General features: G+C 59.1%; 49 protein-coding genes and 13 pseudogenes. 42 read left to right on the forward strand and 20 right to left on the reverse strand.

Features of this window, described 5'->3' with window-relative positions:
* Positions 1 to 223: 223 nt before the first annotated feature.
* Entirely contained in the window at positions 224 to 1,219 is a 996-nt protein-coding gene (gene fliG, locus P0D84_RS43190) for a flagellar motor switch protein FliG (RefSeq protein WP_408348913.1), read from the reverse strand.
* Between the two features lie 367 nt (positions 1,220 to 1,586).
* Here fliG and P0D84_RS43195 point away from each other — a divergent pair, with 367 nt between their 5' ends.
* Positions 1,587 to 2,102: a hypothetical protein gene (locus P0D84_RS43195; protein ID WP_408348916.1), complete on the forward strand. Its 516-nt coding sequence runs from the start codon at positions 1,587 to 1,589 to the stop codon at positions 2,100 to 2,102.
* 327 nt (positions 2,103 to 2,429) lie between these two features.
* Here P0D84_RS43195 and P0D84_RS43200 read toward each other — a convergent pair whose 3' ends face one another.
* Together P0D84_RS43200 and P0D84_RS43205 are read right to left on the reverse strand one after the other, a co-directional pair.
* Positions 2,430 to 2,645 (reverse strand): hypothetical protein, encoded by a 216-nt coding sequence (locus P0D84_RS43200; RefSeq protein WP_408348919.1) that lies wholly within the window; start codon positions 2,643 to 2,645, stop codon positions 2,430 to 2,432.
* 351 nt (positions 2,646 to 2,996) lie between these two features.
* The gene (locus tag P0D84_RS43205) at positions 2,997 to 3,176 is read right to left on the reverse strand and encodes a hypothetical protein (RefSeq protein WP_408348922.1); all 180 of its coding nucleotides are present in this window, start codon (positions 3,174 to 3,176) and stop codon (positions 2,997 to 2,999) included.
* Positions 3,177 to 4,122: 946 nt separating this feature from the next.
* Here P0D84_RS43205 and P0D84_RS43210 point away from each other — a divergent pair.
* From P0D84_RS43210 to P0D84_RS43225, 4 genes and pseudogenes are all read left to right on the forward strand, one after another.
* The gene (locus P0D84_RS43210; protein WP_408348925.1) at positions 4,123 to 4,467 is read left to right on the forward strand and encodes a hypothetical protein; all 345 of its coding nucleotides are present in this window, start codon (positions 4,123 to 4,125) and stop codon (positions 4,465 to 4,467) included.
* Positions 4,468 to 4,906: 439 nt separating this feature from the next.
* Positions 4,907 to 5,395 (forward strand): annotated as a pseudogene (locus tag P0D84_RS43215) (sensor histidine kinase); the annotation flags it as partial.
* Between the two features lie 251 nt (positions 5,396 to 5,646).
* Complete coding sequence (locus P0D84_RS43220; protein WP_408348928.1) at positions 5,647 to 6,039, forward strand: hypothetical protein; 393 nt, start codon at positions 5,647 to 5,649, stop codon at positions 6,037 to 6,039.
* A 131-nt stretch (positions 6,040 to 6,170) separates the two neighbouring features.
* The gene (locus P0D84_RS43225; RefSeq protein ID WP_408348931.1) at positions 6,171 to 6,890 is read left to right on the forward strand and encodes a Crp/Fnr family transcriptional regulator; all 720 of its coding nucleotides are present in this window, start codon (positions 6,171 to 6,173) and stop codon (positions 6,888 to 6,890) included.
* 155 nt (positions 6,891 to 7,045) lie between these two features.
* On the opposite strand, the gene P0D84_RS43230 is transcribed toward P0D84_RS43225, so the two are convergent.
* Both P0D84_RS43230 and P0D84_RS43235 read right to left on the reverse strand, forming a co-directional pair.
* A complete protein-coding gene (locus tag P0D84_RS43230) occupies positions 7,046 to 7,345 on the reverse strand; it encodes a hypothetical protein (protein WP_169491107.1) in 300 nt (99 codons plus the stop codon).
* 12 nt (positions 7,346 to 7,357) lie between these two features.
* Entirely contained in the window at positions 7,358 to 8,440 is a 1,083-nt protein-coding gene (locus tag P0D84_RS43235) for an IS630 family transposase (protein ID WP_211709225.1), read from the reverse strand.
* Between the two features lie 169 nt (positions 8,441 to 8,609).
* On the opposite strand from P0D84_RS43235, the gene P0D84_RS43240 reads away from it, so the two are divergent.
* From P0D84_RS43240 to P0D84_RS43250, 3 genes are all read left to right on the forward strand, one after another.
* On the forward strand, positions 8,610 to 10,049 hold the full coding sequence (locus P0D84_RS43240) for an IS1182 family transposase (RefSeq protein WP_408348934.1): 1,440 nt from the start codon (positions 8,610 to 8,612) through the stop codon (positions 10,047 to 10,049).
* Positions 10,050 to 10,111: 62 nt separating this feature from the next.
* The gene (locus P0D84_RS43245; RefSeq protein ID WP_408348937.1) at positions 10,112 to 10,363 is read left to right on the forward strand and encodes a hypothetical protein; all 252 of its coding nucleotides are present in this window, start codon (positions 10,112 to 10,114) and stop codon (positions 10,361 to 10,363) included.
* Between the two features lie 302 nt (positions 10,364 to 10,665).
* On the forward strand, positions 10,666 to 10,920 hold the full coding sequence (locus P0D84_RS43250; protein WP_408349817.1) for a DUF1488 family protein: 255 nt from the start codon (positions 10,666 to 10,668) through the stop codon (positions 10,918 to 10,920).
* Between the two features lie 17 nt (positions 10,921 to 10,937).
* Here P0D84_RS43250 and P0D84_RS43255 read toward each other — a convergent pair.
* Both P0D84_RS43255 and P0D84_RS43260 read right to left on the reverse strand, forming a co-directional pair.
* Positions 10,938 to 11,180 (reverse strand): annotated as a pseudogene (locus P0D84_RS43255) (tyrosine-type recombinase/integrase); the annotation flags it as partial.
* Between the two features lie 60 nt (positions 11,181 to 11,240).
* Positions 11,241 to 11,897, reverse strand: a pseudogene (locus tag P0D84_RS43260) (IS6 family transposase); the annotation flags it as partial.
* 130 nt (positions 11,898 to 12,027) lie between these two features.
* Between P0D84_RS43260 and P0D84_RS43265 the strand changes: the two are divergent.
* A pseudogene (locus P0D84_RS43265) lies at positions 12,028 to 13,169 on the forward strand (IS110 family RNA-guided transposase).
* Positions 13,170 to 13,432: 263 nt separating this feature from the next.
* Here P0D84_RS43265 and P0D84_RS43270 read toward each other — a convergent pair.
* The 3 genes and pseudogenes from P0D84_RS43270 to P0D84_RS43280 all read right to left on the reverse strand — a co-directional run.
* Positions 13,433 to 13,507, reverse strand: a pseudogene (locus P0D84_RS43270) (IS6 family transposase); the annotation flags it as partial.
* A gap of 633 nt (positions 13,508 to 14,140) precedes the next feature.
* Positions 14,141 to 16,576: a glycoside hydrolase family 15 protein gene (locus tag P0D84_RS43275; RefSeq protein ID WP_408348940.1), complete on the reverse strand. Its 2,436-nt coding sequence runs from the start codon at positions 16,574 to 16,576 to the stop codon at positions 14,141 to 14,143.
* 670 nt (positions 16,577 to 17,246) lie between these two features.
* Positions 17,247 to 17,969, reverse strand: a complete 723-nt coding sequence (locus tag P0D84_RS43280) for a ferredoxin reductase domain-containing protein (protein WP_408348943.1) — start codon at positions 17,967 to 17,969, stop codon at positions 17,247 to 17,249.
* A 513-nt stretch (positions 17,970 to 18,482) separates the two neighbouring features.
* On the opposite strand from P0D84_RS43280, the gene P0D84_RS43285 reads away from it, so the two are divergent.
* Both P0D84_RS43285 and P0D84_RS43290 read left to right on the forward strand, forming a co-directional pair.
* On the forward strand, positions 18,483 to 18,722 hold the full coding sequence (locus P0D84_RS43285) for a hypothetical protein (protein WP_408348946.1): 240 nt from the start codon (positions 18,483 to 18,485) through the stop codon (positions 18,720 to 18,722).
* Positions 18,719 to 19,528, forward strand: coding sequence for a DUF6675 family protein (locus P0D84_RS43290; protein ID WP_408348949.1), 810 nt, complete (start codon positions 18,719 to 18,721; stop codon positions 19,526 to 19,528). Before P0D84_RS43285 ends, P0D84_RS43290 begins: the two co-directional genes overlap by 4 nt.
* Before the next feature lie 519 nt (positions 19,529 to 20,047).
* Here P0D84_RS43290 and P0D84_RS43295 read toward each other — a convergent pair.
* Complete coding sequence (locus P0D84_RS43295) at positions 20,048 to 20,233, reverse strand: hypothetical protein (protein WP_408348952.1); 186 nt, start codon at positions 20,231 to 20,233, stop codon at positions 20,048 to 20,050.
* Positions 20,234 to 20,764: 531 nt separating this feature from the next.
* On the opposite strand from P0D84_RS43295, the gene P0D84_RS43300 reads away from it, so the two are divergent.
* The 5 genes and pseudogenes from P0D84_RS43300 to P0D84_RS43320 all read left to right on the forward strand — a co-directional run.
* Positions 20,765 to 21,808, forward strand: a complete 1,044-nt coding sequence (locus tag P0D84_RS43300) for an AraC family transcriptional regulator (protein WP_408348955.1) — start codon at positions 20,765 to 20,767, stop codon at positions 21,806 to 21,808.
* A gap of 300 nt (positions 21,809 to 22,108) precedes the next feature.
* On the forward strand, positions 22,109 to 23,041 hold the full coding sequence (locus tag P0D84_RS43305) for a hypothetical protein (protein WP_408348958.1): 933 nt from the start codon (positions 22,109 to 22,111) through the stop codon (positions 23,039 to 23,041).
* Between the two features lie 45 nt (positions 23,042 to 23,086).
* Complete coding sequence (locus P0D84_RS43310; protein ID WP_408348961.1) at positions 23,087 to 23,659, forward strand: OsmC family protein; 573 nt, start codon at positions 23,087 to 23,089, stop codon at positions 23,657 to 23,659.
* A gap of 356 nt (positions 23,660 to 24,015) precedes the next feature.
* Positions 24,016 to 24,283 (forward strand): annotated as a pseudogene (locus P0D84_RS43315) (IS6 family transposase); the annotation flags it as partial.
* 157 nt (positions 24,284 to 24,440) lie between these two features.
* Positions 24,441 to 24,752 (forward strand): annotated as a pseudogene (locus P0D84_RS43320) (transposase); the annotation flags it as partial.
* A gap of 745 nt (positions 24,753 to 25,497) precedes the next feature.
* Here P0D84_RS43320 and P0D84_RS43325 read toward each other — a convergent pair.
* Positions 25,498 to 26,652: an IS110 family RNA-guided transposase gene (locus P0D84_RS43325; RefSeq protein WP_408348964.1), complete on the reverse strand. Its 1,155-nt coding sequence runs from the start codon at positions 26,650 to 26,652 to the stop codon at positions 25,498 to 25,500.
* Between the two features lie 299 nt (positions 26,653 to 26,951).
* A pseudogene (locus P0D84_RS43330) lies at positions 26,952 to 29,094 on the reverse strand (FUSC family protein).
* Between the two features lie 120 nt (positions 29,095 to 29,214).
* Between P0D84_RS43330 and P0D84_RS43335 the strand changes: the two are divergent.
* The 4 genes from P0D84_RS43335 (at position 29,215) to P0D84_RS43350 (ending at position 33,219) form a co-directional block, all read left to right on the forward strand.
* Positions 29,215 to 29,916 carry an alpha/beta fold hydrolase gene (locus P0D84_RS43335; protein ID WP_408348967.1) on the forward strand — a complete coding sequence of 234 codons (702 nt, stop codon included), beginning with the start codon at positions 29,215 to 29,217 and terminating at the stop codon, positions 29,914 to 29,916.
* A gap of 12 nt (positions 29,917 to 29,928) precedes the next feature.
* Positions 29,929 to 31,182: an iron-containing alcohol dehydrogenase gene (locus P0D84_RS43340; RefSeq protein WP_408348971.1), complete on the forward strand. Its 1,254-nt coding sequence runs from the start codon at positions 29,929 to 29,931 to the stop codon at positions 31,180 to 31,182.
* A gap of 75 nt (positions 31,183 to 31,257) precedes the next feature.
* Entirely contained in the window at positions 31,258 to 32,067 is an 810-nt protein-coding gene (locus tag P0D84_RS43345; RefSeq protein WP_408348974.1) for a fatty acid hydroxylase family protein, read from the forward strand.
* 189 nt (positions 32,068 to 32,256) lie between these two features.
* Positions 32,257 to 33,219: a LysR family transcriptional regulator gene (locus P0D84_RS43350; protein ID WP_408348977.1), complete on the forward strand. Its 963-nt coding sequence runs from the start codon at positions 32,257 to 32,259 to the stop codon at positions 33,217 to 33,219.
* An 86-nt stretch (positions 33,220 to 33,305) separates the two neighbouring features.
* Here P0D84_RS43350 and P0D84_RS43355 read toward each other — a convergent pair whose 3' ends face one another.
* Positions 33,306 to 34,052: a GntR family transcriptional regulator gene (locus P0D84_RS43355; protein ID WP_408348980.1), complete on the reverse strand. Its 747-nt coding sequence runs from the start codon at positions 34,050 to 34,052 to the stop codon at positions 33,306 to 33,308.
* Positions 34,053 to 34,140: 88 nt separating this feature from the next.
* On the opposite strand from P0D84_RS43355, the pseudogene P0D84_RS43360 reads away from it, so the two are divergent.
* A pseudogene (locus P0D84_RS43360) lies at positions 34,141 to 34,679 on the forward strand (integrase core domain-containing protein); the annotation flags it as partial.
* Positions 34,680 to 34,855: 176 nt separating this feature from the next.
* Here the strand turns inward: P0D84_RS43360 and P0D84_RS43365 are convergent.
* On the reverse strand, positions 34,856 to 35,584 hold the full coding sequence (locus P0D84_RS43365; RefSeq protein WP_408348983.1) for a TetR/AcrR family transcriptional regulator C-terminal domain-containing protein: 729 nt from the start codon (positions 35,582 to 35,584) through the stop codon (positions 34,856 to 34,858).
* A 512-nt stretch (positions 35,585 to 36,096) separates the two neighbouring features.
* Between P0D84_RS43365 and P0D84_RS43370 the strand changes: the two genes are divergently transcribed.
* The 5 genes from P0D84_RS43370 (at position 36,097) to P0D84_RS43390 (ending at position 40,693) form a co-directional block, all read left to right on the forward strand.
* Positions 36,097 to 37,410, forward strand: coding sequence for an Nramp family divalent metal transporter (locus P0D84_RS43370; RefSeq protein WP_408349820.1), 1,314 nt, complete (start codon positions 36,097 to 36,099; stop codon positions 37,408 to 37,410).
* Between the two features lie 108 nt (positions 37,411 to 37,518).
* The gene (locus tag P0D84_RS43375; RefSeq protein ID WP_408348985.1) at positions 37,519 to 38,520 is read left to right on the forward strand and encodes a VOC family protein; all 1,002 of its coding nucleotides are present in this window, start codon (positions 37,519 to 37,521) and stop codon (positions 38,518 to 38,520) included.
* Positions 38,521 to 38,604: 84 nt separating this feature from the next.
* The gene (locus P0D84_RS43380; RefSeq protein ID WP_408348988.1) at positions 38,605 to 39,144 is read left to right on the forward strand and encodes a carboxymuconolactone decarboxylase family protein; all 540 of its coding nucleotides are present in this window, start codon (positions 38,605 to 38,607) and stop codon (positions 39,142 to 39,144) included.
* A gap of 26 nt (positions 39,145 to 39,170) precedes the next feature.
* Positions 39,171 to 40,013 carry a fumarylacetoacetate hydrolase family protein gene (locus tag P0D84_RS43385; RefSeq protein ID WP_408349823.1) on the forward strand — a complete coding sequence of 281 codons (843 nt, stop codon included), beginning with the start codon at positions 39,171 to 39,173 and terminating at the stop codon, positions 40,011 to 40,013.
* 29 nt (positions 40,014 to 40,042) lie between these two features.
* Positions 40,043 to 40,693 (forward strand): polysaccharide deacetylase family protein, encoded by a 651-nt coding sequence (locus tag P0D84_RS43390; protein ID WP_408348991.1) that lies wholly within the window; start codon positions 40,043 to 40,045, stop codon positions 40,691 to 40,693.
* Between the two features lie 183 nt (positions 40,694 to 40,876).
* Here P0D84_RS43390 and P0D84_RS43395 read toward each other — a convergent pair whose 3' ends face one another.
* A complete protein-coding gene (locus tag P0D84_RS43395; protein WP_408348994.1) occupies positions 40,877 to 41,305 on the reverse strand; it encodes a winged helix-turn-helix transcriptional regulator in 429 nt (142 codons plus the stop codon).
* A gap of 128 nt (positions 41,306 to 41,433) precedes the next feature.
* Between P0D84_RS43395 and P0D84_RS43400 the strand changes: the two genes are divergently transcribed.
* The 3 genes from P0D84_RS43400 (at position 41,434) to P0D84_RS43410 (ending at position 44,183) form a co-directional block, all read left to right on the forward strand.
* Positions 41,434 to 42,075: an NADPH-dependent FMN reductase gene (locus P0D84_RS43400; protein ID WP_408348997.1), complete on the forward strand. Its 642-nt coding sequence runs from the start codon at positions 41,434 to 41,436 to the stop codon at positions 42,073 to 42,075.
* Between the two features lie 655 nt (positions 42,076 to 42,730).
* Entirely contained in the window at positions 42,731 to 43,552 is an 822-nt protein-coding gene (locus tag P0D84_RS43405; RefSeq protein ID WP_408349000.1) for a transposase, read from the forward strand.
* 301 nt (positions 43,553 to 43,853) lie between these two features.
* Entirely contained in the window at positions 43,854 to 44,183 is a 330-nt protein-coding gene (locus P0D84_RS43410; RefSeq protein WP_408349003.1) for a chaperone modulator CbpM, read from the forward strand.
* Positions 44,184 to 44,550: 367 nt separating this feature from the next.
* Here the strand turns inward: P0D84_RS43410 and P0D84_RS43415 are convergent, their stop codons facing one another.
* Positions 44,551 to 44,778, reverse strand: coding sequence for a hypothetical protein (locus P0D84_RS43415; RefSeq protein ID WP_408347497.1), 228 nt, complete (start codon positions 44,776 to 44,778; stop codon positions 44,551 to 44,553).
* Between the two features lie 340 nt (positions 44,779 to 45,118).
* Here P0D84_RS43415 and P0D84_RS43420 point away from each other — a divergent pair, with 340 nt between their 5' ends.
* The gene (locus tag P0D84_RS43420) at positions 45,119 to 45,337 is read left to right on the forward strand and encodes a DUF1488 family protein (protein WP_408349006.1); all 219 of its coding nucleotides are present in this window, start codon (positions 45,119 to 45,121) and stop codon (positions 45,335 to 45,337) included.
* Between the two features lie 227 nt (positions 45,338 to 45,564).
* Here the strand turns inward: P0D84_RS43420 and P0D84_RS43425 are convergent.
* Positions 45,565 to 46,212 (reverse strand): annotated as a pseudogene (locus P0D84_RS43425) (transposase family protein); the annotation flags it as partial.
* Between the two features lie 44 nt (positions 46,213 to 46,256).
* On the opposite strand from P0D84_RS43425, the gene P0D84_RS43430 reads away from it, so the two are divergent.
* The 4 genes from P0D84_RS43430 (at position 46,257) to P0D84_RS43445 (ending at position 48,200) form a co-directional block, all read left to right on the forward strand.
* Positions 46,257 to 46,556 carry a DUF5372 family protein gene (locus P0D84_RS43430; protein WP_408349009.1) on the forward strand — a complete coding sequence of 100 codons (300 nt, stop codon included), beginning with the start codon at positions 46,257 to 46,259 and terminating at the stop codon, positions 46,554 to 46,556.
* 170 nt (positions 46,557 to 46,726) lie between these two features.
* Entirely contained in the window at positions 46,727 to 47,194 is a 468-nt protein-coding gene (locus P0D84_RS43435) for a helix-turn-helix domain-containing protein (RefSeq protein WP_408346517.1), read from the forward strand.
* 53 nt (positions 47,195 to 47,247) lie between these two features.
* Positions 47,248 to 47,481: a hypothetical protein gene (locus P0D84_RS43440; RefSeq protein ID WP_408335305.1), complete on the forward strand. Its 234-nt coding sequence runs from the start codon at positions 47,248 to 47,250 to the stop codon at positions 47,479 to 47,481.
* Positions 47,478 to 48,200, forward strand: a complete 723-nt coding sequence (locus P0D84_RS43445; RefSeq protein WP_408349012.1) for a recombinase family protein — start codon at positions 47,478 to 47,480, stop codon at positions 48,198 to 48,200. Before P0D84_RS43440 ends, P0D84_RS43445 begins: the two co-directional genes overlap by 4 nt.
* Before the next feature lie 38 nt (positions 48,201 to 48,238).
* On the opposite strand, the gene P0D84_RS43450 is transcribed toward P0D84_RS43445, so the two are convergent.
* Together P0D84_RS43450 and P0D84_RS43455 are read right to left on the reverse strand one after the other, a co-directional pair.
* A complete protein-coding gene (locus tag P0D84_RS43450) occupies positions 48,239 to 48,961 on the reverse strand; it encodes an IS6 family transposase (protein WP_408348862.1) in 723 nt (240 codons plus the stop codon).
* Between the two features lie 64 nt (positions 48,962 to 49,025).
* Positions 49,026 to 49,604 (reverse strand): annotated as a pseudogene (locus tag P0D84_RS43455) (helix-turn-helix domain-containing protein); the annotation flags it as partial.
* Between the two features lie 67 nt (positions 49,605 to 49,671).
* Between P0D84_RS43455 and tnpA the strand changes: the two are divergent.
* The 8 genes and pseudogenes from tnpA (at position 49,672) to P0D84_RS43495 (ending at position 56,307) form a co-directional block, all read left to right on the forward strand.
* Positions 49,672 to 50,106 carry an IS66-like element accessory protein TnpA gene (gene tnpA / locus P0D84_RS43460; RefSeq protein ID WP_408349018.1) on the forward strand — a complete coding sequence of 145 codons (435 nt, stop codon included), beginning with the start codon at positions 49,672 to 49,674 and terminating at the stop codon, positions 50,104 to 50,106.
* Positions 50,103 to 50,447: an IS66 family insertion sequence element accessory protein TnpB gene (tnpB, locus tag P0D84_RS43465; RefSeq protein ID WP_408349021.1), complete on the forward strand. Its 345-nt coding sequence runs from the start codon at positions 50,103 to 50,105 to the stop codon at positions 50,445 to 50,447. Before tnpA ends, tnpB begins: the two co-directional genes overlap by 4 nt.
* A 30-nt stretch (positions 50,448 to 50,477) precedes the next feature.
* A pseudogene (gene tnpC, locus P0D84_RS43470) lies at positions 50,478 to 51,827 on the forward strand (IS66 family transposase); the annotation flags it as partial.
* Positions 51,828 to 52,255: 428 nt separating this feature from the next.
* A complete protein-coding gene (locus tag P0D84_RS43475; protein ID WP_408339053.1) occupies positions 52,256 to 53,236 on the forward strand; it encodes a tyrosine-type recombinase/integrase in 981 nt (326 codons plus the stop codon).
* Positions 53,233 to 54,195, forward strand: coding sequence for a tyrosine-type recombinase/integrase (locus P0D84_RS43480; protein ID WP_408339055.1), 963 nt, complete (start codon positions 53,233 to 53,235; stop codon positions 54,193 to 54,195). Before P0D84_RS43475 ends, P0D84_RS43480 begins: the two co-directional genes overlap by 4 nt.
* Positions 54,188 to 55,195 carry a tyrosine-type recombinase/integrase gene (locus P0D84_RS43485; RefSeq protein WP_408339057.1) on the forward strand — a complete coding sequence of 336 codons (1,008 nt, stop codon included), beginning with the start codon at positions 54,188 to 54,190 and terminating at the stop codon, positions 55,193 to 55,195. Before P0D84_RS43480 ends, P0D84_RS43485 begins: the two co-directional genes overlap by 8 nt.
* 131 nt (positions 55,196 to 55,326) lie before the next feature.
* Positions 55,327 to 55,554 (forward strand): annotated as a pseudogene (locus P0D84_RS43490) (transposase domain-containing protein); the annotation flags it as partial.
* Positions 55,555 to 55,995: 441 nt separating this feature from the next.
* Positions 55,996 to 56,307, forward strand: a complete 312-nt coding sequence (locus P0D84_RS43495; RefSeq protein ID WP_408349024.1) for a hypothetical protein — start codon at positions 55,996 to 55,998, stop codon at positions 56,305 to 56,307.
* The last annotated feature ends 98 nt before the right edge of the window (positions 56,308 to 56,405 follow it).

Below are 56,405 nucleotides of genomic sequence, written 5' to 3' on the forward strand. Positions count from 1 at the left end.
CAAAACCCCTTCAGGTGCACGACCCCGTCCGGTTCGCCGCGCGGGGGTTTTGGTCGTGCATCGATGCAGGTACTTCGCTCACCGCCGCTATAAGGCCGCGGCCTTGCCGGCATAAGCGAACTCATTGACCGGGTACAACACGAGGCATGCCTGTGGCTATCGGTGGATTCGTCGGGCGTTATCCCGTCGATTGCCGTCGCTGATCTCCGCACAGTGAGGCACTTCAGACGTATGCGTCACCCGGCTTGTCACCAAGCGCGATCTCGCCGCTTTCGGCAAGATCGCGCGCGACCAGCAAAACCTTGCGCTGTTGTGCTTCGACTTCCGAGAGGCGCACTGGGCCGAGCACCTCCATATCTTCGGCAAACAGTTCAGCCGCGCGCTGCGACATGTTCGTCATGAATTTCTGACGCAGCTCGGGCGGCCCAACCTTCAGTGCAATAACCAGTGTCTGCGAGTCGACTTCCCTGAGCAGGAGCCGGATCGCCCGATCGTCAAGTACGACCAGCTTCTCGAAGGTGAACATCTCTTCGATGATCCTTTGCGCGAGATCAACGTCGTAGCTGCGTACGTTCCCGATCACCGATTCTTCATGCTGGCTCGACAGGTAGTTGAGGATTTCCGCGGCCGCGCGAACGCCTCCAACCGCCTTGCGTTTCACGTTCTCGGTGCCTGACAGCAACTCTGTCATCACCTCATCGAGTTCGCGCAATGCGGCCGGCTGGATGCCATCGAGCGTGGCGATACGCAGCAGCACGTCGTTGCGTGTGCGTTCGGTGAAGCATTCGAGCACGCTGGAAGCGTGGTCCGGATCCTGGTGCACCAGGACTGTCGCGATGATCTGCGGGTGTTCGTTTTTGATCAGTTCGGCGACGGCTGGCGCATCCAGCCACTTCAGGCCTTCGATGCCTCCAACGTCGTCACCCTGAAGAATGCGGTCGATGACGTTGCCAGCCTTGTCTTCGCCGAGCGCCCGGGTTAGCACCGACCGGATGTAATCCTTCGAGTCCAGCGACAGCGTCGTTTGCGTTTCTGCTTCCTTGATGAAGTCCTGCAGCACATCGTCGACGGCACCGCGTGTGACGTTTTTCAGCGCGGCCATTGCGCCAGTGATCTTCTGCACCTCACGTGGGGCGAGGTGTCGGAAGGCTTCAGCCGCTTCGTTTTCACCTAGCGACATCAGCAGCAACGCGGCCTTGTTGATTCCTTCGGCGTTCACTGAGCGCTCCATGACTTACCAACAGCGACTGCAACGATCTTCCGATCTCTCTTTGCCAGCAATCGTGCGTGGTTCAGTTTTTGTTCGAACGCTGGGAGCAATGCTCCATCCTTCAGTCGTCTGCGTCCCGGAGACGTCAAACGACGACGGACCCAAGGCCGGCCACGACGTGGCGGAACTACGTAGCGGACACGTTGTGCCTGCCGGTCCGCCTTTGGACCGGGATAGTACGCCAACGTGAACGTTGCGGGATCCATGTGTCGGCATCTCGCCCGCGGGGTGCGGTCAGGTTGACCCACTCGTAAGCGTCGTGCCCTAGCCTGCCCACTTCGCGCCATACGGCGAAGGGGATCTCTCGACGGGCCGCATGGCGATCGACGAGGCCCTGGCATGCTGCGGTCATCTGTCGAAGCAGCACAATCGCACGCGTTTCAGGGCCTTCCCCGTGCTGGTCGAGCGCCGTCTTCGCCTCCTGAGCCCGTTGAACCATAGCCCGCCATTGAGAGCCCCGGATTTCCTGAGCGTAAGTGCCGCGCTGCGCGAGCGCGCTCGAAACAATGTAGAGGTTTTTGAGCGCACTGATGACCTCGAATGGCGGCACGACGCAACCTTCTCTGCAGTCCGGTCGCGCGTGCGTCATCAGCATGCCCTCGACAGGTCCGCCAGCGGTGCGATCGCAGAACCCGTTCCAGAGGAAGTCATGTCCTCCGCTGAGGAACGGGCGCAATGGAAGACGTTAGCCAGACGGGGTAGGTCCGGCCTGGGTAGTGGTGTATGGAAGGTGCCGGTCAAGGTGGCGCACATGGGGCGTGACAAGTGTGGTGTGTTAGGGATTCGCCGAACTGCTCGGGTCGTTTTCTGCTTTTCGCACGGATATGTTTAACCGATAAGGAAAGCAATAGCCGGACTACTTTAGTCTTTGCGGCCGAAACACGCCTGAGCGGCTTCGGCGGGCAACAGGCCGGCGTCGAAATAGCCAGGAAGACGCTTTATGGTCGCGGGGTCGGGATAATACGGCGGGCAGATAAATTCCGCTTCGACGCTTCCCTGTACCAGGCACGCGTCCACTGGTCCAGGCCCTGTTCGTATATCAGCGACACGTATTTCGACTCGTTAAACATGGTGATTTCCGAAAGCTCAATAGACGCGTTCGCCAGACATGATCGCCCGGACACTGCGTGTGGGTAACCAGCCAACGCGACCGCGCCAGTCACTGCGGTACCGGGACACTACATTCCGCGACCGGGGTGCTGAGCAGGTCGAGCAGCGCAGATAGTCGATTCCGGTCCTGGGCCGACAGCCCGGGGCGTACCAGCAGGCACTCAATCTGCGATATCCAGTAGTCGCGACGGAGAAGTTGCGGGCGACGAACCAGCGCGTTCAACGCCTTCTCCATTTGTTCAATGTCGGTCTTTACCATATTCACGTTTGTCTCCCTCCGGCGATCCTCTGAAAACCTGGAATGTCACATCGGCTGTCGCTGTTGCGAAGCCGACACCCGCTCGAATGCCAGACCGCTGCCTCCGTCACCTGTGCAACCTTGACAGCGGTCAGCACAGACTGCGACCCGACACGCGTTACCAGTAATTGAGCCATATCGCCACGAGGACGTAGGCGAGGACAACGAGCCAACTCAGGATGAGACTACGGGAAGTGAACATGCTAATGCGTGTGCTCATTTCGTCCCTTCAGACCGGCTCTGCAGCAGTCCACCGTGTCCAGCCGCCTTGCCCATCCACATCGGCGACGCGCAAGGCGCGGGAGCCGTCGGTGAACGTCAGACATTCAACGCGAAGACGCCGGTCTGCGTTAGTGTCATCTGCGTGGACTCGCCGCCTTCATGCCTGAAATGCAGCTTGCCTTCCCGCAGAAGCTCCAGCGACGGCTGGCCTGCCGGGCACGGTCGTTTGCGGTCCCACCGGTTCAGGAGCGTCGCGGCAATTTCTGCGTCGAACATGTTGAACTTTCCTCAGCGGGCTGACATTCCTGTCAGCCCAAAGCCAGTATTAGTGCGCTTCTTGCGCCGCCTTAAAAACTGCCGTCACGCCTGGATACGGGACGCACTCTTCGCCCGGTGCACGTGACGCAGCAACCATGCGTCGAAGCCCCCTATGGCAGCCAGACTGACAAGTCTCGGGAGCAACGCCAGTCACAGCTTTCGGGCAAACGTTTGCTTTTGCATGTCCGACCGTAGCCACGGTATGGATTGATTTGACATGTATTACGGCGTCCGTTCCCGCTATTTTAACTGGCGTAAACCCTTAATTCGCCAACTGCCTGCTTGGGCGCGTGGCAGTGCAATAATGTGCGCTGCACAGGTTCGGGCATGGCCCTCGAATTGTCCAGAATCCTTTGGCCGACATGACCTGTCGGCTTTTTTTCGGGCGCGACGCGAACGAATGCGCCAAAAGGAACGTTGACCACCAGCGATAAATCGACGCATCAGGGTGCTGGGGACAAGGCCCCGCCATGCGTGTGACCTCTCACAAGCTGCCACATCCAGTTGCCTGCGACAGGCCGGGGATGCACGTCATGTTCTCAAGACATCGTCCTCGAGAGCCGATATCCACTTGTCAGGTGGCGTGTACCGAATGGCGTCGGACGTAGTTATCGTGTCCTTGAGCGCGTGCGGCAATTTTGCGGTCCCGTTACTGCCATCAGTAGTCAAACTGCCCGCTGAGGTCACCGGCGGCCATAGCACGCGAGACCTTCGCTGCCCGGTCGAACGGACAGGTTGATGGCACGAATGATTCCGATGACCGCCGTGGAGTTGGATACAACGCACTCGATAGGTTTTCATGTCAAAGAATGCACGAAAAAAGTCCCCGCACCGTTCCGGCAGGACCCCACTCACCAAAACGATGCTTCTACCGCCGACGCCAGAGAGGGTACGTGAGGTTTCGTTGCGCAATCACCTTGCACTGGCGGCGTGGCGCAGTGGGGCCGGAAACAGGGCACTCCTCCACGAATTGTTCGTCGCGCTCTACCTGAGCTATTTCCTTGGTGAGGCGGGGTTCGGGGACGAGACCCGCGGGTTCTACCAGGGCGCGCAGGAGGCGCTGGATCGCTGTATCGCGCGTGCCGCGATCGAGAACGACTGGGGCATCGAGCCAGAAGATAGCGTGGTACTTGAGCAACTGTTGCGCCTGTACGATCAGCAACTTGCAGCCGCCCCGAGGTATGTAGCAGACGGTGCGCGGAAGCGGCTTTTACGTTTTGCGGATAGCGACGAATCGTTGCCGTGGTAACGCCGCGCCTTGTTCGGCCGTCCATCCAATCTGGATCAGTAGCAGCCAGCGATGATCGTCGCTGATCAGCCATGAAGCGACATTGGTTTCCTGCCTTCCAACAGCCGCTCTACGTGCCGACGCGGCCGTTCACGGTCAAGACATTCCGCTTTAAGTAGTCGGTCTTGCAGAATGGCGAGAAGCCAGGCGGGGTAAGGGAATGGGTGCGAACCCGGGGTGGCGAAACTCCCAGATTCAATATGGAACTGGCATATCTTCTGGGAGTTGAGAGCCGCCGATGAGTACGCCCGATTGGGATTTCGCGCCGGACCGAATTTTGAGGAGATCAACAATGGCTGGATCGAGTCCCGACGGGTCGCCCGCGCTACCAGTAGGTAACGAAGAACCATATCAACACGAGGACGCCGGCCAGCACGAAGAGCCAACCCAGAACGAGCCCATCAACGTCATACCCACCAGTGTCAATCTCGCGGACGTGCTTGCCGACGAGCTGGACGAGTTGCGCGCGGTTCATCCTGACAGGCAGATTGAGCTGCACGTGAGTGGCAATTCACAGGGGGTCTGGGACGGCCACCGCCTGCAGCAATTGATCGGAAATCTTGTACTCAATGCCATTAAGTACGGGGCACAAGACACTCCAGTGCACGTGACAGTGACTGGCGACGTAGCACTTGTTCGTATCGACGTCAGCAACCGCGGACCTGCGATCGATCGCGCCACGCTGGCGCGCATTTTTGATCCCTTGATGCGGGGTCCGGACCATCAGAGCAAAGACGACAGGGCGGATGGCCTCGGACTGGGACTCTATATTGCAAGCGAAATCGCCAAGGCCCACCACGGTGCGATCGAAGCGCGGTCCGGCGAGACAGAGACCTCCTTTTCCGTGTCACTCCCACGTGCGGACGACGCGGGGCGAGGGGCTGGATAATTGACCCGATGGAAAGGCAATATCGACCTGAATCACTTGGGGAGCGTCTTGAACGCTACCGTACAGACGTTCCCTCTGTGCCGTGAGACGCTGACGTTTCCTACGTGCATCCGGCAATCGCGAGTCGCCCGAGCGGGTTTGCGGACCCGTTGCAGTTGGCAGAGCCCGCCCGGTCCTTGTTAGGAGCGGGCGCCAAACACCACTGGATTTCTCGGGCTGACCGCGATCCGGAAGTCAAAAGAGGAAGCATCATGTCGGCGCAGAGAATCTCCTACCGGCGGTATCTGGATATTTCCTGTAAGCGTCGCTCAGCCGTGAGCGATCGAGATATGAACCGCCCTCGCCGGCGAGCCGCCATCGCTTTTTCACACAACGTTCCGCTGACCCACGGCCATTTCGACCTGTCGCAGAGCAGGGTCGAAATTTTGTTGACGATTGCGCACGAGCTGTTCAATCGTTTGACCCCACTGCGACTCGCGGTTCAAACCCTCCGCACGGCATCTCCGGATCAGCCAGAGATACTCGGGGCGATTGACACGATTGACCGGGAGATTACCAGGATCGCGAGCCTTGCAGAGGATTTGATGGGCCACGTCTTTTCAGGCGAAAGGATTGCCGACGTAAACGCACCACGCCAGGGCTGACGGTCGGGGCAATGCGCAGCGACATTCTTGCCGTTAGTTCGACGCGCTCACACGGCTTCGTTACGTGATCCTGTCAAGACGACGCCTACGCATGCCGTGCGGTGCGGATCAGATGCCTGGGAGCGAAACACATGACGAACGAACATCGTGCCAAAGAGAATCACTTGCTCAGTGTTCTTCCGGACGCAGAATGGGCGCGTCTGGCAGCGCACCTGGTCCCTGTCAATATGCCCCTGGGGCAGGTTGTGTATGAGTCTGACGCAAACGTGGAGAACGTCTATTTTCCGAGGACGGCAGTTGTATCGATGCTGCACCTGATGCATGACGGAACGCCCGCAGAAATTGCGATCGTGGGTAACGAAGGACTCGTTGGGATCGCGCTTTTTATGGGTGGAGAGACGATGCCAAACAGGGCCATCGTGCAAAGCGCCGGGCAGGCATATCGCCTGGATGCCCGAATCCTGAAGGAGGAATTCGACAGAGCTGGTCCGGTGCAGCGGCTATTGCTACGCTATACCCAGGCATTGATCACGCAGATGGCCCAGACGGTCGTTTGCAACCAGCATCACTCGATGGACCAGCAAATGTGCAGATGGCTGCTGCTCAGTGTCGACCGCCTACCGCTGGACGAACAGAAAATGACGGTTGAACTGATTGCGAACATGCTTGGGATCCCAAGGGCCGGCATGACCGAAGTGGCAATGAAGCTGCAGGATGCCGGGTTGGTACGATGCAGCGGTAATCATGTTGAGGTGCTGGATCGGCCGGGACTCGAAAAGCGCGCGTGCGAATGCTATGGCGTGGTGAAACGGGAGTTCGACCGACTGTTGCCCGATATGCAGGCGATATAAAGGTTCTGGCCTGGTTCGCCTGATGTTGGCGTTACTCGCTGCGGTCTGTCGCTGGGCGCGGATCGTTCGAGCGAGTATCCAGAGTGGCCGAGCCGCAGAGCGTCGCATTTTGATCTGCGAGCGTCTCATACTAGTACAAGATCCCTCAAATAGCTTTAATAATTGTCTGGCTGCAAATAAGGTTGCAGGAGCGTGACAACCAGTTGAGCCATTTCGGCGAGCGAACCTGAGCCAGGCAGAGGTTCCCATCGCCCGCTATGGCTACGAAAGGCCGCACCATAAAGATTGCGGCCGAGTTCACTCAGGCGTGCCACAACGGTCGACTCCTGATTGTCCAGGCGCTTGATCAGCAGATGACGCCCGTAAGCCTGCGTGACCACCTGGTCGTGGCCCAACAATTCGCGCAGCTGACGCTGCAGTTCGCTTGCATGATGTTTCGCGGGTAAGGCAGGCATGACCGCTCCGGTTCAGGATGCGCCAGTTTGCAACGGGTAGCCGCGGAAAGTCCATCTGAAGGGACGTGCCGTCTGGTTGCGCTCGCGGATGAACTGCTCTGTACGCTCGCGAAGATGCGCCGTGCTGGTGTGGCTGGCGTGACGTAGCACACGGCGCGTATAGAGCCCAAACCACAGTTCGATCTGGTTCACCCAGCTCGCGTGCAAAGGGGTGAAATGGAAATGAAACCGTCCATCGTGCCGCGCATTGAATGCCTGCCACACGGCCTGGGCGCGATGCGTGTTCAGATTATCCCAGATCACATGCACCTGCTTGCCCGGATACGCGGCTGCCACACTGTCCATGAAAGTCACCAGGTCGTCTTGGGTACGCCGGTCGCGGCAGCTTCCCAGTACCCGTCCGGTATGAACATCCAGCGCGGCAATCAGCGACTGCGTACCGTGACGGATATATTCAAATTCCCGGCGGCGCAACCGTCCGGCTGCCGGGGCGCGCCCTGGATGCTTGCGCTCGATGGCCTGGATGCCGGTCTTCTCGTCAATACTCAGTACCACCGCATTCTTCGGCGCCTTGCGGTACAGCTTGCAGATCACGTTGACCTTCTCGCGAAACGCCGGATCCGGACTATGCAGCCACTGCTGCACCCGATGCGGGCGAACGTCGCCAGCCTGCAGGATGCGCTGCACATGGCTGCGACTGATTTGTTCGACGATCCCTCGCTCGACTGCACGCGTCACAATCTCATCGAGCGTCGGCGTGGCCCGACCTTGCGCTTCCTGCACTTCACACGCCAGTGCGATCAGCTGCAGCCGCGTCTCCTGCGTGATGCGCGGCGGACGACCACTGCGCTCTGCCTCCCGAATCCCCTGCGCGCCTTGCCGCGCAATGCGCTGGCGCCACTGGCTGACGGTCTGCACGGACACGCCCAGTTCCTGTGAGATCGCCGCGCTCGTGTAGCCCTCGTGAGCCATTAACGCGATGCGTGCCCGTGTCACATCGCGCTGTGCAGCCGTCGTGCGTCGGATCAGCGACTGCAGCTCCTGTCTTTCCTTTCTGGCCAGCTTCACTGGCGTTGCATGGCGTCCTCGACTCATACCGCCAGGATAAACCATGCAATCAATTATTAAAAGTAATTGCGGGATGTTGTACTAGCGTGAGATCGGACGACCGTGACCGTAGGTTGGCCGGCTGAAGTGGGTCCAGCCTGTGTGAAAACGTGCTGATCGCCTAAACTGAAGCAACGCATTCAGGGCGGGTGGGCACATGAAGCGATTCGTCGAAGGCGAAGACCGAAGACAAGCCGTCTTGCTACCCGAGTATCTCGACGACTTTGTCGCCGACGACAACCCGGTCCGTGTAGTGGATGTCTTCGTCGACGAACTTGATCTGCGTGATCTCGGCTTTGACGGAACTGCGCCAACTGCAACAGGACGGCCTTCTTATCATCCATCCGTTCTGCTTAAGATATATATCTACGGCTATCTCAATCGCATTCAGTCAAGTCGGCGTCTGGAGCGCGAGACTCAACGCAATATTGAGCTCATGTGGCTCACGGGCCGCCTTTCACCGGATTTCAAGACCATTGCCGACTTTCGCCGTGACAACGGCAAAGCGATCCGCAATGTATGCCGGCAATTCATCGTGTTGTGCCGTAACCTGGACCTGTTCTCAAAGTCGATTGTGGCCATTGACGGCAGCAAGTTCAAAGCCGTCAACAATCGTGATCGCAACTTCACGAGTGGTAAGGTCCGGGCACGCATGCAGCAGATTGATGAGAGCATCGCGCGTTACCTTGCGGCGATGGAGACCTCGGACCGGACGCAATCCGATGTCGCCGAGGCGAAGACGAGCCGCATCAGCGACAAGATCAAGAAGCTCAGGCAGCAGATGCAAGACCTCAAGGCAATGGAGCAGCGACTGCGCGACTCACCCGATGGACAGGTCTCGCTGACTGATCCGGACGCGCGTTCCATGGCCACCAGCGGTCGGGGAACAGGGATGGTTGGCTACAACGTTCAGACGGCCGTTGATGCCACGTCGCATCTGATCGTGGCACACGAGGTCACCAATGTTGGCAATGATTGTAACCAGCTGACGAACATGGCCGGGCAGGCGCGAGTGGCTACCGGCATCGAAAATCTGACCGTTGTTGCTGACCGGGGTTACTTCAAGGGCGAGGAAATCCTGCAATGCGATGAGGCGGGTATTACGGCATTCGTTCCCAAACCACTGACGTCGGGCAGTAAAGCAGATGGGTACTTCGGCAAGCAGGACTTTGTCTACGTTGCCGAAGATGATGAGTACCGTTGCCCAGCGCAACAGCGGCTTACCTGGCGTTTCACAAACATCGAGCACGGTATGACGCTGCATTGCTACTCGAGTTCGGCTTGTGCCACCTGCGCAATCAGAAAGCAATGCACATCCGGGAAGCAGGCCCGCCGGATAAAGCGCTGGGAGCATGAGGGCGTAGTCGAAGCAATGCAGCAGCGACTCCATCAGAAGCCGGAAATGATGCGCATACGCCGTCAGACCGTGGAGCATCCGTTTGGCACGCTCAAGTTCTGGATGGGCGCTACGCACTTCCTGATGAAGACACGCGAGCATGTCAGCACCGAGATGAGTCTGCATGTGCTCGCATACAACCTCAAGCGTGTCATGGCGATCTTAGGCACTGCGGCGTCAATGCAAAAGATGAGGGCCTGAAGAGAGGCCTTACATCAAACCGGCTGCACCGCGGCGAACCGGAGCGCTTCTGGAACTCGTCGATGAATCTTCGCATTCTGACCAGCCCGAAGGTCCTCCAACCATACAGCGGGCTAAAACAGCCGCCAATGGCCGTGATCGAAGGTACGAACTCGTCGAGCCACATCGGTTCGCGTTTTTACACAACCTGGGTCGCCTGCGGCCCATCGCGCAACGATAGCGCCTATCCAGATGGCTCCTCCAATGGCTTCTCGATGTACGTATGCAAGGGTGGCGTGAGCGCGCTTTTCTTGCCGACACGTTGTATCAGTTGACCGGACCTTTGCGTGGCACTGTGAAGTTCATCTCCCGTAAAGGCTCACCCTGGCGATCCGTGTCGATCAAACATGCAACTAACCGTGCGGCCCCTCTGCATCCCCGTCAACCGCAAACCCGGTCTCCAGTTGGGCAAGCAGAAGCTACACCGCTAGTTGTCCAGGCGGCCTATCTCGGCTGCGCGCGCCTGTTCTCCGTCTGTTCTGTAAAATTGAAGATAGGCAACGGGAAGGTCAGGACAGGAAGTTAAAAGTTCGCAGCTGAATGCGGGAGGTAGAAATCATGGACGTTATTGACCTTGATGCCAGCTGTCGCGGCGGACCGAGATGAAATTTCGTTTCGCCTGACCGGGCATCGCAGCGAGATCGTGTGTGCGATTACGCGAGGGGCGCTGGAAGCGCAATTCTGGTTGCCGCGAGACGCTGACCAGGTCCGGATGCTCAAGGCATTTGCGGACGGACGGCAGCGCATTATCGCGGTTGCCGAAAGAAAAGTCCGCCTTCGTCCGGGTCAACCAGTCAGGCTCACCGTCGACAATTTCCAGATCAGGCGGTAGGGCCTGACTGCCCTCGGTTACCAGTGAATACGATGTTTCTCGTCGGTCTCGCGGTGCCGGCGATCGTCATCGACGTGAAGATACAGACTGGTCGTCGTCAGTGACGCATGCCCAAGGTTATCGCACAAGAGTCGCAGATCGACCTGCTGGTCCGCCATGTGGGACCCTGCGCTGTGACGCAGCCAGTGTGCAGATGCCTGTTGCAGGCGGTCCGCGCGCTGCGCATGGTCTTCACCACGCGCACGCAGGGATTGCGCCGCACGGCGCTGTCAAGTTGACGGGCGTAGACCAGCTGTGTAGCTCAAGAGTAGTTATCCTTATTAGATAACTTTATCGGCTGCGGTAGTGACAGTCCAACCATGCCAAGCGGCGAAGCGTTCTTTGAGTACGGCGCGGTGACACGCCGCGTTCATTTGATGTCTGGGTAACGCGAAGTGCTGCCGGATTGGGCCGAAGCATGAGAGAAACGCCTGCGTGCGATGCGCATCGCGAAAGCCGCGCATCTGGCGTTCTCGCTGGCGGGTCGGCTGGTGGCTGTTCTCGGCACGGTTGTTCACGCGTGCAGCCGCTTTGACGAAAACGTGCTTCACATGAGCGAGCTCGGGAATGTCAGCCTTCGCCGCCGCATAGCTGCGCAGCTGGTCGGTAACGATCCTGCGCGGCACCGGGTTTGAACGCAGCACCCTCTGGAAGAAGCGCTTTGCCGCGGCCTTGTCGCGCCGCTTTTGCACCAGCACGTCGAGTTCAGCACCATGCTCGTCGACTGCTCGCCACAACAGATACGGCTCGCCGCGCAGGGTCACGAACATCTCGTCCAGATGCCATGTGCTGCCCGGCTTGCGCCTCGCCGCTTTGGCGCACTGGGCGAATCCAGCGCCGAACTTGTCGCACCAGCAACGGATCGTTTCGTACGTGACCACGACACCACGCTCGAGCAACAACTCCTCGATGTCACGCAAGCTCAATTGAAAGCGGAAGGCAGTATGACTTTGCGTGAGGCAAGGGCTGGCCCGCCGTGGGGAAACTGAACGCGGGTTAGCATTGCTGTCAGAGCCGCACGGGCGTGGACTGGGCCATGCCCCGGCGATTTCCTCCACGGAGGCCAGCATGCGAAACGATAGCACGGTGTACGTTGGACTGGATCTTCACAAGGACTCGATCACGGTCGCCTACGCGATCGACGCGGGCGAGATCGAGCTGCTGGGCAAGACCGGTACGACCGGGGCCGACATCGATCGCCTGTGCACACGCCTGCAATCCAAGGCGCCGCACGTGCGCGTCGTGTACGAGGCAGGTCCATGTGGTTACGGGCTGTACCGTCAGCTCTCGTCCAGAAGGGCTTCGACTGCATGGTCTGCGCACCTTCACTGATCCCGCGCAAGCCGGGCGAGCGCGTAAAGACCGACCGGCGTGATGCCATCAAGCTGGCGCGCTCGCTGCGCGCCGACGACCTGTCGGCCGTGTACGTGCCCGGCATTGAAGACGAGGCATTCCGGGATCTCGCCCGCGCGTGGGCGGCTGCCCGCGAGGATCTGCGACGTGCACGGCATCGACTGAAGTCGTTCCTGCTCGCGCATGGCGTCCGTTATACCGGTAGCGCAAACTGGGGCGAGGCGCACCGTCGCTGGCTGGGCCGCTGTTCGTTTCCCAGCGCCTGGCAGCACCTTGCCTTTGACGAACACCGGCGCACGATCGAGGACCGGCTTGCGCAGTGCGCCCGTCTCGAAACAGCCGTACGCGAAGCGGTGATCTCCTGGCGCTTCTATCCGGTAGTGCTGGCCCTGCAGGCCATGCGGGGCGTCCAGTTCGTTACCGCCGTCGGGATGATTTCAGAAGTGGGCGACCTGTCCCGCTTCGAACACCCGCGTCAGCTGATGGCCTGGCTCGGCGTAACGCCATCCGAGCATTCATCGGGAGGCAAACGCCGCCAGGGCAGCATTACCAAAACCGGCAACAGCTACGCCCGAAGACTGCTGGTCGAAGCGGCCTGGAGTTACCGCCATCCTGCCCGCGTCAGTCCGGAAATCCAGGCCCGTCTCGAAGGTCTGCCCAAGGCCATCATCGACCGCGCCTGGGACGCCCAGGTGCGGCTGTGCCGACGATTCCGCCGGCTGACCGCGCGAGGCAAGCCCATCAACATCACGGTCGTGGCTATTGCCCGCGAACTGGCGGCGTTCATCTGGGACATCAGTCGACTGGCCATGGCGCTTGCAATACCTCGCAGCAAACCGCCCGCGGCCTGTGTGTGATTTCCCGAACAACGGAAGGAGTTTCCTGAAGGCGGCGCAGCCCGGCATCCGAGCAACCCGCGATGGTATTACGCAACGGGCATCACCAACTTGCGGCGGAAGTTAGCGGCAGGCTCATGAGGCGGACCTCTGTAATGCGGTATCCAACCCGCGGATGTCAGTGTGATCCACCGTCGAGACTTACTGCTGCGCCGCCCTCAGGAAATTCATGCGTCGATGCAACCTGGAAACCAATTTCGCGATTGACACGCAAAGTCATATCAATACCAGCGAACAGCGCAACTGATGACGGCGGCAGGGAAGCGGTGACCGTGATAAAGCGATTTCGTTTTCTTCATCACTTCATTCTACCGCCGCCTCCCCATCAACCTGACAGAGCCGTCGTAACTGATATTGAAGTTCTCTGTAGTGATTGAGTGCATAACCATAGTTACTCTCCATGCCTTAATGTTAAGTTTGCATTATCGCAAGCCGCTTGAACCTCCGTTTCAGGCTGGAATGACGGCATCGCAGGATTGGCCGTAGCGAAGTTGATTTTCGATGTACCGGAAATCATCACAAACGCTACACGCGGCCGCCTGTTCGGCAATTGGGTGCCCGAAAATAGGATCAGAAACGTGTTCGCTGTTCACTCGTGGCCAATTCAAAAGGGTCCTTGGCTGTCCTTTATTCTTGTGTATGGCAAACGATCGCAAGCTACAGATGTAGTTAGTATCTCGAGCCGAAACGCAGCGCCAGCTGTTTTCAATCGATCGCGCTAGCCATGTCGCAAGCCCTCGCTCCGAGGAAGCCGGCAGTCGGCGGGTCAGCGACTCGCGTGTTACATCTACATTTCGACGGTGCCGCTAGTTTTGGGCCCGCGTCGACGCATTTCACCTATCCGTTTTGACGCGTACTGCCGGGACAAAGGTGGGGGAAGTCGCGGCTCACGACCGACGCAAAGGCGCGTCGACAGCCGACTTACAGGCACATCAGGGATGCAGCGTGACGGCATAGTTGACGCCTTTCCACGTCTGAGTCGAGTTCCAGAAAAACGTGAATACGCGCGATGATCCGGCCTGGGCTGCTTCTGTGACGAGATCGACATAGTAGATGCCGACCGCCGTCGCGGTGGCTTCGATATCCTGCCACGTGGCCCAGTTGTCGCTCGAGCAGCGCAGCCGGAAAGGCGACGGCCAGGTGATTCGAAGTGTCGTGCCAGCCGGAATCGACGGCACTGGGCGGGCAAAGTTCCAGATTTCTATGACGCTGGAAGCGCGCGGCGGCTGACCCGGCTGAGGCTGATAGCGATTGGCGACGACATCGAGGCGGTCGAAGACGTCACCGTCAGAAATGGAGCGAACCAGTTTGATGTATTCGGCGTGTGCCCATGCGAGCGGCATGGCGGAGCCGGTCGGGCCGCCGGTCGTCAAGGACGGCAGATCTGGCATATCCCATACCTGCTCGGGAAGCAGACGTCGCCCGCCCGCGAACGCCTCAAGTGCGCGAAGATAGGTCGTCGGATCTCCGCCGGCGGCCAGTTCATAGTGGCCGCGTTCACCGCTGAGCAGCGGCCACGGGCGCCCAACGCCGGTGCCGGTCCAGGCTTGACCCTGAGCGCCTTGGCCGTAACCGTCGTGGTTGTACCGATAAAAGACCGGGCCCTGCTGTAGATCTTTTCTGATCATCGCGTCGACCACTTTTACTGAGTCGACGATGACGGGGTCATTTGCGGCGCGAATACCGTAGCGCACTAGTTCGAGAAAGCCCGCGTCCACGATTTCGTTTGCGTTGTACTCGCTACCCCAGACCCCTATTTGGGTGGTGTTCGGATCTTCTGGAAAATTGAAAACGCCATTGACGTACGCCGGCAAGATTCGAATGTAGTGCCGGGGCACGCCCGGAACCAACGAGCCTTGCGTGGTGACGCACCACGGCTCGAGGTGCGCTTCGAGAAAGTCCGCGTATTCGAGAAGAAACTGGGCAGTCTCGGCGTCCGTCCATTTTGTGGCACAGACCAACGCTGCGATGTTCGATGCCAGGGTCGAAGGGGAATAGCCCTCCTGTTCTTCCCATCGCTCCTGGGCAGTCATGGGGCCTTTCGCGATCAAGGCACCTGCGGCGGCCAGCACCATGCCGGTGGGATCGAACTGTTGCAGCAGCCCGGACTCGCTCAAGTGATAGGCCAGGATGATGGGGAAGGAGAATTCGTCGAGCTGCGTGGAGCCGTCGCGCCACGGCTCGCCGTTGATGAAAAACTTCTGCGGAAAACTGCCATCCTTCCCTTGCGACGTAGCGAGAAACATCAGTGCGCGCAGCGGCGCATCCTTCGCTTCAGCGGCGAGCAAAGCGAGTGCGCTTTGGCACATGTCGCGCGGCCAGACCATGTGGTAGCCAGCCGTCAGGTCCCAGACCGTCTGCCCCCACGGGATGCTCAACGAAGCGACCAATGCGCCTTCTGCTGTCTTATCCTCGTGCGCCAGCAAAACGTTGCGGCTGAGGTTGAAAAGCGCATCACCATCGCCCGTTACGTTAGCTTTGGGCTTAAACGGCGGAGGTGCAGCCGCGTCCGTCCAGCCTTTCAGGAATCCCTGGCGGTGGCTATATGAATCAGCGGGTCCGTCGAATGGATAGGCCAAGGCCTCGGATACGGCGGTCAGCGCCTTGTTGGGGGTGCTGATTAGCGTATCCCTCGGTTCGTCGACGCAGAATGCGAGCGCCAGAACGAATTGATTTCTCCCTGCGCGGTTGATCTCTGCCGTCATGGCGACATACCCGCCCGTCGCCGCGTCGTAATTCCAAATCGGCAAGCGCTTGTTGGCGATGATGTCGGTCCAGCCGTCATTCACTCCCACGAAGCCGCAACTGGTCATCCCAAAGCCGCAGTCGGCGCCCAACGCCAGCCAGTAGTTACCGCGGGTTGCGACGAGGCGATCGCCATTCGCGGTGCTGGCTCGCTGAGCGGTGTTGCCGGCACCGTAGCCGCCCATGTGCGGCGCTAAGAGAGCGTAGACGTGCAGCTTGTCGAGGAAATCCTGTTGCCCCTGCAATGTCGTGCGGACCAGCACGCAGGGCGAACCCTTCTCTGCGATGACGTCCTGCACGACGGTGTACGGCTGATCCTTTGCCGAAGCGGTTAGCCGGAAGGAAAGGGCGGGCGCATCAGGCCACTCACATTGGCAATCGAAGTCCCTCTGCGCGTCGTGAAAGAATGTCGAACCGTCGGTAATAATCAGTTGGAAGTCGCGCACTTGAGGGGTATCGACATCCGGGAAGTAGATCTCCGTGAGTATGCCCCCTGCTGCTGTGTACCAGACCTGGCTCGACAGCGAGTAGGCCGTACCGACGGCGTCCTTGTCCGCCCGGCTCCAGCTTAGCGGGATCCCCGGTGCGCCTGGAGCCGGAGCCGAGTCAAGCAGCTCTGCCATGGTCTACTCCCTGATGGTTGGGGCTGCGGACGAGGTCGTGCGTGGGAGACCGGCCGACTGGGCCGGACAGCGCGCTCAATCAGCATAGACGAAAACAAGCACAACTTTCTGAAATCCCAGCGTTCGCTTTTTGCAGGCGCGAGTTACCGCTGGGGTCGTCTGAAAGGCTTGCGCGGGGCATAGCTCGTGCCGCGCATGCCGGTCTCGGCACCATCGTGCGCCGTCTCACACCGGAGGTCGCAAAGGCGCAGCGACGCCGCGCTTCAGTGCGACGCTGTTCGTTGAAACGTGTACACGTGCGTGCTCACCATGGCGATCTGATTGCCTTCACGGGTCGTTCGTTCATCGGAGGGTGCTTCGCCGCCCGCCTCAGCAGGTTCCGCTCCGGCAAGATGCCCATGTCCGTCGCCGTCGCACGCGGGGCTAAACAGGACCTATGCCGCGCTCGAGCATACGTTTGCCATTCCCTCGTGACCGCTTCACACCGATAGAAGCCATGCACGCTGGTCTGGCTTTAGCGGCAGAAATGGATCGCCACCGGTCAGATGCGCATGACGTCAACTCGCGGTCCTAGAACTGTCCAAGTGGCTCACGAGTATTCCAAAGAGCCCCAGATAGGCGTGAGCGGGCGAGACCGGCGAGATTGTGCATCAACTGCGGAAAGCGCGCCTCAGTTACCATGCCGTTGCACTGCCGCTGACCGTGCCTTTTGGTCGCCAAGGGCGATTTTATGAACGTTCGCTGCATACACCCATTCGCGGGCTTGGCGCTCAATGAGATCCATGAAAGCAGGGGGGCCGCTGCAGTAAATCTGTGTGTTGGCATGAGTTGGACTCATTGCGTGGGAACTCTTCTGCGCGAATAGATCATCGGACAGGCCGAAATGGTGATAGACCTCACCGTGACTTCGAAGCGCGTCAAATTCTTCTCGAAGAACTGCGCGGTCGGCCGATCGGGCGAAGTTGTGCACCTCGAACCTTTGACCCGCCGATGCAAGCCGCTTCGCGATTCCCGCGATCGACGCTGTGCCTATTCCGCCAGCAAAAAGGATAGATCGCACACGATCGTCCAAAATTGTCGGCGGGCTTTCGGGGGTGCCGACGACAAACACTTCGTCTCGTTCATTCAACGGAAACCTGGTTAGCAGACTATCCGTTCTGCCATCACCTTCTTGTCTCATGCCTACCACGTAACCATCGGACAGGGACGAAACATCGAGCAAAGGATAAATTCTTTGCTTGTCGCCAGCGCTATTCAGACAGAGAGTGACGCACGACCCATCGTTAAACGGCGGAAGCGCCGATTTGGACGTTGTTCGAAGTTCAACGGCATGGTACCCCTTAGCAATTTGCCATTTCCGGCCTACGATGACGGGAATCAGGTTGTCGCGCATGTCTTCTCCAATAGGACCTGCATCACAGGTGGAACTCTAGCCGATACCGCGCAAGGGATGGAGAGGGAAGCCGGGTTGTAGCGAATCCGCAGTGATGATCGGGCGTCGAAACCGGCGTGGTTAAAGGCGTTGAGCGATTAGTGCAAGGATGGTATTTCCAGAACGTACTTTCTGGTTATCGATGACATCACGTTGACGATACTTGGCATAGCATAGTAAATGCACTTGGGAACGGTATGTCCATCAATGGTGACAAGGCAAGGCTGCTGCTTTCGCACCGATCCATGCACGATGGCTAATGCACACGATAAGAAACTTCAACTTTATCTTGTGGCCGGGAGAAGGCACTATAGCTTGCCGTCCGCTTTACAAGGCCTGTCGACCCGAACGAGGCGTCACGTTCGACCACTGCAGACAGGCGAGCGAGGAATCGTTTTCGCCGTCGTCAATAGATGAAGACAGCTGTATCCTTGGCAAGGCTGCCCACGCATCGCGCACGTCAGAGCGGATTTCATGCACAAGCTCACGACTCAGCTCTGCCGCGAGAACCAAGCGGTGGTTATCGAGGACCTGAACGTCAAAGAGATGCCGGCGAACGAACGACTTGCCCCGGCGATCTCGGATGTAGGCTTTGGGGTCTTTCGCCCCTTGATGCGCCGCTACGTCGCGCTGAGGTATTTCAACATCGGAGCCGCATCGATTTACGTCGTCAAGTTCCTGACCGAGCAGCTGCTGGGAGGCAAGCCCAGATGAACGTTGCGCGTCCTCGCGGTTCGTATTGCCTGAAGGCAGCCGCCCGCTGCGTGCCACTGGCGGCTGCCGCCGGCTTCGCCGTGGCAACCCCGTTGCCAACGCCGCCGTGCGGGACACCGCCGGTGCCGGCCTACGCGTCGCTGGGCGCGCAACCCGCGATGGCGATCCTGCGCGCTGAGGAGATCGATGCGGGCGAGTGGCGGCCGTCCTCGTGCACCGGATGGCCTGCCGCGTCCCGCTCCCGGGTTGTCGTCGCGCTGGCAGGGCTGGTCCGCGTCGCCGGCGGTCCCGAAACGCTGTTGGCACGTGCCGGGGCGGTTTCCACCCTGAGCACCGTGCGCTACTGGTCCACGACCGACAAGAAATGGCGTCCCTTGTTCCTGGATGCCGCAGCGCTGGCCGGACCCGCCGAGGGCGGGGAACGGCGGGGTGATTTCCGCCCGTCGGAACTGCAAGCGGGTCGAACCTTGTACTTCTGGGTGCGCGACAGCCGCTCCGGCCCCCTGGTGTACCGGATGCGGGTGCTGGAGCACAGCCCGCAGCGGATGGCGCTGGCCGAGGAAAATGTGTCACCGGTCCGTGCCTTCAGACTGACACTGTTTCAGCCTGCCGCGCTGCAGACGGTGGTGTTCGCACAGCGCCAGACGAACGACGTATGGGGCCTGTATATTCTCGCGCGCATCGACCGGCAAGCCAGCAGTTCCATTGCGAGCGGGCACGAGGCCTCTACGGCGAACCGGGCGCTGGCACTGTTCCGGTACCTGGCCGGCGTCCCGACCGACGCGGAACCACCGGCCGTGCGATGACTTGGGTCGTGACGCAACAGGCCCCTCGTCGATGCGTCAAACGCCTGCTGCGGCGTTCTCGCGCGCTTTCCTGCAGTACGCGGCCGCGGGCGCGGTGTACGGTCTCACATTTCCCGGTGTTGTTCCTCTGGGTCGAAAACTGTCGGTAGCCAACAATAATCCCCGCTTGTGCGAACTCATTTTCTCCCACCCATTTTCTGACCAGGGGCTACGGAATTCCCACGTCCGACTACGAGCAGTTCGCACCGTCGCATCGTCAGCCATTTCGTACGTTGGTGAACCGTTGGTTTCCGTTACTCACAACGAATGTCCGCATACTTTGCTATCAAAAGAGTGAAGCCGATATCCCACGCTTTGTTTAATCGGGGGTACCTGCTTGTGTTGCGCCAGCCGTTGACCTGAAGCCATACTGTCGTATGGCTAACCATTAGGATTAGTCCGCTGCTCTTGCTTGTCTATACGCATGCTTCCATCTTGCGTCCGAGTAATCCACCTGGCGTGCCGTACCGACGTACGGCTCTACCCCTTGTTGAACAGGCTCACGACACGGGACATGGATTTCGCTGCCAGAACGAGCAGAGCGCCGGAGACGCTGTAGTCGGCGTGGTGCATCAGGTCGGTCAAATAGAACATGCTTAGCGCGATGAGCGGGTGATACATCGCACGGCTTATCAGGCTTTTCATCGGCATCTCACGCAGTTTCATTTGCCCGAACCGGTAAGTCACTGTGCGTGAACCGATCTGCGCAAGTTTCGTGGCGCGCCAGGCTTCCGGAATCCGTGGGAGGTTTGGCTACGAAGTACGGATGACGCTGATCTGTCGCGTCCCGTGCTGTGACGAACTTTGCCCCTCGCATCCTGTTGCCGTCCTGTCCGTGCGTCGACGTTTCTTGTCCAATCGTCCAAGTCTTGCCGCTGGTTCGGGTGGCCATTGCAGGGCGTCCGGAAAGCTTGTCCGATCCTGCATGTCACACGCAGACCATGAACGACAGAGGAACACGCAGACTCAGGACGGTCTGACGCCGGAACCAGTCGGAGTCGGGCACGCTCGCTAATGGACCGCCGCGGACGCCCGCACGCAGCCCGCGGCGATGCATCAAGCTTGGTGAAATCATCAGTAATGGATTTGTCATTGACGGCATCCGGAGGTATAACATGTAGACCTCGTGGCCAGGTTGAAGATTGACCGGCATCCCGGCTCCCTTGCCCGGGAAATCGCATTTCGCGCGAGTTATTCATGGATGCAGTTTCGGACGTTCTGCGCGCTGTGCGCCTGAGCGGCGCAGTGTATCTGAACGGGACCTTTACGGCTCCATGGTGCGTGATAGGCCGCACAGATGCGGCGCTCTGTGCAGCCTATCTGCCGCAATCCGAGCGCGTGATTTCATATCATCTGATCATAGAAGGAAGCTGCTGGGCTCAACTGGCAGACGACCCGAATTCGGCTATTCATCTCAATGCTGGCGAACTGCTGGTAGTGCCGCAAGGGGAAACGCATCTGATGGGCAGCGCGGTCGGTCTTTCGCCCGTGCCATCGGAGGTACTGTTAGCCGGCCAGATGGCGGCAACACCTGGCGAGGTAGTGACACTGTCCTACGGAGGCGGGGGACCTACGACTCGTATCGTATGTGGCTTTCTGGCGTGTGACGATACACTGAGCAACCCTCTGCTCTCATCGCTGCCGCGACTCTTCAAGGTTGATATGCGCCGCGATCCGCGCGCGGCATGGCTTGAGTCCTCACTCAAGTTTGCTGCCGCTGAGGCGGCGGATTCGCGGGCGGGCGGGACGATCGTCCTCGCCAGACTGTCCGAACTCCTGTTTGTCGAGGCGGTCCGTAGCTGTATTGAAGCGCTTCCTGCCCACCAGACAGGATGGCTGGCTGGCGTGCGAGATCGCTATGTGGGACGTGCGCTTTCGTTGCTCCATGCGCAATCACTCCACCCCTGGACCGTTGATGAGCTTGCGCGCAAGGTGGGGTTATCGCGCTCCGCGTTGGCGCAACGCTTCACCGATCTTCTTGGACAACCGCCGATGCAGTACCTGGCGCGATGGCGCATGCAGATTGCGGCGCAGGAACTTCTGATCGGCCGTAAGTCGCTCGCCGCTGTAGCGGAGCGGATTGGTTACGAGTCAGAGGCATCGTTCAGTCGGGCCTTCAGGCGAGAATTTGGAATGCCGCCGGCAGGCTGGCGAAAGAGCAAAGGAAAGATGAACGGCGCTGCCGAATCTGCGCAGGCCGCACTCGGCGCGCGTGGCATCACGCCACCACCGGTTCAGTGACACTGACTGCTAAGCCAACGGTACCTCGACAACACGAGCAACCGCACGATCTGGTCGGTGGCTCATCGCGCCGATTGCCGAATCGCTAGCATGCCCCTGCCATGCCCGACGCAACGTTCATTCACAGAGTCAAAGCAGATCAGGCATTTCGGCCATATCTTTCGGCGGCCTGATCATAGAACCTCACGTCTCCCAATCGTACATTCGAGCGTACCGGAATGCCAGATCAGCCATCTGTCTCTGACCGGTAGATGAGTACTCCAGCTCGACCGTATGTCGATCCATATTGGGAGAAATGCCATGAACGCAGTATCGCGAGTCTCTGACCACGACCGTTACGCCCGTTGCATTCGCGCTTCAAAGATGATCAGTTGGGACATCGACCGCGATGTAATTGCAGGCCGCACCTTCGACACGTCCCAGAAGTATCTGCCCGACGGACTTTCACTGGCGCCGAATTTCATCACGCTCTCCGAGAGCGAGAAGCGTTTCGTCAGCCAGATTCAGGGACGCACATATGCCAACGTGTTCGGATTGGTAGAGCGCTTCATCAACGCCAAGGTGCTGGAAGTCAGCCGAGACTATTGGCTCGGCGACCAGGTGGCGCTGGAGGCGCTGGTCCGGTTTAGCGACGAGGAACTCAAGCATCAGACGCTGTTTCGTCGCATCGACAAGATGATCGGCGAGACCCTTCCACCCGGCTACCACTTCGACGCAGATCCGGATGCCGTTGCGTCTGCAGTCCTCGGGAAAAGCACGTGGGCCGTATTGGGGCTGACGCTGGATATCGAGCTGTTCAGCCAGCTCCACTACCGCCAGAGTATCGATCCAGACGATCAGCTATCGGAGCTATTCAAGCAGGTGTTCCTCTACCACTGGAAGGAGGAGAGCCAGCATGCCATCCTCGACGAGCTCGAATGGGTCCGTCACGACGCCACTGTGACGGATAGTGATCGCGACAAGGCTGTTGACGAATTGATCGAACTGGTCGCCGCGATCGACGGCATTCTGCAGGCGCAGGCCGCATCCGACGCGCGTTACTTCGCGGCGAACTGCGGCCGCGCAGTCGACGACGCAGAAACCCTGTCGGTCGAAGCGAATTTCCTCGAGGCTTACCGGTGGCAATACATCCACTCCGGTGTACGTCATCCCCATTTCGGGAAGGTCCTTTATAGCCTCATCTCCGAAGACCAGGGTATGCGCATCCAGGCTGCACTCGCCACACTGCAATGAGATTTGCCGAAGCTGGACAATCCACGGATGTAAAGGAGATCGAATATGAATGCCAATGCACAGATCAACGAACCTAACATCGTTAACGGCCTCAACGTCGACGACCTTTTTACCTTGATTGAGGGCGTCAAGAGCGATGCCTCGAAAGCCACCACGAGCTGGCGCGTCGCTACGACCTGGGAGGGCCAGACCCGGACTCGCGCCGAGGTAGAGGGGTTCTCGATCGGAGGGCAGGATGTGTGGCGCCGGTTCACGATCGATATCGATGAGCCTTGCGAACTTGGTGGCTCGAATAAGTTTGCCAATCCTCAGGAACATCTGATTGCGGCGCTGAATGCCTGCATAACGGTGGGCTACGTGGCGCAATGCGCCGTCCGCGGGATTACGCTCGAATCCCTGGAGATTGAGACTGAGGGTGAAATCGACCTAAGGGGTTTTCTTGGGATCGACCCGCAAGTGGCAAACGGCTACGAGAGCCTGCGTTACACCGTTCGTATCAAGGGCAGCGCTACCAAGCAGCAATTCGTCGAAATCCATGACGCGGTGATGGCCACTTCACCCAACGTCCACAATCTGGCGAACGCCGTCGTCTTGAAATCGACTCTCGTGGTCGGGTGAACTTCGTGATGTGGGCGCGGCGACGCGAATGGTTTCGGTCGCGCCGCCTTTTTTTAAACGGAAGGAGGTACCCGTAACGCGGGATAAGCTTCAGCCTTGCTGAGTACTTAGCGCAAAAGCCTTCCTGGACAAAATCCAGCTGGAAACGGGTAGGCCGCAAGTCAAATGCCCGCTTCGAAAGAAATAGCTCGGCCGGTCACGGGCGAGCGCACGCGAGCCAAATTCTTCACCGGAAGTTCGTCAACGAGGCCGCCCGCCGACTGACCACTCTGGACGAGGACGCGTCGGCGGGTTCTGGTGCAAATATGCTCATTGGACCGGTTAAAGTAACGATCCAATCAATCTGGTGGGCGGCGATGAGCAAGAGGAAGGGTCTGGAGGGGTTGTTCGATGGCCGGCATTTTTGATCGGGAGATCATTGTCCTGTGTGTGCGCTGGTATCTTCGCTACAAGCTCAGCCTGCGCGATCTGGTCGAGATGATGGCCGAGCGGGGATTGTCGCTGGCACACACCACGATTATGCGTTGGGTAAAGCGCTTTACGCCGGAGTTCGTCAAGCGCTGGAACCGGTTTGGCATACCCACTGGCCGGTCATGGCGTGTTGACCAGACCTATCTGAGTGTGTCACGAACGCAGACGGAAGTCTGCGATGCTGTACCGAAGATGGGAGTCGGCCTCCCGAAATCAGCTTGCAGGAGCAGATTTCAGTGTGTCACGAACGCAGGCGTGATCCTTCACTGGATGTCACCGGACCGACGCCGAGCAGTTCGCCGGCGCGCGCCAGCACAGCTCAGGTGGCAGGACGCGGCTCGGACATATCAGCCTGCGCGGCAATGTCTATCTGCGCACGCTGCTGGTTCAGGGCCCGAAGTACGTTGCAGTCGGCGCTGCGTGCCGACCCCACGCACGCAAGCCGCCTGCAACGATGGATCAGGCAACTCCATGAACGCAAGGGCTATCACAAGACGTTGATTGCGATTGAAACAAGCACGCCCGGATGCTGTGGGCGATGCTCGCCAGGGACGAACACTACGATGCCGATGCCTGGCAACGCCACCCCATGCATCCGCCGTTACCGCCCGCTACCACCTGACCTGATCTTCACAAAGCTCAACTACTGCTCGACGCGATAGCGAGACGAGGTCGGACCGAACAGGAGAAGAACCCGAGGATTCTGTTGGCGAGTCGTTACCGCATGAGGCTTACTTCCTCACGCCTGTTCGCCGGTTTTCAAATAGGGTTCTCCTGGGCGGCTCATATCGTGGGCCGCCCGATACGTCTCGGGCAACAAGGCCGTTTGCAAAGACGCAGTCTGTTCCTGGTATTGCTTCGACGTCACAGCAGCAGCCGACTTGAGGAAAATGAAATGACTACGCCAACCGGCCCACCTGCATGCGCGCGTCGAATGTCTGCAAGACTCGCAAAAAAACGAACCCCGATCTTGACTCTCGGGGGAAGTCCTTCTATGAGGAGCTGTTTGTCAAGCCGCTTCTGGCTTGACAAACAGCTGGTTGCCGATGTTTTGGACTGCAGTTTAGCGACGAGAAAGCAGTGTTTGCATTAAGGTCCGTCACATCTTTCCATGACTAATCTGAGGCCGATCAATCGCGCTCGTGAGACTCAAGGTCTGCACTCACCTTCTATCCGCTGGCCAACGGTGTGACCAGCCTCATCCTGCATGCGCGCTTCGCCCGGATATCTCCGGGGCACGCGTCCCATCTTTCAATCGGTTGCACTACAGGCAACCAGGACTTCCCACGGACGCGTACACTCCAGACCGTTTGGACTTGGTAATTGGCTAACGGACGGTTCCCTCCCTTCTGTCTACCCTTCAGGGATTATGCAGACTTCAACTGGGCGCCTTCGGGTAATACGCCATCCTGCAGATAACGCCACAACGCAATCGCAAGACGGCGGCCGACCGCCACGATCGCAACCCGCCGGATTCGGCGACTCGAGGGCGTACCCTGCGTGCGCCGATGGAACCAGAGCGTGAGCGCGCTGCCTGGCTGATAGCGCAGCCAGGACCATGCCATCTCGATGAGCAGCGCACGCACTCGCCGGTTGCCCTGTGTGCTGATGCCCTGATCCACGCGGCTTTCTCCACTGTCGAAGGGTTGCGGCGCGAGGCCAACACATGCACCGACCTGACGGCGGTTGCTGAATTGCCGCCAGAACAGTTCTAGCGCCAGTCTGGATCCGCCAACTGGCCCGATGCCGTTCAGGCGCGTGAGGCGATCGATTCGCTCACGCGCAGGCTCGGGCAGGCTGGTTTCGCGCGTCTTCTCCAAGGTAGCCAGTTGTTGCTCGACGAGTGTCAGCCGCGCGCACTCGCGAACCAACCGTTCGTGGAGCTCTGCCGGGAGTGGTGCACCATCGTGACACCGTAGCTCTCCGCGAGCGAGTCGGCCGGCGAACTTCCTGCTATCGACCTCATCCCAGCAACCGAGTGTGACCAGCAGCTTGCGCATGCGGTCACGATGCTGGAAGACTTCCTTCTGCAGTTGCCCGCGATCGCGCATCAGATGGCGGGACGCTTCGTCCTGCGCCGATGGCACCCGGATCACCCGCATGCGATCACGTTCGCCGCGTAACCACGCACGCAGACTGATGACAAGTTTGATTGCATCGAGCCGGTCAGTCTTTGCGCGCCGTTTGTGGCGTTCAACCGGGATGCTCGCAGGATCGACGACATGACATTCGATCCCGCAAGCCTGTGGCGCCCGAAAGATCCAGAACGCATCCTGACCGGCTTCATAGCTGACGACGACTCGTGCATCCGCTGGCAGGGCCCATTTCTCCTTTTGCTGCCCGATCAACGTTAGCACCGCCTGCAGACGGGATACGGCTTGTGGCTCCGCTACCGTGTGCACCGCTGGGCTATCGCGCCGACCATCATGTAACGCAACCTTCCACTTCGCCGCAGCCAGTTCCAGCGACACTGCCAGCACGGGCGCTTCGGAATGTGTCATGTTTGCCTGATCTGTGCGCATGATCCTCTCCTTTGAGTAACGGCCACACGGCTGATTTTACGACCGGCGTAGGGCGCGTTCCGTGGGCCCGTCCTGCATAGGATCTTTCAAACACAATCCGGCGCATCGCAGTCATTCAGAGGCGGCATCCGCAATCACGATAGTTCATGGCCGCTGGTGCGACGTACTTTACATCGTGCGACTGATACTTTGCTGCGCCTCAGATTGGCCTGAGCTCGTGCTTTGGATGTTATCCGAAGGCTCGTTCAGATTCGAAACTCCAGTGAGCTTCTAATTTGCCCTGCTCGGCCAAAAAAGAATCACGCTTTTAGCGGAGAGTCGTTGTCCATCAACGCGGTTCGAAGAAAGTGCAGACAATAAATGACCCGGCTGATCCTAACGGCGCGACCGACGGCCGGGATGTCGTGGATGGCCTGTTCCAGTTGCGCAATGGCCCGATCAATGGCGCTCTCGGCGCCTACGAAGTTCCTCTGGTCCGGGTCGGCGAAGAGCTCAGAGAGACGTTGAATGACAGCGTTCGCCGTTTGCAACCAGCCCACTGCGCTTGCATCATCGACGTCGAAGGCGAGCATGTGCCTCCGAAGGTCGATGATTGCGTATCCGATCTCCAGCGTCGCGAGCATCCACCGCCACGCGTCCTGCTCGCGCTCTGGACTCTGCAGATGCAACTGACTGAGCTGGGACATCAGGTCGTGCGTCGCAGACTGGAATCGTTGGTCCAGACCGCGTAAAGGTGCAGCCGCCACATAGCAGACGTTCCGGCGGAGAGCGCGCTCCGTCCTTCGAACTAACCATGGTATCCCGGGCGGAAAGACGACGGAGAAGATCAGAGCGGATACGGCCATTGATGCGACGAGCGCTATGCCGTTGTTGACGAGGAGCGCGGGGTCATAGCTAGTGACGTTGTCGGGGATCGCGAGAAAGGCGAAAAACACCGAAAAACCGACACCGAAACCGGCGGCTGCGGGTATAGCCGCAAGATAAGCGCCGATCGCCAGCGCGGGCGCGAGCACGGCACATAGCAGCGCGAACCCGTCAATCGACGGGTAGATATAACAAAGATAGACATACGCCACGACGACCGAGAGGGCGGTACCGAGTGTCATGCGCCATGTGAGCTTCGCGGGGTTGGGGGAGAGCGAGCATAACGGGCCGGCCATCGCTGCGCCCACTACTGCGTATGCACCGCTTGGCCACGCGGTGACCACCCAGAACCATCCGGCAATTCCGACGACCAACAAGCTTCGAAGCGCAGCGAAACCTACGGCGTAACGGTCTGCGGTGACGTGGTAACGGGTCGAAGTCTTTTCCAGACGATGCCTCTCGGGCTTCAGCGACTCGTACGTGATGGCGTAGCGTATAAATCCGCCAACGAAGCGCAACAGGATCTCACGGGCCGTGTCGAAATCGACCAGCGTGGCGGCGCTTTCGTCGAGTATGGCGGCTCGATCCACACATACCGTCTCGAGGAAACGGGACCGGAATGCCCTCATGCGGGAAGCAACTCGAGATGGCGCGGTATCGTCGGGTAACGCAAAGTGCTCGTCGGTTCCGATTGTTTGAGCCAGCACTCGCAGGTGCGGTTTGACGAGTGCGAGGGCGGCCTCAGACTTCGCCTTTTCCAGACGACGAATTAATTGGCATAGCGCATACAGCCTGGAGCAGGCATGCGAAAACTCGTCATTCAGCTTCGCAAGCCGCCGTGTGCGTGCGCGTATGAATGGACTTTCGAATGTGGCGAACACTCGCGCTGCTTCGAGGTTAGCCATTCCGTCGACGAGCAACGCAAAACGTCGATCGAACTCCCGCGCAGTCAACGTCCCACCAAGCGCGTCAGATGCCAGCGTAGTCAGATCGGTGTGGCGGCTACGGAGTTTCGCCAGGAACAGGCCGCCCGCTTTCAGAGGAAAAATTAGTATGCTGACAAGGGTCGAGCAGAGTATGCCGAGCGTGACCTCGGCAGCGCGTCAGGGCAGCGAGGAAGATGTCGGTAGGTTGGGTAGCGGTGGGTACCGCAATCAGGATCGCCGTGTACGCTGCGAGCACCCATGCATACCACCGGAAGTGTCGATGGCGAACCGATGCGCCGGTACAGATGGCACACCACACCGCGATCGCCGGCAGATAGAGTTCGGGTGTTTGAGGAAATAAGGCGGTAATCCCGATGGCCGCCAACGTTCCGAACAGGGTTCCGACAACCCGGTAATAGCTTTTCGCCAGCACCATCCCGCTCAACGGTTGCATCAGCACGAAGACGGTAACCACGGCCGTGTGGGGTTGCGGCAGTTCGAGCAACATCGCGACGCCTGCAGCCATGCAGGCAGCGATCACCGTCTTGATGGCATGGATGAAGATCTGCTGATCGATCGTGACCCGGTCGAGCCTCGCCCAAATTTTGCGGTGCAGCGATGACTGCGCGAAATACCGTCTGATCTGATTCATTTCAACTCGTAACCCGGCTCGTCTAGTCCAGCGCAATGCACCTTTGCATAGATGCCACTTCCGTATCTCGGGGTGATAAACTAATATGTCAGTGACATATCAAGTGTATATTGAGGCGTCATGGATGTACAGATAACCGGGAAGGCTCATGCGCTCGTCGTAGCCCTGCACGGCATTCAGGGCACGCGCGCCGTTTGGGCACCGCTCGCGCAGCGGCTGTCGGCGGCGGCGACGTTTGTGCTTCCAAATTTGCGGGGGCGTGGCCGCGCGCTGCGCGGCGAAGGCGTGGCCCATTACAGGCTGGAGCGCTTCGCCGACGACCTGGCGGAGGTCATTCACGCTCACGTAGGGCAGCGCGACTTCTGGCTCGCCGGCTGGAGCATGGGCGTCTCGGTTGCGCTTGCGTATCTCGGCCGACAGGGCGCGCATCTGCCGCGCGGGGTGGTATTGGCCTCGGGTACTGCGGCGCTGCGCAATGTCTCGTGGTTTACGGCCACGGAACCGGCCTCGCTCATGCAGGAGATCGACGTGCGTGAACGAAAGCTGAGTCTCAAGGAAGCGGCTGACCACATCGCCGTCGCGCGGACGTGGGCAGCGATCCGCGATACAGCTCAGAGGGGCGTTCTCCCTTCCATCCGTTGTCCGGCGCTGATCCTTCATGGCAGCGCAGACGATCAGTGTCCACTCGAGGGTGCGCACGCGTTGGCAAACGGCATACCGGGATCAGCGTTGAAGGTATTCGGCGGCGGCCACAACTTGCCCGCGACTCACGCTGACGCGTTGTCGGCGGTGCTTCGCGGCTTCCTGCGACAAGAACTTTGATATGGAGAAGACATGAGAGTAGAGGACCTTGTTCATTTTTGTCCCCCCGGGCGGTTGATTATCGGGACCGGTGCGCGGGCACAACTCCCGGCACTGATCGAACGCCTTGGCTATCGGCGCGGTGTGCTGGTGACCGACCGCTTCTTTTCGCAGAAGACGCCATGGGTAGACGAGTACGTGAGTGCGGCGCGGGCGCTCGGCATCGAGACCGTGGTGTTCGACGGAGGTGCGCCGGACCCAACAACGACGCTCTGCGATAGCGCGACGGCCGCGATCCGGAGGACTTTAGGCGGGCACGAACCGGACCACGTCGTGGCGCTAGGAGGAGGCAGCAACATCGATCTGGCAAAGGCATTGTGCATTACGTTGCCTAGCGGTCGGCCGGTCCACGAGTTTGTGAAAGGGCTGACAGCAGCGAACCGTCCTCTCCCATTTATCGCGATGCCGACGACCGCCGGTACGGGATCTGAAGCAACGCCAGGCGCGATCCTGATCGATCCGGAAAATGCCACGAAAGTGGCTGTCATGGACAACTCACTGCGGCCTCAGGTTGCATTGATCGACCCTGAGTTCACCTATACCTGTCCGCCTAGCGTGACGGCAGATGCCGGTATCGACGCATTCACGCATGCGATCGAGTCGTATCTGACGCTGGATTCGGCGAAGTTCGACCGCGGCGGTGATGCTGATCCTGGCTATAGCGGCCGCTCATCACTCACGATGCTCTTTGCACGCGAAGCAATCAGGCTGTGCGCCCGATATCTCAAGCGGACGTACGACAACGGAACCGATATCGAGGCACGCACAGGCATGTGTTACGCGAGTGTCTACGCGGCGCTGTCATACGGAAGCGCCGGCTTGAACGCGGTGCATGGAATCGCCTATGCCGTCGCAGGTGCGACTCACCGCTCCCACGGGACGACGAATGCAGTGATGCTGCCCTACGTGCTGGAGGAACTTGCCGCCGCCCGGTGCGACGAGCTTCTCGATGTGGCGAACATTTTCGGCATTGCCACTACTGACCGAAACCAGGCAGTACGTGAGCTGTGTAAAGCAATCCGCTCGTTGATCGAATCGATTGGCATTCCGACCACGCTGAAGGAACTCGGCATCGACCAGGCCTCGCTTCCTTCGCTGTTAAACGACGCGCTGGCGGTGACGCGGCTTCTCAAGGCTTTTCCGGTAACGGACGCGAAAGCGGCGTACGAAAGGATTCTGCAGCGTGCATACGACGGGGAGCCCGGTGAATTCCTGGCCGCCGCCTGACTAAAAACAAATCGAACACGCAAATTTATCAACCAGCATATCAGTGGGATATGCAAAACATGAAGGAGATGTGTGATGATGACTGAAAGACAGAGGAAGTTCCGTGAGAACTACCGGAAGGACATTAGCCCACTGTACAACGGGCTGTTGCATATCGCAGTGCTGTATGGCGCGGGCATTGCTGCGATCTGCTACTGCGTGAGCCGACTGCACGCCTCGCGCTGGGAGTGGCTGCTGATGATTCCGGTGTTTCTGGCCGGCAATTTCGTGGAGTGGGGCATGCATCGTTTTGTGATGCACCGGCGCATCAACGTGTTCGCCCTGCGCCAGATCTACGAGCGGCATACGCGTGAGCATCACCAGTACTTCTCAGACCTGGAGCCGACGATCGATACGACCCGCGAGTTCCGGATCGTGTTCTTCCCGTGGCGCGTGCTGATTACCTTGGGGATTGGCGGAACGGTCCTCGGCTTCATCGCCTCGCGCGTGATTAACCTGAACGCGGGCTATATCGTGTTCCTGACGATGGTCGGACAGTACCTGCTCTACGAGACATTCCACTTCTGCTGCCACTGCCGCGAGAACGCCTTCGTGCGCAACATGCCCTTCATCAATACGATCCGCCGTCATCACACGGCCCATCACAACATGGGGATCATGATGAAGTACAACATGAACCTGACGTTCCCGATTGCCGACTGGTTCCTTGGCAGCACGGACCTGCGTCGCGGGTTGCTTGGCACGCTCTTTAACGGCTACAGCGACAAACATGTGAAGGAAGAATTGCGCCCGGTCATCGCCCGCTTCAGGAATGACCACTCCCGGGTCACCCTCGATGGCCCGCAACTTTCGGATACCGAGCGCAGTGTTATGAAATCGATCTGAAACAACGGCCCTGCTTTGGCGGGGCCGTTGTGGTTTCTCACCCTCCTGGAAAGCGGTACGGGAAAAAGGAGGGGACGGTTTATCGGTAGATATTCATAAGCTATACGAAGAAATACCGTGGACGTAAAAATATTACATCAAGAAGCACGCGGCATGCATTGCGACAGTTCAGTTGGGGGAAATGGAAAGATGGATCGAATTGAAAATATGCGCACCTTTCTGCGAGTCGTGGATTCCGGAAGCTTCACCGCAGCAGCGGTGATCACTAGCGCTAGTGTCGCGGCTACGTCGCGTGCAGTATCGGAGCTGGAGGCGCATTTGCATACGCGTCTCCTGACGCGTTCAACACGTCGTCTCGCGGTTACAGAAGCCGGGAGCCGATATCTGGCACGTTGCCGGCAAATTCTGGAGGATATCGATTCAGCGGAAGCCGAGGCGTCGGGTGCTCAGGACAGGCCGTCAGGCATGCTGAGAATGCATAGCTACGCGAGCGTGGGCCAGCATTACGTCCTCCCCTCGATCGCCAGTTACAGGAAGTCGTATCGGGACGTGTCCATTGAGCTGACGTTGCTACAAAAAGCCCCCGACCTGTTTGACGGCAGCGCCGACGTCGCTGTTGTTACGGCGCCCCAGCTTCCCGACTCTGAGTTGATCTCTCACCACATCGGTTCGACGTTCAGCATTCTGTGCGCTTCGCCGGCATACCTTGAATCGAAGGGGCCACCCCTGGTGCCAGAGGAACTGGCGGGACGCGAGTGTCTGATTCTGCACACACCCGGCTTTCCCACGGATGTCTGGACGCTGGAGGGCCCTGCAGGCAGGAGCGAACTTCGCGTAAGTGGTCCTGTTCAGACCAATGTCGCAGAATCTCTGCTGGTCGCGGTTCGGCAGAACATGGGCATTGCCTCGGTGCCGGTCTATGCAGCAATCGATGGTCTAAGAACCGGGGCGCTTGTACGGGTTTTGCCGGAATACACGCTGCAGCGAATAAACATCTACGCAATATACGCTTCACGGCGATACGTCGACGCGAAGATCCGGACCTGGATAGAGTTCATCCGCGACTGTTTACCTCGGGCTATCGCCAAAGATGAGGCGACGCTGAAGGAACTGACGCTGAGCGACGAAGCGAGAGGCTTGCTACCTTCTTAAGGGAGGAGCGCTTCCATGCGCAACTGTTCGCCGGGTCGCAGCGCCGCCCTGGCGAACAGTTGCGCCGGCGTAGTTTGCTGAGAGCCTTAAACCTCAAAGACCGTCGAACGCGTGAATTCCTCGATGTTATCGAGCAGGGCGTCGAGCGCCTGGCCGGCATCGTCGACGCCGCCTTCGGCGATTGCCTGCGCGACCGCCCCATGTAGCCGTGCCATCTCGGGTAAATCTGCCGCCTGTCGGTAATGCACGTACCAGAACCGCCTGGACAGTCCGTGCATCTGGCGCATAGCGCCTTCCGCAAACTCGTTTCGAGCGGCGATCAGGCACAGCTCATTGAATTCGCGATCGAGGCGCACAAAGCTGACATCATCGTTGTTGCGCGAAGCCTCCTGAAATTCCGCGGCGAGTTGAGCGAACACGTCCCTTTCTTGCGGAGTCGCAGATTTCGCTGCCGAGCGGCAAATCAATCTCTCGACTTCCCGGCGGGTCCGAAGTAACCGGAGCTGCTTTTTGACGTCGATTTCGGGTATCAGCAAACCGCGCTGCGGCAGGATCAGGATCAGGTGTTCGCGTGCGAGACGCTGAATTGCCTCCCTGATCGGCGTGCGGCCGATCCCGGTCATTTCGCTCAACGCGAGCTCGGAGACGGTCGTCCCAGGTTCGAGCTGTAGCGTCACGATAAGTTCTTCGAGCTGGGCATAGGCCTGCTCGGTGAGACTCTCTGGCTGCGCGCGTTTTGAACGGCTCGGCATGGGCGCTCGCGCAGGCGTGGATGCCCGTGTGGCGGCCTTGCCGCCGGTGACGGACTTTCGTGCGGGGGAGCGTGCGGCCATTCGATTTTATCCTCTGTGTATCAGATATATCCATTTTATATCATCGAGTCCATCACTTGACGGGCAGTATTCAGGTACTGCCAAGGGCAAGTTTGTCGGTCATGAGGTGCATGATGCGGAATCGGCGGAACTGGCCGCGTTGCTGATGCGACGTGAAGCAGTCTGGCCGAGGGCATGGCAGGACGCCCTCTGGTGCTGCACTCGGATAGCGGCAAGTCGAAGAAGGGTGCGACGATGCTCCCCACTCTGGAAAACCTGGGCCGTGGCATCGTCTGGCCGGCCGTGTGTGAGTCGTGAAAATCCCTACGCGGAGACACCGTTTCCAACCTGCAATTACCGGCCCAACTTCCCGCGCAGGCCGTTCGGCAGCATTGATGATGCGCGGGCGGGGACGCAGCAGTTCGTGCGTTGGTACAACCATGAGCACGAACACCGCGGCCTGAAATTCGTCACAGCGGCGCGGTGTCAGAACGTCGTAGCTCCGCAGTGCTCGCACAACGTGAAACCGTTTACGCAGATGCCAGGGAGCGTAATCCGCAGCGTTGGCCTCGTTGGATGCGTAATTGGAAATTGAAGGATGGAGTCTTGCTCAATGCGGAGCGAACGCAGCCGGAAGAACTAAAGTAGTTCGCATGAAGTGACGCGATAACTACGTTGACAACCGCCGAAACACAGGACCAGGAACATGTCGCTCGGCAGCCAGCACACAAGTACCTGTTCAAATTGACGAGATCATCGGGACTCGCCAGGAGGCTGCGCTCTTACCTAAGCCTCGTGTCTGTGCCATCGTCGCGCGCGGGCGCCTACATCACCTTCAACTGATCCGGAAGTGCTGCGACTGCTGCGGTGTACTGCCCGCCGCTCGAAAGGTTTTGTTCCCGCTCGTGAGCGAACCCGTTCAGGAAAGCATCGACGACCGAACGAACCTTTGCCTCGATGACCGACGCCTTCGGTGGACGCATGATCCCAAGCAGGAGCTGATGTGAAAAATCGAAGGCCATCATGTCGTGAAAGAGGATGGCAGCCTCCCGCGTGTCGCAAGCACGCAGCTCCCCGCGAGCCTGGCGTTCCTCGAAGAACTTTGTCATTGCCTCGTAAAATATACGCGGACCCCGATCAAACCACGTCTGCCCCACTTGAGGAAAGCGACTCGACTCGGCAATTGCCAGGCGCTGCAGTGCGATAGTTCGGGGATGCAGCACGGCCTTGTAGAACGTTTGCCCGATCATGGTCAAGGCCTGACGCAGAGGCAGCGAGAAGCCCTCGGAGGCCACGATTGCGCCAGAAATCTCGCTGCTAAGATTTTCGAGCGCGGCGATGAAGAGACCCTCTTTGCCCTTGAAGTGCTTATAAACGTTGGACTTGGAACCACCTACCTCGGCAACGATCTCGTCCAGGGTGACGCGATCGTACCCGCGCGCCAAGAACATATCTGCTGCAGTGGTCAGTAATTCGCGACGTCTTTGCGTTGATCTGCTTACCGGTAGACGCGACGGCAGTTTCTTCCGGGCAGGCGTCTTTCTAGCGGGCATGCGAACCTTCCTTGCGTTTTCAAACGAGCTTCTGACGCTCTCGACCTATCCGTACGTGGCTGCCGAAGCAGGACCTATAAGCATTTGCATTTTAGCAGGCGCCCACGCCTCCTATCTCCGGCGCGCCGCTAGCCAAGCCTGAACAGTTCACATCGCCGCTGCTGGGTTAAAGCTCTCACAGCAGCTGCGAATCTCCGGTTTGGTGCACGCCGTTGAAAGACACTACGAAGGACGGAGAGGCCAGGCCTGCATGGGTCGCCATCGTCGCTTACGTCGTCGTCATCGAAACCTTCCTAATCATACCGCCGGGTACGACCTGTCCAAGTATCTCTCTCTGCTGATCGTTTGCCGATAGCATTGGGATATGTCACCCATAGTTCGTGGTTTACCCCAATACCTCGCTTTTCGTGTCGACATCTAATATACTACGCATTCGGTACTGAACAGTACTCGTGATGGTCTTTCTGGGGCCGACCTGTTTTACGCGAGCGCACTTTGAGAGATTCGGCGTAATGGATGGTGTCAAAGTACAACTGGGGCTGACCGATCGGACTACCCAGGCCATCGGGGAAGCTCTGGCCCGACGCAGGACGACGGGTCGGGCCAACCTGCTGTTTGCCGGACCGGCGGTGATCGCTTCGATCGCCTACATGGATCCCGGCAATTTCGCCACGAACCTTCAGGCAGGCGCCCGATACGGCTACGCACTGCTTTGGGTGGTGCTCGGTGCGAACGTCGTCGCGATGCTCTTTCAGGCGCTATCGGCCAAGCTGGGTATCGTCACGAACCGCAACCTCGCCGAAATGTGCCGTGAGCGATTTCCCGTACCGCTGGTTTATGCGATGTGGGGGATCAGCGAGATCGCGGCGATGGCGACTGATCTCGCGGAGTTTCTGGGAGGTGCGATTGGTTTGTCGCTGCTTTTCCATCTGCCGTTGATCGTTGGCATGGCGGTTACCGGACTTGTTACGTACGCGATCCTGATGGCTGAAAAGCGGGGGTTTCGTCCGATGGAGCTTATTCTCGGCGGTCTTGTCGCCGCAATTGCACTGTCGTATGTGGTCGAACTTTTCATGGTTCACATAGCCTGGGGGGGCGCTGCTCACGGAACGTTCGTACCACAGTTACCTACCAGCGAGGCTCTGACGGTCGCGGTCGGCATGTTCGGCGCCACAGTGATGCCCCACGCCATCTATCTGCACTCCGGCCTGACGCAAAATCGCGCACCGGCGCTTACCGATGCCGGACGCAGAAAACTGCTGCGCTTCTCCAACCTCGAGGTGATCACTGCGCTGACACTCGCGGGTCTGGTCAACATGGCAATGGTGGTCATGGCGTCAGGTGCATTTCATGCGGGTCATCCCGACATTGGCGAGATCGAGACGGCGTATCACACCTTGACGCCATTGCTCGGCGCCGGCGCGGCGGGTGTCTTCCTCATTGCGCTACTTGCCTCCGGTGTTTCGAGTTCGGTCGTCGGAACGATGGCTGGTCAGATGATCATGCAGGGTTTCGTAGGGTTTCGTATTCCGATCTGGCTACGCAGGATTGCGACGATGATGCCGGCGTTCGTCGTCGTCGCGTTCGGTGTCAACGCAACCGATGCGCTCGTCTATAGCCAGGTGGTGTTGAGCTTCGCGTTGCCGGTTCCCATGATCGCCCTGGTTATCTTTACCTGCCGGCGTGACATCATGGGATCGTTCGTGAACAGTTGGCTCGTGTCCGTCGCAGCGATTTTGGGAACCGTGTTGATTTTGTTTCTCAACGTCATTCTCCTGCTTCAGACCTTTGGCATGAACATACCGGGATTGCAGGGCGCCGGATGACGATATACGTGACCACGATGCCAAAGGCAGCAAGTCGTATTATTTATAATGTTCGTAGTGCGAACGATAGTGTAACAAGAACATTCACCATGAAACAAAGGAGATGAGATGATGCAGATACCTAAAACAGCCCGACCGGCGCCATTTCAGGTGACTCGTGCAAGCCACCTGACCTTTACAGTCCGTGATCTGGCCCGCAGCCGCGACTTCTATACTGAAGTCGTTGGCTTGACCGTTAGTGATGAGGACCGTGACACGATCTATCTACGGGGCGTTGAAGAGCGATCACACCATAGCCTGATCCTGAAGCGCACAAATGATGCGCCCGCGTGCATCAGGACCGGCCTGCGGACATTTGACGACGAGGACCTGGATAAAGCCAAGTTCTACTTCGAAAAGCGCGGAATCAAGGCTGAATTCGTCGACGCACCGTACCAGTCACGCACGCTGCATACTTCGGACATCAGCGGCACTCCACTGGAGTTTTGCTTTGACATGCCGCGCGTCGAACGAGTGGATCAGAAGTTCGAGAGCGTTCGGGGCGGGGGTGCGCTTCGCTTCGATCATTATCAGGTCACTGCCCCTGACGTCCAGCTCGCAGCAAACTTCTATGCCGACTTCGGGTTTCGAATTCTCGACTATATGATCGTCGGAGAACAGCCGGTCGGCGTCTTTTTGCACGCTAAAGACTCCCAGTACGATGTGGTCTTCATCCGGCGGCCGGGCCCGGCGTTGCATCATTTTGCGTACGTCGTCCACGGTATCAACGAAATCATGAAGGCTTGCGATGTTGCGGGTAGTCTGGGCTTTGGCGATAACGTGGAGTTCGGACCAGGCAGGCACAGTCTGGGGCACTCGTACTACGTCTACCTGCTCGATCCCGACGGTCACCGCGTCGAATTGCTGCCGCCGCCGATCTACTGCGGCGATGCGCAAGACGAACCGATCGTCCACGACCTGACCGGGATCTCCCGGGTAACCGAGTCGTGGGGACTGCCGCCGCGGTTGACCTGGCTGACGAACGCCTCCTCCTTCCACGGTGTAGAGCGCACGAGTCCGCCGCCCGGAGGGCCGGAGCCGTCCCTGGAGGCCTATCTGGGCATGAGCTGAATTTGTCTGGCGTAGTCGAGTAACGGATCGTTGCTCATGAGAGCAACGATCAATCTGATTTGATCAAACTAAAGGCTTTTAGATATGGCACGTATCCCCTATGTGAACAGAGAGACCATACCGGACGGCAGAACGGATCTCTATGACCGGCTGATTGCTGAACGGGGTCCCAATCCCGAGAACATTTTCCTGGCGCTGGCGAACGCCCCGGCACTCACGGAGGCGGTTCTCGGAATGGCAACCGCGCTGCGCAAGCAGACCTCTTTCCCCAGAGTCTTCCGCGAACTTGCAGTCGTGACGGTAGGGATCGTGGCCAATGCGTCCTATGAGGTGGACCACCATTGGAATGCGGCCTTGAGCGCGGGCGTGCGACGCGAACAGCTCGAGAGCCTGCAGGACTTTGAGGAATCGGAACACTTCACGGCCGAGGAACGTGCCGTGATTCGTCTGGCGAGAGAAGTCAGCCTCGATGGGCATGTCAAGGACAGCACGTGGGATGCCACCGCGTTCCTCGGTCAGCAACAACGCCTCGAGTTACTTGTAACAATCGCCTGGTACAACTGCGTCGTTCGTATTCTTCTGCCCTTGCAGATCGAAAAAGAACCGTGGTTCGTGCGCCGATAGTCTTTCCCTGGATAGAAAATTACCCGATGAAACTTCTCCGCTATGGGCCTCAGGGCCAGGAACTTCCGGCGATACTCGCCGCTGATGGTTCAGTGCGCGCCCTGAGCCCGATTATCAAAGATATCGACGGGTCCGTGCTCTCCGCTGAAGGCATGTGTTTTCTCGAAGCGCTCGATCCACTAAAGCTGCCGAGGGTTGATGCCCCTGGGCGCATCGGCTCGCCGCTTGGCAACGTCAGGGAGATCATCGCGATAGGGCTGAATTACCGCCAGCATGCGATGGAAGCCAGCTTGCCGATCCCTTCCGAACCGGTGGTCTTCTTTAAATCGACTTCGTCGATTTGCGGGCCCGGCGACAACATTCTCTTGCCGCCCGGTTCGACTAGTACTGACTGGGAGATCGAGCTCGGGATCGTCATTGGTAGCACCGCCTCGCGCATCGACAAAGACGAGGCACGCAAGTGCATTGCCGGTTACGTCATGGTCAACGACGTGTCCGACCGGCATTGGCAAGTCGAGCGAGGTGGTCAATGGAGCAAAGGCAAGAGCTTCGATACCTTCACGCCGGTCGGTCCGTGGCTGGTGAGTGCGAGCGAGTTGCACGAGCCCGGGGCGCTCGAACTGAACCTTGATGTGAACGGCACCGCGCGTCAGCGCGGTAATACGGCAGATATGATTTTCGATGTCGATACGATCGTCAGCTATTGCAGCCAGTTCATGACATTACGACCAGGGCATCTCATCATTACCGGAACACCGGCGGGCGTTGGCTTTGGCATGACGCCGAAAACGTATCTGACGGACGGCGATATCGTCGATATGTCGATAACCGGGCTCGGCACGCAACGTCACTTGATACGTGCCGGCTAATTTGCCACTGCTTTGCGCGGAGATGGACAATGAAGAAGATTACACTCACCTTCGATAACGGCCCGACCCCGGGTGTCACCGAGGCGATCCTGGCCATCCTGGCTGAGCGCGGTATCAAGACAACCTTCTTCGTGTTGGGAAACCGCATCTCTGATCCCGTCGGGGCGGCTTTGCTCGACAAGATCGCCGCGCACGGGCATTGGGTGGGCAATCACTCGTTCACCCATTCCGTCGCCTTCGGTGACAGCACTGAGCCAGGTTATGCGATAGGTGAGATCAGCGATACACAGGCGCTGATCGATGCGGGTGGAATATCGGGGCGACTCTTCCGGCCGTTTGGCAATTTTGGTCTTCTCGGGCCGCATTTGCTCAGTGAAGAAGCGCTGGCCTATCTGATGGAGCACCGTTTCACTTGCATTGCGTGGAACAGCGTGCCTCACGACTGGAATGATCCTGCCCATTGGGTGGAACGATGCCTGGCGGACGTTGAAAAGCAGGATTGGACCGTAGTTGTGTTGCACGATATCGAGAACGCTGCAGTGACGAGACTTCCCGAGCTACTCGATGCGCTCGAAGAGCAAGGTGTCGAAATCGTCCAGTCCTTCCCCGAAGAGGTTGTGCTGATCCGGGAGGGGGAGCCGGCATCCTTAAAGTCCAACCACGTTGCCGGCCGCAGTTGAGCCTCTGTAATCTAACGCGACTATGTTGTTGCGCGACCTGTTCGGCAACCGAACCGAAAATCATTGCCTTTCCTTTTCCGACGATAACGACTAGTACTGGTGCTCAAGCGAGGCCCCAGCTCGCTGCCTGAGCAACAGACCCTCGAAGACCTGGGCTCATATCGTACGCCGCGAGCACTTCGCCTATTTCGGGACAGTAAAGTGCCTGCGCGGCGAGCCGCGCTGTGCCGTTGTCCGAAACGTCTCTCGCGCGGCCAGCATCGCCGGCCGGTTTTCCCGCGCCCACTCAGCGAGTGCTTTCAACGGCACGTTCAAACTGCGTCCGAGTTCGGTCAACTCGTAGTCCACGCGGGGTGGAATCGTTGGATACATCGTGCGGGTGACCAACCCGTCCTGCTCCAGGCCTTTCAGGGTCAGCGTGAGCATGCGCTGCGAAATCCCTTCGACGCGGCGATGGATCTCGTTGTAGCGGATCGGTCCTTTTGACAAGGCGCCGACCACCATCACCGTCCACTTGTCGCCGATGCGAGCGAGCGTCTCGACTTCCGCTTTGCAAGCCTCGTGGGGGTTCGATGCTTCCGAGGCACGAACAGGTGTGTTCGTATCGACCATAAATGTGCCTCCTTGTTGAGATCGGCGGTAGAGCCCACTATATCTCAACGAACAATTTGTTCGTATCGACCAAGGCGAGAGCAATCAGCCTCGTTGAACCTTTCCTCCCCAGGTTGCAGGAGTAACCCATGACCGAACAGCAACAACCCCGCATCGGCATCGTGATCGGCTCGACCCGGGAAGGCCGCTTCGGCGAAAAGCCCGCGCACTGGATCCGTGAGATCGCCAGGCAGCGCACTGACCTTGTCTTCGAGCTGATCGACCTGCGCGATTACCCGCTGCCATTCTTCAACGAACCGCGGTCGCCGGCCTACGGACCAGTCAACAACGAGGCGGCACGGCTCTGGGCCGGCAAGCTCGCGACGCTCGACGGCTTCATCGTGGTGACGCCCGAGTACAACCATGGCCCGAGCGCGGTGTTGAAGAACGCGCTCGACTACGCCTACACGGAGTTCGTCCGCAAGCCGATCGGCTTCGTGGGCTATGGCGGGGTGGGGGCGGCACGGGCCGTCGAGCAGCTGCGGCTGGTTGCAATCGAGCTGCAGATGGCACCGGTGAGCCGTGCCGTTCACATCGGCATGGTGGAATCTCTCGGCATCATGCAGCAGGGCAAGACCTTCGAAGACTTCCCGCACCTGGCGCAGGCGGCCAACAAGCTGCTCGACGACATGTCATGGTGGGCCAGGACGCTGAAGCTCGCAAGCGAAGGTATGACGACCGGCGTCGCCGGCCGAGAGCAGAGAGGGAAAGCCGTCACCGTCACGGTGTAAGCTAAACACCACGCGCCACTTCAAAGCAGATGACACCTTCCATTCGGCAGATTTGGGGCGGCGAATGTCGTCTGCGGGTCGATAGTGCTATCTCAGCCAACGGCGGCGACCGGCTCCTTCCGTCTGGTTGCGGACGCTCAAACGGGCTATCCCGAGGACCGCTCATGGCCGGTTGTACTCGCACGGCGTCAGGTGAGATAGCGGCCGCACGAGCCCTGTCGAACTGCTTTGGCGCGCGGCCGGTATAGGCGGCGCTAGATCTCGGTCTGCTCCGAGATCTACAGTGCGTCGGCGACGTCGATGCCAAGGTATCGCACGGTACTATCCAGCTTGGAATTCAACGTGGCTTTCTTCGTGACCGCAACGATTGACGACTAGTCTAGTGAACACTTTGGCCGACATACATGCGAGTCTGCGCCCCATTCAATATTCGAAATGCAAGATGGTGGTGTCAGGCCACGTCGCCGGGGATGGGAGGGAATGACCATCGCGATCTGTCAGACAACTCGTTGCGGGTTTTCCGAGGCGGCTAAATTTGTCTGCGAGCCGCATCAGGACTGGATTGGATGATGCGGGAGGCCGGATCGGTTAAAGTCCAGATTTGCGGATGTTACGGATGGCTGGAAGTCAATGCTGGCAAGCGATTCCAACGAAATTGAGCGTTGAACAGTTCGAGCAATTTGTCTTGCCGCATCTGAGCCGTGGCCGGCGCGGACCGACACCGACGCTGGCGTTGCACAAGATCTTCAACTACATCCTTCAGCTGCTGTACATGGGCTGTCAGTGGAAGATGCTGCCGATCGAAAAGAATGCCGAAGGTCGTCCTGAAATCCACTACACGCGCATCTATCGGGCACTGCGGCGGTGGCAGGCCGATGGCTGCATCGACCGGATTTTTGCCAGCTCGGTGCGCAAGCTTCACCAGGACGGGCTGCTCGACCTCACGGTCATTCACGGCGACGGCACGACCACTGCCGCGAAGAAGGGCGGCGACAACCTGGGATACAGCGGACACAAGCACCTCAAGGGCGACAAGGTGGTTGCCTTCTGCGATCGCCGCTGCAACGTGATCGCGCCATTCGTTTCTGCCCCGGGCAACCGCAACGAATCGCCGCTGCTGCGTGACGCGCTGCCCGGACTGAACCACATGGCCCGCGCCATTGGCATGGACCTGCAAGGCTCAACGGTGAGCCTGGACGGCGTCTACGACTGCCGGGCCAACCGCAAGGCGATTTTCAACCGCGACATGATTCCCAACATCCCCGAAAACCCGCGTGGACGTAAAACGCCGAAGCGGGGCCGCAAACTGGGCTTTAATCCGGCCATTTTCGAGGAGCGCTTCAGGACCATCGAGCGGGTCTTCGCCTGGGAGGACAAGTTCCGGCGCCTGCTGCTTCGCTTCGAGCGTCTAAGCCCGGTCCACTATGCATTCAAGACCCTCGCTTACACGATGATCAACCTGCGGCACTACTGCTGACGATCGGCGTTGATCCGAACACCATGACGATGGCGCTCCGCGCCATGAGAAGTCACGTCATTTTAATATGCAATCCTGAAAAGCTATCGACGAAATGCATAACCGTCGCCCTTTTCAAAACCCTCGAACCGCTCCTCCGCGCCCACGCTGTACCGCTTCTTCACATCCCGTTTGCGCTCGAGTGAAACCCGCAACCAGTTGTGAACATCGTGCTGCCGCCGGCGGATAGCGACACTGCGAAGGCCGCTTACGATGCGATGCAGCGGACGTTCAACTTCAATCCTCGCGCGCACTTCTATCGGTGATCATCGTGAAAGAGACGAGTACGACGACCTATTTGCAAGGGCAGATTGTCGACGAGAACGTCGAGTTCACCCTGGTTGAATTGAGCCGGGTGAGAGGGGCATCGGAGGAGGAATTGACGCACTGGGTGTCTGAAGGCGTGTTTGAGCCTATGGGCGAGCGGCCGCAGGAGTGGCGCTTCAGCGGCGCGGCGCTGCGGCGCGTGCGGACTGCGCAGCGGCTGGCACACGACTTTCAGATCAACCCTCCCGGCGTCGCGCTAGCCCTCGATCTGCTCGACGAGATCGACGCATTACGCGCGCGTGTGAAGCGCCCTCGCGGAAGCTAGGCGAGCCTATGCGTGATGTCTTGTTGCATTGACACCGGCTGAGATGTTTCCGAATAGCTCTGTGCATCTATATAACCCCAGCGATTTCGATAGAAATTCGCGTTCAGCGTGGTCCGCCCCCTAATTCTGGCAGCCCTGTCGGGTACCCAGCGTCTTCTCTTCAGACTGTGACAAAGTGGCGCCCATCAGATCGGAAATGATGGGCATCACTTTGGTCGCGCCGTCTATAACGGCGGGCGCGAGCCGCTTACGTTAAGTGTCGGTTTCCCACTGTCGTTCACACTGTAGAGACGTCTTCGCCTTGTGGCGCGAATTAAAAACGCCTGAAGCTCTGCGGGGCGAGTGGCAGCAAGTCCGGCTACGGCGGTCATTCCATCGACGGCGGTTCCATCGGTCCAGCAAACAGTGCGCGGTCGAAGAACGGGTCGTCCAGTTCCAATATTTCATCGTCGCCGAGAAGGACCACAACTAACTGCCGTGAACCGTTCCCAGGCACGTCTGCGATCTCCCCGATTGTTTGCTTCGGCGACCGGTCGTCCGTAAATCGCACCCAGTAGTATCCCGGCGCTACGGGTCGTGTGTCCGTCCAGTCCATAACTGTTACCTCCTGAAATCCCGTGTAGTTGATCGCTACCACAACGTCGAGTTTATCGCGGCATCGTAGACGGCAGTTGGACGGCGCAGTCAGCTAGGAATAGTTGCCAGTCTGTACAGACGAGCGTGCTGTTCGTCGATGCGCTCGCGCGTCGGCGCCGCCGAGCAGATGACTCACAGGAATGTGTGACGTCAATGCCGGCACAGGGTTGCGGGGTAACGACTTTTACTGGGGACGGTCCACGGCCTAATTGCGCGGCCCGTCTGACAGACATTGTTTGTTGACTCCCGAAAGGCCTCACAATTGAACGTTGCTTTTCGAAAAAAACGACTAACCGATCGTGTCGGCCGCCGACGGAAGCAGAATCGATTTCCGGCTGGCCCAAGCGACTGACTTCGCCGAATGTGCAATCACTCGCGAAGCACTCGAAGTCCATTTCTGGCTGCCACCACGCGCCAAAGCGAGCCGCATGCTTAAAGCGTTCGACGACGGCCGGAATCGTGTCGTCGCGGTCGCGCAAAGAAAAATGCGGTTCGGCCGGGCTATCCGGTTCGACTGACCAGTCACGACTTCGCCGCGAGACGTTAGGGAGGCCGAGTCTTGGGCACGGTAAGCGGAAATGGTATTGATTTGACTCCGATTGCTGTCCCTTGGGTGCAATCTTGTAAAAAAGCGCGACCGTCCATGTTCATGTCATGTCGTGTCGAGGCCAGGTTCAAATGTCGGGGTTTGGACTTTTTAGAAATGTCCGGTTTTGAAGTTCAGAAATATCTACTTTTAAGGGCTTTAAAGCACCGAGCCAACCCGAGTTCCGGCAGTTCTCAGGATCGCCTCATTCAGCTCTTCACGCGTCAGTTCCCGCTGCTTGCGGGTGCCTACCTTGCGCTCCTTCGGTCGGGGTGCTTCGCCCTGGTTGGTCCGCGATGGCGAGCCCGACGCCCGCCGGTCATCACGCTGCGCCTGGATCACCTGCGCCATCTGCAACGTGTGCCCCAGCCGCTTGTTGTCAACCACCGCCGCCTGGTCAATCTCGGAGAGCCGGTCGTAGCGGACACAGGGCAGGGCAGCACCATTCACCCGGATCTCGATGCGCCCGTCCGGATACTCGAACACGTCCAGATAGTTGTGAATCAGGCTGCGGTTTGCCACCGTGTCTTCAAGCAGATAGATCACCCGGTCGTACTGCACGGTCAGCACCTTCGACACGCGCCGCGGCACGCGACATGTCAGGATCAGGTCAAGATCGTCATCCGTCCGCAGCGGCCGGTGCGCGTCGAACGTGCTCCTGGGCGCCTTGCCCAACCGGCCGTTAAAGTCGGCGATGAAGTGGGGCGCATAAGCGTTGGCCGCCTCCTTCGTGCTGATGCCACGTAGCCGCAACTCCTTCACCAGTCGGTCCTGCAACGTGAGATTGGCGCGCTCGACGCGCCCCTTCCTCAAAGCAGTCAACTGCACGCGATCTGACCGATGCGACGCAGTTGTTCCGGGTCACCCATCCCTTCCATCCGCTGTACGGGCGAGAGTTCATGCTTGTGGACCGGCGCAAGGCGTGGGGAGAGGATCGCGTCTACTTCCATGACGACATGGGGAATCTGAAACGTATGCCGGCAGGCTGGACGAGCGCAGCGCCGCCAAATGCATTCGAGACAGTTTCGGCGGGACGATCGCATTTCCGCATTGAAGATCTGTTGCAATTGACCATGCTAATCGCCCGGTACAGAGAAACAAACGGACATTCAAAAGGGCACACAGGCGAGCGCAAGCTGTCAAGGAAATAATGCCATCTGTGTAAATGTAATTATGCCATTCGATGCGCCTGCAATACTTCCGCAAATGATTAGCTGATGAAGCAGATGAGAGCCTTTGTTTGAAGATATGAGGCGCGCCGGGTGACAGTCTTGAAAAAGACCTTGACATCGACTGTAAATGGTCATAATTTATATTACATATGGCTCGTACCCGAAAACCCGATCCCAAACTCGCCGCTCTCGAAGATAGTGGCACTGTGAATCCGCGCCCGCAGGACATCGATGATCCTGCCTTCAGCGACAGCGACTTCTTCGATCCCCGGGATCTGGTTCAGGTCCGTTACGAAATGCTGCGACGCGTACGCGTGGAAGGGCAAACCATCGCGGATGCCGCCGCACACTTCGGAGTCAGTCGGCCGACCTTCTACAAGGCGCAGGCCGACTTCGAGCGCGACGGCCTGGCTGGGTTGCTGCCGGTCAAGCGCGGCCCGCACGGACCTCATAAGATCACCGATGAGGTGACGCGCTTCATCGAAGAAGCGCGCGCGACTCACGTTGGGCTGGAAGTGCAGGAGCTGGTCGATCGGATTGCGGGGCGGTTTGGCCTGGCGGTGCATCGACGCACCGTGGAGCGCGCCCTGGCGCGTTTGAAAAAAAAACGACGGTAAATCCCCCCGTAACGGCGCGCGATGCCCAGTCCCTGAGCCGATGCTACGAGGTCTTGCGCCAGGAGGTTCTCGATACAGGCGGAGGTGGTCCCACGCTGATGCGAGGCCGGGCGCTGTTCATGTTCAAGGGCATGGCGGTCTGGATGAAGTCGGTGACCGAAGCGTTTCCGTTTAGTCCATTACCGGTCACGCGCCCGAGCGGGCTGAATCTGCCTGTCGGTCTCGAACAGAACCTGATCGTCATTGTGGCGGCGATGGCAATTGCGACAGCGGAGGTGATGGCATGACCGATCAGACGCACGCGAAAGTTCAGGCCCGGCATCTGAAAAGAAGCGCCTACCTGTATGTCCGCCAGTCCACGTTGCGACAGCTGTTCGAGAATACCGAGAGCACTGAGCGCCAGTACAACCTGCGACAGCGCGCGGTCGCTCTTGGATGGCGCATTGATCAGGTGGTTGTAATCGACTCGGACCTCGGCCTGTCCGGCGCGTCTGCGGTTGATCGCCTGGGGTTCCAGCGTCTTGTCGCCGAGGTGAGTCTGGGCCGCGCCGGGATTGTGATGGGCCTCGAGGTGTCGCGCCTGGCGCGCAATTCCACCGACTGGCATCGGCTACTGGAGATTTGCGCACTGGCCGACTGCCTGATCCTTGACGAGGATGGCGTCTACGATCCCGCGCACTTCAATGATCGGTTGCTGCTCGGCCTGAAGGGCACGATGAGCGAGGCTGAGTTGCATGTCATGCGGGCACGACTGCGCGGCGGAATTCTCAACAAGGCACGTCGCGGAGAGCTGGAGATGCGGCTGCCCATCGGCTTTGTGTATGACACCGAGGCACGCGTGCGTCTGGATCCCGACGCACGTATCCAGGAAAGTATCCGGCAGCTCTTCCGCACGTTCCGGCGCACCGGTTCGGCCACGGCAACGGTCAAGGCATTTCGCGTGCAGGGTCTTCTGTTCCCCCACCGGATTTACCGCGGGGCACGAAAGGGGGTTTTGTCGCAGTAAGGCGCGATGGGCAAGTAAACGCGATTACTATGTATTGCTTATGAAACGAGCGAGTAGAACTGCTGCGCAGCGGACAGTGAGATTTTGCCAAAGTCCTTCGCCTGCCCTTTCTTGATCATGTGCATGACTTCGATGCCGCTCAGAATGACACGCGCGCAGTCAAAGTCCTTGAACCCGAGCATCGGTCTGGTGCGACGTTTGATGGCCCGATGGTCCTGCTCCACCACGTTGTTCAAATACTTGACCTGCCGAAGCTTGAGGGGCGTCTCGCGCTCGGCATTCACCGCATGAAGCGCCGCCAGATTGGAACCGCTTTTGTCGATGGTCACCGTCTCGGGTGCGCCGTTCTGAGCGATGGCTTTATCGAAGAAGCGGCGCGCGGCGGCCTTGTCCCGCTTGGCTCTGAACAAAAAGTCGATGGTGTTACCCGCCTTGTCCACGGCGCGATACAGGTATTTCCACGAGCCTTTGACCTTGATATAGGTTTCATCCATGCGCCAGCTCTTGCCCACGGGGCGTTTGTGCTTGCGAAACGTCTTTTCGAACAACGGCACCAACTTGATGACCCACCGATGCACCGTCGAATGATCGACGCCGATGGCGCGCTCAGCCATCATCTCCTCAAGATTGCGCAGACTTAGGGAGTAGGCTACATACCACCGCACGCACAGCAGCATTACATCCAGCGGATAATGAAGCCGCTTCAAAATCTTGGCAATGCCTGCAGCAAGGGTCGTTCGTGGTGTCGCGATCTTCTTCATCGTGGGCCGAAGCAAAGTTAGTGCAGCCCGAACTTTACCGCGACATCGTTATTGCGACAGAACCAAGATGCTCGACGAGCTCCTTTTTGAGCACCCCGCGCGCCTGGATGAACAGGCTCCGGTAAATCGTCTCGTGAGATATCTGCATGTCCTTGTTGACCCGGAACTCGCGCCTGAGCCACCCCGCTATCTGTGAAGGAGCCCATTTTAATTTGAGTTTGGCTGCCACCAGCCGGCGCAGGCGCGCATTGCCCGACAACGCACACACCTTGGGCCGCCGCGCACGCTCCCAGGTGTGCGCATCGGCCTCGTGCGCCCGATACCTGTGGCTGCCGCCATTGCGCCCGATCTCCCGGCTGATGGTCGATTTCGAGCGCCCCAGTTGCAGTGCAATCTGCCCCATCGTTCTGCCTGCAACAAGGCCCCGCGAGATCTCCTCGCGTTCGGCCAGCGTCAGCGCTTGCGCAGATCGTGTGCGCGCGGGCGGGGAAATCCCGCCGTTCCTGTGCACAACATGATAAACGCCACTCGGCTGGCGCTCGAGCATCCGCGCGATTGCACTAAGCGACTCGCCCTCGCGCCATAGCTTCCAGATTTCGGCCTTCTGCGCGGTGTTCAACCACGGTCTTCTTTGTCGTCCCATCGTGCTCCACTCTGTAAGCGGCTCGCGCCGGCCGTTGTAGACGGTGACTAAGATAGGCACCAAAGTGATGCCCATCATTTCCGAACTGATGGGCATCACTTTGTCACAGTCTGAAGAGAAGAAGCCGGGTACCCGGATGGGCCGCCCGAATTACGCCCGGGAGCTTCGTGAGCGACTGGCGGCAGCGGCTTGCGAGCCCGGCGTATCAGTCGCGAAACTGGCGCGCGAGAACGGCATAAATGCGAACATGCTGTTCACCTGGCGGCGGCGATATCTGGCCGAGCAGCAAGCTCAGTCTGCTGGGCTCATTCCGGTCGTGCTGGTAAGCGACACGCCAGCGGAGGTCGCTGCATCATCTCTGGTAGAAGCTCGAGCGCAGGACACGAAGCCTGTAGCAACTGCCGGAACGATCCAGATCCGGATCGGTCGCGCGGTAGTCAAGGTGGACGGCCTGGTCGATGCCAATATCTTGCGGATCGTGCTGGGGATTCTGCGGTCATGATTTCCCTCCCGGCAGGCACGCGAATCTGGCTCGCTGCGGGCGTCACCGATATGCGTGCAGGGTTTCAGGGGCTAGCCGCAAAGGTGCAAACAGCGCTCGAAGAGAATCCGTTGGGCGGCAACGTCTACATCTTCCGGGGCCGTCGCGGCGATCTGGTGAAGATCCTTTGGGCAACCGAGGACGGAATCTGGCTTCTCGCAAAGCGGCTTGAACGAGGCCGTTTTATCTGGCCCCAGGCCGACAGTGGCAAGGTCCATCTGAGCTCCGCGCAACTGTCGATGCTCCTCGAGGGCATCGATTGGAGGCAGCCCCGTCGCACCGCCGCGTTATCGATGTTGTAAACCGCGCGGCAGACTCGTAAACTAAGGCGCATGTCGAACGGCGCCGATCTTCCTGACGATGTCGAACTCCTGAAGGCCCTGCTGGTCGAGGCCCGTAGCATGCTTGCCGAACGGGATGTCGAGATAGAGCAGCTCAAGGCCCAGATCGACAAGCTCAGGCGCATGCAGTTCGGTCGCAAGTCCGAGCAGTTGCAGCGGCAGATCGAGACGCTCGAGACTCAACTCGAGGATCTGGCTGCCGGGCGCGGCGTAGCGGATGTGCAGCGCGCGCAGGCCCACGGTGCAAACGCGTCCGCTTCAAGTGCGGCGACGAGCGTTGCGGCATCAAGACAAGCGCTTCCTGCGCATCTGCCACGCGAGGATCACGTACTCGAGTACGAGTCGAGTTGCCCGGACTGCGGTCAACCGATGCAGACGCTTGGCGAGGATGTGTCCGAACAACTCGGTCGCGTCGCAGCGGCGTTCAGGGTCATTCGCACGATCCGGCGCAAACTGGTTTGCCCATGCTGCAGCACCATCACACAGCCGCACATGCCGGGCCTGCCGATCGGGCGGAGCATCGCGCATCCGAGCCTGCTGGCGGACATTCTGGTCTCCAAATACGCAGACCACCAGCCCTTGTATCGGCAATCGGCGATCGCGGCGCGCGACGGCGTGGCGCTGGACCGGGCCAGTACGGGCCGCTGGGTCGGCCAGTGCGAGGCGTTGTTCGAGCCACTGATAGAGGCGCTGCGCCGCTATACGACGGCCGCCACAAGGCTGCATGCGGACGACACGCCGATCCCGGTGCTTGCACCGGGCAACAGGAAAACGCGTACCGGCCGGCTGTGGGTCTACGTGCGAGACGATCACCGCTCGGGTTCAACGGAACCGGCCTCAGTCTGGTTCGCTTACTCGCCCAATCGGCAAGGTATCCACCCTCAAACCCATCTCGCCGGCTTCAAGGGGATCCTGCAGGCAGACGCCTACGCGGGGTTCGACGAGTTGTTCAGCGGTGACCATATACGTGAGGCGGCGTGTCATGCCCACGCCAGGAGAAAGTTCTACGACATTCACGTGCGCACGCCGTCCGACACGACGCAAAAGGCGCTCAACTATATCGGCGAGCTGTACAGCATCGAAGCCACCATACGCGGCAAGCCGGCGGCCGAGCGGCGGCGAATACGGCAGGAGAAAGCCAGGCCACTGTTTCAAACCTATGAAGCGTGGCTCAGGGCGAAGCTCAACACGCTGTCGTCGAAGTCCGATACAGCCAAGGCGATCAACTACTCGCTCAATCAGTGGAACGCGCTGACGTTGTATTGCGAAGACGGGACGCTCGAGATCGACAACAACATCGCGGAAAATGCGCTGCGTTGTGTAAGCCTGGGTCGGAATAATGCGCAGCCGCAAATTATGCGGAGTTTGCATCGTACGGCTCGTCACGAGCGCCAGTGCGACGCGCCTTGCAGGGATCTGTGGCTTGCAGCAAACTGCACATAAAAAAGATGCTTTCCTGTTTGGGTTGTTACCCATTCAGGAGAATCATCATGATCGGCTTGGTTCCTCTTCGACCGCAGCCTCAGGCGTGGTTGTGGCGCAGCGTCCTTTCTCCTTTCGCAGAGCGCTACTGCGAATATCTCGTTGATACCGGCTACGCGGCCGGCACCGTCAACCGCTACGTGAGGTGCGCCGCGCACTTTGCGTATTGGCTTACAACGCACCGTATAGCCGTAGCAAGTGTCGACGATCGACTTGTCTGCAGGTTCGTGAACGACCATTTGCGGCGATGTACCTGCCCAGATCCGATTCCGAGGTGTCGGACAGACGTGAGTGCTGCACTTCGGCATTTGCTGGTCGTGTTGGGCGCGTGCGGTGTCCCTCGGTTTCTGCAGGCAGAACCGGATTCGGTGCAACAGGAGGTGTGTCGCTTTACTGACCACCTCAAGGACGTTTGCGGCCTAGCCGAATGCACGCGATATCAGCGTGGTCGAATCATTCGCGATTTCTTGCGTCAGCGCTTTGGTCGCAAACACATCGACATGGAGCAGCTAACGATTCGGGATATCCGTCGTTTCGTTACGCGCTACCCTGACGGGTGCAATGCTGGAGCCGCTCACGTAGCGGGCGTGACGTTGCGCAGTTATCTGCGATTCAGGACCATGCAATATAACGACCAGGTCGAAGAGCTGATCGCGGCAGTACCGAACGTGGCTGGATGGAGGTTGGCGGCGCTGCCTGAAACGCTTTCGGATGCAGCGATTGAGCAGTTCCTGAACTCCTTCGATCGCGCGACTGCGTCCAGCTTACGTGATTACGCAGTGGCGCGCTGTCTGGCTGATCTTGGGTTGCGGGCTGCGGAAGTCGTGCAAATCCAACTCGACGATTTAAACTGGCGCGAAGGCACGCTGCAAATCCGTCGCACCAAATCGCGACGGGGCTACGTCATTCCGTTGCCCGAGCCAACAGGTCGTGCGATCGCCGACTATATCCGGTTAGCCCGAAGGAAGACGACGACCTCCCGTGCTGTCTTTGTCCGGCATTACGCACCCGCCGACGTTCCGTTGGGAACCGGGCGCGTCCATCAGGCCGTGCATGCCGCATATGTTCGCTGCGGCTGGACTGAACAATCTGGAACCCATCTTCTGAGGCACAGCGTGGCCCGACGGCTGCTTCGTTCCGGCTCGTCGTTGAAGGAAGTGGCTGACGTATTGCACCATCAGAGCATCGACACCACCGCGATCTACACGAAGATCGACCTGCGAAGCCTGGAGGCCGTGGCGCTTCCCTGGCCGGGGAGCAAATCATGAAGCGTCCCGTCAAATCGGCACACACAATGGTATCGCTGGTGGAAACGTATCTCGCAGAGCGACGCTGTCTCGGCTTCGACCTTGCGATCTCGGGGCAGGTGCTGATGAACTTCGCCCGCTTCGCGGATACGGCGCACGATCGCGGTCCGATCACCGAAAGTCTGGCCCTTGCTTGGGCACACTCGACACCGAGCCAAAGGTCCATTACCTGGGCGCGTCGGATCGAGGTAGTGCGCCCCTTCGCGAAGTACCTCAGGCAGTTCTATCCCGATACGGTTGTTCCGCGACGCGACTTGTGCGGGCGGGCCCATCGTCGTCTGGCGCCGCACATCTACACGGAGCAGGAACTCGGCGAACTCCTCACGGCGTCGGCGGCGATGTTACCCGTCGGTTCGATCATACCGCTTACATATGAAGCGCTGTTTGGTTTGATTGCGGCAACCGGCTTGCGTATCTCGGAAGCCATCAATCTCTCTCGAGACGACGTGAATCTTGCTGAGGGCACGCTCACGGTGCGCGAGACGAAGTTTCACAAGTCGCGCCTTATTCCGATGCATCCTACCGTAACTCTGGCCATGAAGCGTTACGCTGCTCGCCGTGCGCTGGTCGTCGCCGCAGAGCCGTGCGATTCGTTCTTTGTGAATCTTGATGGCAGGAAGTTGCAGGCCCGAACGGTGCACTGGGTGTTCGGTCGGCTTCGCGAGCAACTCGCGTGGACTTCTCGGGGTGACCACGCGTTGCCTCGAATCCATGATCTTCGCCACACGTTCGTGTGCCGGTGCATCCTCAAGTGGTATCAGGACGGCGTGAACGTCGACAACCGGATGATTGCGCTGTCGACATATCTGGGGCACGTGAAGCCGAGCGATACCTACTGGTATCTGACTGCGGTTCCCGATCTCATGGAAATCGTGAGCCGGAAATTTGCGTGCTTTGCCGAAGGGGTACGTCATGACTAAAGCCTGCCTAGTTCCTTCCTTCGCGACGCTCCTGCAGGACTTCTTCGTCGAACGGTTGATGCAGCAACGTGCGGTGAGCCCGGAGACGATATCGAGCTACCGCGATTCGTTTCGTCTGTTTCTTCAGTTCGCATCGGATCGCCTTGCCAGGTGCCCAACTGATCTGAAGCTGTCGGACATGGATGCGCCGCTGATCTTGGCGTTTCTGCGGCATCTCGAGGTTGAGCGGCGCAACAGCACGCGGACCCGCAACGTTCGACTCGCAGCGTTGCGCTCGTTCTTGAAGTACGCGGCACACCGTGACGTCGCGTCGTTGGCCGTTATACAGCGCGCACTCTCCGTGCCGATGAAGCGGTGCGATAAACCTATGGTCGGATTCCTGTCACGCGAAGAGATTCAGCAACTGTTGACGGCGCCTGACCCGGACACCTGGTCGGGTCAACGCGACAGGGTTCTGCTGGCAACGATGTATAACACGGGGGCGCGCGTCTCGGAGATGCTGGCACTACGCGTCAGTGATGTCGTGCTGGGTACATCACCCTTCGTTCATATTCTTGGCAAAGGACGCAAGGAACGAACGGTGCCTTTATGGCGATCCACGGCCAGGCTCATCAAGGGGTGGTTGCCGCAGATCCAGGATGCATCAAGTCAGAGGCTCTTTCCAAATCGATCGGGAAACGCGATGACACGCTCCAATGTCGCCGATCGAATGAGAATTGCCGTAACGCGCGCGAAGGACCAATGTCCGCAACTCGCCAAACGGCGTGTTTCTCCGCACCTGGTTCGTCACGCGACTGCCATGCATCTACTTCAATCAGGCGTCGACCTCTCGGTCATCGCCTTGTGGCTGGGACACGAAAGCCCATCGACAACACACTGCTATATGGAAGCCGATCTGACGATGAAGCAGCGAGCGCTGAGCAGGATTCAGCCACCGGAAGTGAAGAACCGTCGCTATCGACCACCGGACCGCATCCTCCAGTTCCTTGAGTCGCTGTAATTATGCGTAGCTCGCCGAACCGCGAATCCCTGCGGATCGCGTCGGCGACTCGCATGGCACTCTTCGACAATGAGTAACTCCGCATAATTTGCAACTGCGTATTATTCCGACAATGCACATAATTGCATTGCAGAAAGAATTTTTTATTTGCCGGCTCCGACAGTGGCGGAGAACGGGCGGCCGCGATGTACTCGCTGATCGGCACTTGCACATTGAATGACATCGATCCGCGTGCCTACCTGGACTATGTGCTAACTCACATCGCTGACCACAAAATCAATCGCATCGACGAGCTCCTGCCTTGGCGTGTGGCCGACAAGCTGCGCAAGCCGGCCAGTCCACCGGATCCCGCTACCTGACCGAGCAGGCCCTGATCACCATCATGCCTCACGCGGAAGCGATTGGACGAATGGCCTAGGCGAGCCGCTTACTCCACTCTCCATTTCCGTATTGGAACAGAGGTGTTGCAACGACCGGTGGAATCCGCCAGAGCAAACCTTTCGTGCGAATCCAGCGGCGGGTGAGTGTGCCGTTGATGACTAATTTGTAATCTCGCATTCATCCGTACGCCATGGACACCGCTCTATATTTTGCTGTGCCCGCTGTTTCGGCGAGCACAGTTAAGGAGAAGGGGACGAAGGGCACACATAATGGCTTGTCGTCCTTAGGCGTGGTATTGAGCGTGAGAAACTCGAAGAATCAGCAAGCATTCTTTCGCTGGTATCGGCTATTGCAACCCCTCCCGTTACTCTCCGCTCCCGCTACGTGTCTTACCCTCAGCATCATTCGGAAGAAAATTCATGCGGAAGTTGATTGCGTTGCTCGCTGTGGCAGTGAGCCTGGGTGGTTGCGCCGTCGCACCGGGATACGGGGAAGCGCAGCCATACGATTCGGTCTCCGGCTATCCGTTCTACGGGCCGGGGTACGGGACTTGCGGTAATTGGGGCGACTGTGGCCCTTGGGGCGGCTGGTACGGTAATTACTGGCACGGCGACCGTTGGCACAGTGGCTGGCACGGCGGACATAGCGGTTGGGGCGGACATGGCGGGGAAGGTGGACATGGAGGCCGGGGCGGACGTGGTGGCGGAGGTGGGCATGGCGGCGGCCGCTAACACCTTCCCCTCGTCGGACTCTATACGGCCGCTCATGTTTCCATTTAAATCTAACCAAAGCGATTAATGGGCGCGAGTCCCTGTTTGAGGAAATGACC

The sequence above is a fragment of the Paraburkholderia sp. RL17-337-BIB-A genome, from assembly GCF_046025895.1.
Lineage (GTDB): Bacteria > Pseudomonadota > Gammaproteobacteria > Burkholderiales > Burkholderiaceae > Paraburkholderia > Paraburkholderia fungorum_C.

Excerpts from the sequence above, each read along its gene's own strand:
- P0D84_RS43450 (WP_408348862.1), bottom strand. The coding sequence starts at position 48,961 with ATGAAGAAGATCGCGACACCACGAACGACCCTTGCTGCAGGCATTGCC.
- P0D84_RS43230 (WP_169491107.1), bottom strand. The coding sequence starts at position 7,345 with ATGCCTGCCTTACCCGCGAAACATCATGCAAGCGAACTGCAGCGTCAG.
- P0D84_RS43250 (WP_408349817.1), top strand. The coding sequence starts at position 10,666 with ATGCCAGCTGTCGCGGCGGACCGAGATGAAATTTCGTTTCGCCTGACC.
- P0D84_RS43345 (WP_408348974.1), top strand. The coding sequence starts at position 31,258 with ATGATGACTGAAAGACAGAGGAAGTTCCGTGAGAACTACCGGAAGGAC.
- P0D84_RS43245 (WP_408348937.1), top strand. The coding sequence starts at position 10,112 with ATGAATCTTCGCATTCTGACCAGCCCGAAGGTCCTCCAACCATACAGC.
- P0D84_RS43275 (WP_408348940.1), bottom strand. The coding sequence starts at position 16,576 with ATGGCAGAGCTGCTTGACTCGGCTCCGGCTCCAGGCGCACCGGGGATC.
- P0D84_RS43340 (WP_408348971.1), top strand. The coding sequence starts at position 29,929 with ATGAGAGTAGAGGACCTTGTTCATTTTTGTCCCCCCGGGCGGTTGATT.
- P0D84_RS43480 (WP_408339055.1), top strand. The coding sequence starts at position 53,233 with ATGAAGCGTCCCGTCAAATCGGCACACACAATGGTATCGCTGGTGGAA.
- P0D84_RS43300 (WP_408348955.1), top strand. The coding sequence starts at position 20,765 with ATGGATGCAGTTTCGGACGTTCTGCGCGCTGTGCGCCTGAGCGGCGCA.
- P0D84_RS43205 (WP_408348922.1), bottom strand. The coding sequence starts at position 3,176 with ATGTTCGACGCAGAAATTGCCGCGACGCTCCTGAACCGGTGGGACCGC.
- P0D84_RS43485 (WP_408339057.1), top strand. The coding sequence starts at position 54,188 with ATGACTAAAGCCTGCCTAGTTCCTTCCTTCGCGACGCTCCTGCAGGAC.
- P0D84_RS43495 (WP_408349024.1), top strand. The coding sequence starts at position 55,996 with ATGCGGAAGTTGATTGCGTTGCTCGCTGTGGCAGTGAGCCTGGGTGGT.
- P0D84_RS43225 (WP_408348931.1), top strand. The coding sequence starts at position 6,171 with ATGACGAACGAACATCGTGCCAAAGAGAATCACTTGCTCAGTGTTCTT.
- P0D84_RS43235 (WP_211709225.1), bottom strand. The coding sequence starts at position 8,440 with ATGAGTCGAGGACGCCATGCAACGCCAGTGAAGCTGGCCAGAAAGGAA.
- P0D84_RS43380 (WP_408348988.1), top strand. The coding sequence starts at position 38,605 with ATGGCACGTATCCCCTATGTGAACAGAGAGACCATACCGGACGGCAGA.
- P0D84_RS43390 (WP_408348991.1), top strand. The coding sequence starts at position 40,043 with ATGAAGAAGATTACACTCACCTTCGATAACGGCCCGACCCCGGGTGTC.
- P0D84_RS43395 (WP_408348994.1), bottom strand. The coding sequence starts at position 41,305 with ATGGTCGATACGAACACACCTGTTCGTGCCTCGGAAGCATCGAACCCC.
- P0D84_RS43290 (WP_408348949.1), top strand. The coding sequence starts at position 18,719 with ATGAACGTTGCGCGTCCTCGCGGTTCGTATTGCCTGAAGGCAGCCGCC.
- tnpA (WP_408349018.1), top strand. The coding sequence starts at position 49,672 with ATGCCCATCATTTCCGAACTGATGGGCATCACTTTGTCACAGTCTGAA.
- P0D84_RS43335 (WP_408348967.1), top strand. The coding sequence starts at position 29,215 with ATGGATGTACAGATAACCGGGAAGGCTCATGCGCTCGTCGTAGCCCTG.
- P0D84_RS43240 (WP_408348934.1), top strand. The coding sequence starts at position 8,610 with ATGAAGCGATTCGTCGAAGGCGAAGACCGAAGACAAGCCGTCTTGCTA.
- P0D84_RS43375 (WP_408348985.1), top strand. The coding sequence starts at position 37,519 with ATGATGCAGATACCTAAAACAGCCCGACCGGCGCCATTTCAGGTGACT.
- P0D84_RS43445 (WP_408349012.1), top strand. The coding sequence starts at position 47,478 with ATGACCGATCAGACGCACGCGAAAGTTCAGGCCCGGCATCTGAAAAGA.
- P0D84_RS43385 (WP_408349823.1), top strand. The coding sequence starts at position 39,171 with ATGAAACTTCTCCGCTATGGGCCTCAGGGCCAGGAACTTCCGGCGATA.
- P0D84_RS43280 (WP_408348943.1), bottom strand. The coding sequence starts at position 17,969 with ATGCGCGACAACCTGATTCCCGTCATCGTAGGCCGGAAATGGCAAATT.
- P0D84_RS43365 (WP_408348983.1), bottom strand. The coding sequence starts at position 35,584 with ATGCCCGCTAGAAAGACGCCTGCCCGGAAGAAACTGCCGTCGCGTCTA.
- P0D84_RS43435 (WP_408346517.1), top strand. The coding sequence starts at position 46,727 with ATGGCTCGTACCCGAAAACCCGATCCCAAACTCGCCGCTCTCGAAGAT.
- P0D84_RS43400 (WP_408348997.1), top strand. The coding sequence starts at position 41,434 with ATGACCGAACAGCAACAACCCCGCATCGGCATCGTGATCGGCTCGACC.
- P0D84_RS43310 (WP_408348961.1), top strand. The coding sequence starts at position 23,087 with ATGAATGCCAATGCACAGATCAACGAACCTAACATCGTTAACGGCCTC.
- P0D84_RS43355 (WP_408348980.1), bottom strand. The coding sequence starts at position 34,052 with ATGGCCGCACGCTCCCCCGCACGAAAGTCCGTCACCGGCGGCAAGGCC.
- P0D84_RS43305 (WP_408348958.1), top strand. The coding sequence starts at position 22,109 with ATGAACGCAGTATCGCGAGTCTCTGACCACGACCGTTACGCCCGTTGC.
- P0D84_RS43295 (WP_408348952.1), bottom strand. The coding sequence starts at position 20,233 with ATGAAACTGCGTGAGATGCCGATGAAAAGCCTGATAAGCCGTGCGATG.
- tnpB (WP_408349021.1), top strand. The coding sequence starts at position 50,103 with ATGATTTCCCTCCCGGCAGGCACGCGAATCTGGCTCGCTGCGGGCGTC.
- P0D84_RS43220 (WP_408348928.1), top strand. The coding sequence starts at position 5,647 with ATGTCGGCGCAGAGAATCTCCTACCGGCGGTATCTGGATATTTCCTGT.
- P0D84_RS43325 (WP_408348964.1), bottom strand. The coding sequence starts at position 26,652 with ATGCGCACAGATCAGGCAAACATGACACATTCCGAAGCGCCCGTGCTG.
- P0D84_RS43195 (WP_408348916.1), top strand. The coding sequence starts at position 1,587 with ATGGCGATCGACGAGGCCCTGGCATGCTGCGGTCATCTGTCGAAGCAG.
- P0D84_RS43370 (WP_408349820.1), top strand. The coding sequence starts at position 36,097 with ATGGATGGTGTCAAAGTACAACTGGGGCTGACCGATCGGACTACCCAG.
- P0D84_RS43285 (WP_408348946.1), top strand. The coding sequence starts at position 18,483 with ATGCACAAGCTCACGACTCAGCTCTGCCGCGAGAACCAAGCGGTGGTT.
- P0D84_RS43415 (WP_408347497.1), bottom strand. The coding sequence starts at position 44,778 with ATGGACTGGACGGACACACGACCCGTAGCGCCGGGATACTACTGGGTG.
- P0D84_RS43350 (WP_408348977.1), top strand. The coding sequence starts at position 32,257 with ATGGATCGAATTGAAAATATGCGCACCTTTCTGCGAGTCGTGGATTCC.